This window comes from Methylocella tundrae, from assembly GCF_901905185.1.
Lineage (GTDB): Bacteria > Pseudomonadota > Alphaproteobacteria > Rhizobiales > Beijerinckiaceae > Methylocapsa > Methylocapsa tundrae.
Window position 1 is genome coordinate 57672 of sequence record NZ_CABFMQ020000002.1, and the last position, 57671, is coordinate 115342.

51 protein-coding genes, 1 tRNA gene and 2 pseudogenes (2 of these 54 cut by a window edge) are annotated in these 57671 nt (G+C 62.7%); 13 read left to right on the forward strand and 41 right to left on the reverse strand.

What is annotated here, in order from left to right:
• The 23 genes from ligA to MPC4_RS02670 all read right to left on the reverse strand — a co-directional run.
• Positions 1-807, reverse strand: partial view of an NAD-dependent DNA ligase LigA gene (ligA, locus tag MPC4_RS02560; RefSeq protein WP_174511134.1) — the 5' portion only. 1296 nt of this gene lie to the left of the window's left edge; 807 of the gene's 2103 nt are visible here — the first part of the coding sequence; it begins with the start codon at positions 805-807; its stop codon lies beyond the left edge, outside the window.
• A 106-nt stretch (positions 808-913) separates the two neighbouring features.
• On the reverse strand, positions 914-2221 hold the full coding sequence (locus MPC4_RS02565; protein ID WP_174511135.1) for a nicotinate phosphoribosyltransferase: 1308 nt from the start codon (positions 2219-2221) through the stop codon (positions 914-916).
• Positions 2218-3879 carry a DNA repair protein RecN gene (gene recN, locus MPC4_RS02570; RefSeq protein ID WP_174511136.1) on the reverse strand — a complete coding sequence of 554 codons (1662 nt, stop codon included), beginning with the start codon at positions 3877-3879 and terminating at the stop codon, positions 2218-2220. The genes MPC4_RS02565 and recN overlap by 4 nt, the downstream gene beginning before the upstream one ends.
• A gap of 150 nt (positions 3880-4029) precedes the next feature.
• Complete coding sequence (locus tag MPC4_RS02575) at positions 4030-4926, reverse strand: outer membrane protein assembly factor BamD (protein WP_425312413.1); 897 nt, start codon at positions 4924-4926, stop codon at positions 4030-4032.
• A gap of 340 nt (positions 4927-5266) precedes the next feature.
• Positions 5267-6988, reverse strand: coding sequence for a cell division protein FtsZ (gene ftsZ, locus MPC4_RS02580; protein WP_174511137.1), 1722 nt, complete (start codon positions 6986-6988; stop codon positions 5267-5269).
• A gap of 112 nt (positions 6989-7100) precedes the next feature.
• Complete coding sequence (gene ftsA, locus MPC4_RS02585; protein WP_174511138.1) at positions 7101-8417, reverse strand: cell division protein FtsA; 1317 nt, start codon at positions 8415-8417, stop codon at positions 7101-7103.
• The gene (locus MPC4_RS02590) at positions 8414-9343 is read right to left on the reverse strand and encodes a cell division protein FtsQ/DivIB (RefSeq protein ID WP_342343601.1); all 930 of its coding nucleotides are present in this window, start codon (positions 9341-9343) and stop codon (positions 8414-8416) included. The genes ftsA and MPC4_RS02590 overlap by 4 nt, the downstream gene beginning before the upstream one ends.
• 26 nt (positions 9344-9369) lie before the next feature.
• A complete protein-coding gene (locus MPC4_RS02595) occupies positions 9370-10293 on the reverse strand; it encodes a D-alanine--D-alanine ligase (RefSeq protein ID WP_174511140.1) in 924 nt (307 codons plus the stop codon).
• Between the two features lie 99 nt (positions 10294-10392).
• Positions 10393-11328 carry a UDP-N-acetylmuramate dehydrogenase gene (gene murB / locus MPC4_RS02600; protein WP_280514709.1) on the reverse strand — a complete coding sequence of 312 codons (936 nt, stop codon included), beginning with the start codon at positions 11326-11328 and terminating at the stop codon, positions 10393-10395.
• 195 nt (positions 11329-11523) lie between these two features.
• The gene (murC, locus tag MPC4_RS02605) at positions 11524-12930 is read right to left on the reverse strand and encodes a UDP-N-acetylmuramate--L-alanine ligase (RefSeq protein WP_174511141.1); all 1407 of its coding nucleotides are present in this window, start codon (positions 12928-12930) and stop codon (positions 11524-11526) included.
• The gene (murG, locus tag MPC4_RS02610) at positions 12927-14060 is read right to left on the reverse strand and encodes an undecaprenyldiphospho-muramoylpentapeptide beta-N-acetylglucosaminyltransferase (protein ID WP_174511142.1); all 1134 of its coding nucleotides are present in this window, start codon (positions 14058-14060) and stop codon (positions 12927-12929) included. The genes murC and murG overlap by 4 nt, the downstream gene beginning before the upstream one ends.
• A complete protein-coding gene (locus MPC4_RS02615) occupies positions 14057-15205 on the reverse strand; it encodes an FtsW/RodA/SpoVE family cell cycle protein (protein ID WP_174511143.1) in 1149 nt (382 codons plus the stop codon). Before MPC4_RS02615 ends, murG begins: the two co-directional genes overlap by 4 nt.
• Positions 15206-15286: 81 nt before the next feature.
• A complete protein-coding gene (gene murD, locus MPC4_RS02620; protein WP_174511144.1) occupies positions 15287-16672 on the reverse strand; it encodes a UDP-N-acetylmuramoyl-L-alanine--D-glutamate ligase in 1386 nt (461 codons plus the stop codon).
• 2 nt (positions 16673-16674) lie between these two features.
• Positions 16675-17757: a phospho-N-acetylmuramoyl-pentapeptide-transferase gene (gene mraY, locus MPC4_RS02625; RefSeq protein ID WP_134488788.1), complete on the reverse strand. Its 1083-nt coding sequence runs from the start codon at positions 17755-17757 to the stop codon at positions 16675-16677.
• Between the two features lies 1 nt (position 17758).
• Complete coding sequence (locus tag MPC4_RS02630) at positions 17759-19258, reverse strand: UDP-N-acetylmuramoylalanyl-D-glutamyl-2,6-diaminopimelate--D-alanyl-D-alanine ligase (RefSeq protein WP_483308653.1); 1500 nt, start codon at positions 19256-19258, stop codon at positions 17759-17761.
• Positions 19259-20728, reverse strand: a complete 1470-nt coding sequence (locus MPC4_RS02635; RefSeq protein WP_174511145.1) for a UDP-N-acetylmuramoyl-L-alanyl-D-glutamate--2,6-diaminopimelate ligase — start codon at positions 20726-20728, stop codon at positions 19259-19261.
• Positions 20728-22521 carry a peptidoglycan D,D-transpeptidase FtsI family protein gene (locus MPC4_RS02640; protein ID WP_244628806.1) on the reverse strand — a complete coding sequence of 598 codons (1794 nt, stop codon included), beginning with the start codon at positions 22519-22521 and terminating at the stop codon, positions 20728-20730. Before MPC4_RS02640 ends, MPC4_RS02635 begins: the two co-directional genes overlap by 1 nt.
• A gap of 15 nt (positions 22522-22536) precedes the next feature.
• On the reverse strand, positions 22537-22929 hold the full coding sequence (gene ftsL, locus MPC4_RS02645) for a cell division protein FtsL (protein WP_134488797.1): 393 nt from the start codon (positions 22927-22929) through the stop codon (positions 22537-22539).
• A gap of 2 nt (positions 22930-22931) precedes the next feature.
• The gene (rsmH, locus tag MPC4_RS02650; protein ID WP_174511146.1) at positions 22932-23972 is read right to left on the reverse strand and encodes a 16S rRNA (cytosine(1402)-N(4))-methyltransferase RsmH; all 1041 of its coding nucleotides are present in this window, start codon (positions 23970-23972) and stop codon (positions 22932-22934) included.
• Positions 23969-24463 carry a division/cell wall cluster transcriptional repressor MraZ gene (locus MPC4_RS02655; protein WP_134488801.1) on the reverse strand — a complete coding sequence of 165 codons (495 nt, stop codon included), beginning with the start codon at positions 24461-24463 and terminating at the stop codon, positions 23969-23971. Before MPC4_RS02655 ends, rsmH begins: the two co-directional genes overlap by 4 nt.
• 613 nt (positions 24464-25076) lie before the next feature.
• Positions 25077-25436, reverse strand: a complete 360-nt coding sequence (locus tag MPC4_RS02660) for a hypothetical protein (RefSeq protein WP_174511147.1) — start codon at positions 25434-25436, stop codon at positions 25077-25079.
• A gap of 113 nt (positions 25437-25549) precedes the next feature.
• Positions 25550-25717 carry a hypothetical protein gene (locus MPC4_RS02665; protein WP_174511148.1) on the reverse strand — a complete coding sequence of 56 codons (168 nt, stop codon included), beginning with the start codon at positions 25715-25717 and terminating at the stop codon, positions 25550-25552.
• Positions 25718-25850: 133 nt separating this feature from the next.
• Complete coding sequence (locus MPC4_RS02670) at positions 25851-28559, reverse strand: ATP-binding protein (protein WP_244628807.1); 2709 nt, start codon at positions 28557-28559, stop codon at positions 25851-25853.
• Positions 28560-28784: 225 nt separating this feature from the next.
• Here MPC4_RS02670 and MPC4_RS02675 point away from each other — a divergent pair.
• The 3 genes and pseudogenes from MPC4_RS02675 to MPC4_RS21860 form a co-directional block, all read left to right on the forward strand.
• Positions 28785-28861, forward strand: a tRNA-His gene (locus tag MPC4_RS02675).
• Positions 28862-29062: 201 nt separating this feature from the next.
• On the forward strand, positions 29063-29239 hold the full coding sequence (locus tag MPC4_RS02680) for a hypothetical protein (protein ID WP_174511149.1): 177 nt from the start codon (positions 29063-29065) through the stop codon (positions 29237-29239).
• A gap of 635 nt (positions 29240-29874) precedes the next feature.
• A pseudogene (locus MPC4_RS21860) lies at positions 29875-30039 on the forward strand (MFS transporter); the annotation flags it as partial.
• Between the two features lie 86 nt (positions 30040-30125).
• Here MPC4_RS21860 and MPC4_RS02685 read toward each other — a convergent pair.
• On the reverse strand, positions 30126-31178 hold the full coding sequence (locus tag MPC4_RS02685; protein ID WP_174511150.1) for a hypothetical protein: 1053 nt from the start codon (positions 31176-31178) through the stop codon (positions 30126-30128).
• 267 nt (positions 31179-31445) lie between these two features.
• Here MPC4_RS02685 and MPC4_RS02690 point away from each other — a divergent pair, with 267 nt between their 5' ends.
• Both MPC4_RS02690 and mtnA read left to right on the forward strand, forming a co-directional pair.
• Entirely contained in the window at positions 31446-31706 is a 261-nt protein-coding gene (locus MPC4_RS02690) for a hypothetical protein (RefSeq protein ID WP_174511151.1), read from the forward strand.
• Positions 31707-31768: 62 nt separating this feature from the next.
• Complete coding sequence (gene mtnA, locus MPC4_RS02695) at positions 31769-32869, forward strand: S-methyl-5-thioribose-1-phosphate isomerase (RefSeq protein WP_174511152.1); 1101 nt, start codon at positions 31769-31771, stop codon at positions 32867-32869.
• 31 nt (positions 32870-32900) lie between these two features.
• Here the strand turns inward: mtnA and MPC4_RS02700 are convergent, their stop codons facing one another.
• Complete coding sequence (locus tag MPC4_RS02700) at positions 32901-33455, reverse strand: hypothetical protein (RefSeq protein ID WP_244628808.1); 555 nt, start codon at positions 33453-33455, stop codon at positions 32901-32903.
• A 58-nt stretch (positions 33456-33513) separates the two neighbouring features.
• Entirely contained in the window at positions 33514-34095 is a 582-nt protein-coding gene (locus MPC4_RS02705; protein ID WP_174511153.1) for a hypothetical protein, read from the reverse strand.
• 713 nt (positions 34096-34808) lie between these two features.
• On the opposite strand from MPC4_RS02705, the gene MPC4_RS02710 reads away from it, so the two are divergent.
• The 8 genes and pseudogenes from MPC4_RS02710 to MPC4_RS02745 all read left to right on the forward strand — a co-directional run bounded on the left by MPC4_RS02710 (position 34809) and on the right by MPC4_RS02745 (position 44286).
• On the forward strand, positions 34809-36416 hold the full coding sequence (locus MPC4_RS02710; RefSeq protein ID WP_244628809.1) for an ABC transporter substrate-binding protein: 1608 nt from the start codon (positions 34809-34811) through the stop codon (positions 36414-36416).
• A 16-nt stretch (positions 36417-36432) separates the two neighbouring features.
• Entirely contained in the window at positions 36433-37413 is a 981-nt protein-coding gene (locus MPC4_RS02715; protein WP_174511154.1) for an ABC transporter permease, read from the forward strand.
• On the forward strand, positions 37413-38327 hold the full coding sequence (locus MPC4_RS02720) for an ABC transporter permease (RefSeq protein ID WP_174511155.1): 915 nt from the start codon (positions 37413-37415) through the stop codon (positions 38325-38327). Before MPC4_RS02715 ends, MPC4_RS02720 begins: the two co-directional genes overlap by 1 nt.
• 2 nt (positions 38328-38329) lie before the next feature.
• On the forward strand, positions 38330-40171 hold the full coding sequence (locus MPC4_RS02725; protein WP_174511201.1) for an ABC transporter ATP-binding protein: 1842 nt from the start codon (positions 38330-38332) through the stop codon (positions 40169-40171).
• Positions 40168-41061 carry a DeoR/GlpR family DNA-binding transcription regulator gene (locus tag MPC4_RS02730; protein WP_244628810.1) on the forward strand — a complete coding sequence of 298 codons (894 nt, stop codon included), beginning with the start codon at positions 40168-40170 and terminating at the stop codon, positions 41059-41061. The genes MPC4_RS02725 and MPC4_RS02730 overlap by 4 nt, the downstream gene beginning before the upstream one ends.
• A pseudogene (locus MPC4_RS02735) lies at positions 41054-42316 on the forward strand (allantoate amidohydrolase); the annotation flags it as partial. The gene MPC4_RS02730 and the pseudogene MPC4_RS02735, both read left to right, overlap by 8 nt.
• Before the next feature lie 39 nt (positions 42317-42355).
• Positions 42356-43321 carry a phosphotransferase gene (locus tag MPC4_RS02740; RefSeq protein WP_174511203.1) on the forward strand — a complete coding sequence of 322 codons (966 nt, stop codon included), beginning with the start codon at positions 42356-42358 and terminating at the stop codon, positions 43319-43321.
• 20 nt (positions 43322-43341) lie between these two features.
• Positions 43342-44286, forward strand: coding sequence for a choline kinase family protein (locus MPC4_RS02745; RefSeq protein ID WP_174511156.1), 945 nt, complete (start codon positions 43342-43344; stop codon positions 44284-44286).
• Between the two features lie 48 nt (positions 44287-44334).
• Here MPC4_RS02745 and MPC4_RS02750 read toward each other — a convergent pair whose 3' ends face one another.
• From MPC4_RS02750 to MPC4_RS02820, 15 genes are all read right to left on the reverse strand, one after another.
• Entirely contained in the window at positions 44335-45177 is an 843-nt protein-coding gene (locus MPC4_RS02750) for an urease accessory protein UreD (RefSeq protein ID WP_174511157.1), read from the reverse strand.
• Positions 45178-45179: 2 nt separating this feature from the next.
• Positions 45180-45824 carry an urease accessory protein UreG gene (ureG, locus tag MPC4_RS02755; protein WP_174511204.1) on the reverse strand — a complete coding sequence of 215 codons (645 nt, stop codon included), beginning with the start codon at positions 45822-45824 and terminating at the stop codon, positions 45180-45182.
• A 10-nt stretch (positions 45825-45834) separates the two neighbouring features.
• Positions 45835-47547 carry an urease subunit alpha gene (gene ureC / locus MPC4_RS02760; protein ID WP_174511158.1) on the reverse strand — a complete coding sequence of 571 codons (1713 nt, stop codon included), beginning with the start codon at positions 47545-47547 and terminating at the stop codon, positions 45835-45837.
• An 11-nt stretch (positions 47548-47558) separates the two neighbouring features.
• On the reverse strand, positions 47559-48254 hold the full coding sequence (locus MPC4_RS02765) for an urease subunit gamma (protein WP_174511159.1): 696 nt from the start codon (positions 48252-48254) through the stop codon (positions 47559-47561).
• A gap of 9 nt (positions 48255-48263) precedes the next feature.
• On the reverse strand, positions 48264-49004 hold the full coding sequence (locus MPC4_RS02770; protein WP_425312414.1) for an urease accessory protein UreF: 741 nt from the start codon (positions 49002-49004) through the stop codon (positions 48264-48266).
• Positions 48998-49468 carry an urease accessory protein UreE gene (gene ureE, locus MPC4_RS02775; RefSeq protein WP_174511160.1) on the reverse strand — a complete coding sequence of 157 codons (471 nt, stop codon included), beginning with the start codon at positions 49466-49468 and terminating at the stop codon, positions 48998-49000. The genes MPC4_RS02770 and ureE overlap by 7 nt, the downstream gene beginning before the upstream one ends.
• Before the next feature lie 50 nt (positions 49469-49518).
• Complete coding sequence (locus MPC4_RS02780) at positions 49519-50625, reverse strand: aliphatic amidase (RefSeq protein ID WP_244605758.1); 1107 nt, start codon at positions 50623-50625, stop codon at positions 49519-49521.
• Between the two features lie 156 nt (positions 50626-50781).
• A complete protein-coding gene (locus tag MPC4_RS02785; RefSeq protein ID WP_174511161.1) occupies positions 50782-51069 on the reverse strand; it encodes a hypothetical protein in 288 nt (95 codons plus the stop codon).
• Positions 51070-51072: 3 nt separating this feature from the next.
• Positions 51073-51765, reverse strand: a complete 693-nt coding sequence (locus MPC4_RS02790) for a tetratricopeptide repeat protein (RefSeq protein WP_174511162.1) — start codon at positions 51763-51765, stop codon at positions 51073-51075.
• Positions 51762-52874, reverse strand: a complete 1113-nt coding sequence (locus MPC4_RS02795) for a Rieske (2Fe-2S) protein (RefSeq protein ID WP_210253575.1) — start codon at positions 52872-52874, stop codon at positions 51762-51764. The genes MPC4_RS02790 and MPC4_RS02795 overlap by 4 nt, the downstream gene beginning before the upstream one ends.
• A gap of 25 nt (positions 52875-52899) precedes the next feature.
• Positions 52900-55332, reverse strand: coding sequence for a LamG domain-containing protein (locus MPC4_RS02800; RefSeq protein ID WP_174511164.1), 2433 nt, complete (start codon positions 55330-55332; stop codon positions 52900-52902).
• A 54-nt stretch (positions 55333-55386) separates the two neighbouring features.
• Positions 55387-55827 carry a N,N-dimethylformamidase alpha subunit family protein gene (locus MPC4_RS02805; protein ID WP_174511165.1) on the reverse strand — a complete coding sequence of 147 codons (441 nt, stop codon included), beginning with the start codon at positions 55825-55827 and terminating at the stop codon, positions 55387-55389.
• A 31-nt stretch (positions 55828-55858) separates the two neighbouring features.
• Complete coding sequence (gene urtE / locus MPC4_RS02810; RefSeq protein ID WP_134488843.1) at positions 55859-56557, reverse strand: urea ABC transporter ATP-binding subunit UrtE; 699 nt, start codon at positions 56555-56557, stop codon at positions 55859-55861.
• Between the two features lie 2 nt (positions 56558-56559).
• Positions 56560-57300: an urea ABC transporter ATP-binding protein UrtD gene (gene urtD, locus MPC4_RS02815; RefSeq protein ID WP_134488845.1), complete on the reverse strand. Its 741-nt coding sequence runs from the start codon at positions 57298-57300 to the stop codon at positions 56560-56562.
• Between the two features lies 1 nt (position 57301).
• On the reverse strand, positions 57302-57671 hold the 3' portion of the coding sequence (locus MPC4_RS02820; protein ID WP_174511166.1) for an ABC transporter permease subunit. It continues 743 nt past the right edge of the window; only the last 370 of its 1113 coding nucleotides appear in the window; its start codon lies off the right edge, out of view — the gene reads right to left on this strand; it ends in the stop codon at positions 57302-57304.

Here is a 57671-nt window from a genome sequence, read left to right on the forward strand (position 1 = left end):
CGTCATCAAGGGATTGACCGGCAGGCCGAAAGATTTGAAAGCGGCGACCATGCCCATTTGGGTCTCGGCCGGCAGGCTGCTCGCCTCGCCCCAGGCGTAGGCGAAAAAATGCAGCGGACGCCCCGCAGTGACGGAAGGATCGAGCTGGCGCAGCGAGCCCGCCGCCGCATTGCGCGGATTGGCGAAAACAGGCTTGCCCGCCTCGATCTGGCGCGCATTCATCGCGGCAAAATCCCCATGCGTCATATAGACTTCGCCGCGCACCTCGAGAACGCCGGGCGGCTCGCCGCGCAGCTTTGCCGGGATTTCACCGATGGTGCGCACATTCGCGGTGACGTCCTCGCCCTCAAAGCCGTCGCCGCGGGTCGCCGCCTGAACCAGTTCGCCATGCTCGAAGCGCAGCGAGCAGGACAGCCCGTCGATCTTGGGCTCCGCCGTGATGGCGAGCTTTGCCTCGGGCGCAAGGCCGAGAAACCGGCGCACGCGCGCGGCGAATTCCGCTACGTCCTCGTCGCTGAAGACGTTGCCGAGCGAGAGCATCGGCACCTTGTGGCGGACCTTTGCGAATTTCTCGGACGGCGCCGCGCCGACTTTTTTGGTGAGCGAACCGGGCGTCGAAAGCTCTGGAAAAACGGCCTCAATCGCGCCATAGCGCAGGCGCAAAGCGTCATATTCGGCGTCCGAGACGGTCGGCGCATCCTCAGTGTAGTAGCGCCTGTCATGGGCGCTGATCTCGGCTTCAAGGCGCGCATGTTCACGGCGCGCCTGTGCGAGGGTCAGCGTATCGACGGGCTTTGGCTGTTTCATAGCTGCAGAATTAGCATGGGCGCGGGAAGCCGAGAAGGCAGGCAAATGGCGTCAGAGCTGAATGGGCGTCGGCGAGCAATGACCACAGGCGCGCCAGGCTTTGCGCCTACGCCTGCCGCCACACGCCCGGCTGATAGCCAAATACCCGCTCATAGCGGGCGATCTCGTCCTTTGGCCCCAAAAACTTCGCCGGATTGTCGGAGAGTTTTACCGCCGGACGGCCCTCGACCTCGATCACTTTGCACACCAGCGAAGGCGGCATCACATCGACATCGGCGCCATGCGGCACGCAGCCGGCGAAATCATTGGTGAGATTGGTGCCCCAGCCGATCGAAACCTGCGCCCGGCCGCGCAGATGGCGCACGCTCGCCTCGATCGAATCGATCGTCATGCCGTCGGAGAGAACGATCAGTTTCTGACCCGGATCACGGCCCCGCGCCTTCCACCAGTCGATCAACTCCTCCGCGCCTTCGATCGGCGGCTTTGAATCAGGGCGCGCGCCCGTCCAGTCGGCAGCCCAATCCGGCGCCGCCTTCAAAAAATTCGTGGTTCCGAACGTATCGGGCAAAAGCACGAGAAGATTGCCATCATAAAGGCGCGACCAGTCCTCGAGCACGGTGAACGGCGCCTCGCGCAGGGCCGCGTCGTTCTCGGCGAGAGCTGCGTAGACCATCGGCAGCTCATGCGCATTGGTGCCGATGGCCTCGAGTCCGAGGTCCATCGCGTGCTTGACGTTCGAGGTTCCGATCAGGGCCTCGCCGACGCCCTCCCGGAGCGCCTCGATGCACCAGCGCTGCCACAGAAATCCGTGCCGCCGGCGCGTGCCGAAATCGGATATTTTCAGCGGCCCCTCGCGCGCCAGAATCCGCAGGCGTTCGACCTTGCTCCAGAGCTTCGCCTTGGCCCGCGCATAGAGGACGTCGAGCTCGAAACGGCCCATCCTGAACATGGCCGAGCGCGCCCGCAATTCATTGAGAATGGCGAGCGCCGGCACTTCCCACATCGTCGTCTCGCGCCAAAGCCCCTCGAAGCGAAGTTCGAATTCGCCGTTGCGACGCGACAATTGATAGGGCGGCAGGCGAAAATCGCCGAGATATTCGAGAAAACCCGGCTCGAAAATCTTGGTCCGGCCATAGAAACTGTTTCCGGCGAGCCAAATCAGCTCATTTTTCTGGAAGCGCAGCGAGCGCGCATGGTCGAGCTGTGCGGTCAGCTCCTTCTCGTCGATGCAGTCCGCGAGCCTGACGGCGCCCGATCGGTTGTGCAGTCCGAACGTTGCGTGGACGTCCGGCTTCAGCTTCCAGATCATCTGCAGCATCAGGAACTTGTAGAAATCCGTGTCGAGCAGCGTGCGAATGATCGGATCGACGCGGTAGGAATGATCGTGAACGCGGCTGGCGAGATCGGGAATCATCTCGAGCCTTGCAGCAGCCGGGCGGCGGCGGCGCGCGCTTCATCGGTGATGGTTGCTCCCGCCAGCATGCGGGCGATTTCCTCCCGCCGCGCGTCCTTGCCGAGGGCCAGCACGCGCGTCGCGACGCGGCCGGGCTCCGCCGCGTCCTTGGCGATGCGGAAATGGTCCTCGGCTCTCGCCGCGACCTGCGGCGCGTGCGTGACGGCCAGAACCTGCACGCGCTTTCCGAGCCGGGACAGGCGCTGCCCAATGGCGTCGGCCACGGCGCCGCCGACGCCCGTATCAATTTCGTCGAAGACGAGAGTTGGAGCCGAGCCCCTGTCGGCGAGCGCCACTTTCAGAGCCAGCATGAAGCGCGCGAGCTCGCCGCCCGAGGCGATTTTCATCAAAGGACCCGGCCGCGTTCCAGGATTCGTCTGCACCCAGAACTCGATCTGGTCGACGCCTTCGGGGCCGGCCGGCTCAGGCGCGATCGCAGTGGAGAAGCGCGCGCCTTCAAGCTTCAGCGGCGCGAGTTCGGCGTTGACCGTACGATCGAGCTCGGCGGCCGCGGATTTACGCGCTTCCGACAGGCTTTTCGCAGCGGTGAAATAATCGGCCTCCGACGCGGCGACCGCGGCGGCGAGCGCGCGAAGTTTCGCCTCCCCTGCGTCGAGATCGCCAAGCCGCGCCGCGAAGGTCTCCGCCAGTTGCGAAAGCCCGGCGACAGGAACCGAATATTTGCGGCTTGCGGCGCGCAGGGCGAATAGCCGCTCCTCGACCTGCTCCAGTTCGCGCGGATCGAAATCAGCGTCGCGCAGCGCCTGTTCGAGCGTCTGCCCCGCGAGGTCCAGGGCGCCGAGGGCCCCATCAAGCGCCAGCGCGGCCGGCTCGATCAGGGCCGGCGCCTGCGGCTGCCGGCGCTGCAGCCGGCGCAAGGCGGCGGAAAGCGATGACATCGGCGAATGATCGCCGGCGACGGCCTCAAACACGTCGCGCAAATCGGCCGTCACCTTTTCGGCCTGCATCATGGCCGTGCGTCGCGCCGCCAGCGCCTCTTCTTCGTCCGCCTCGGGCTTCAGCTTGTCGAGCTCGGCGAAGGCGTGACGCAGGTAATCGGCGTCTGCGCGCGCCTGCTCGATGCGCGCTTGCTCGCGCGCCCGTTCAGCCATGAGGCGACGCCATTCGGCGTGCGCCGCGCGGACTTTTGAAAGCTGGGCGTCAAGGCCGCCAAATGCGTCGATCAGCTGGCGATGGGTCGTGGCGTCGACGAGCGCGCGATCGTCGTGCTGGCCATGAATTTCGACAAGCTCCCGCGTGATCGCGCGCAGCGCCTGCGATGTGACGCGCTGATCGTTGACAAAGGCGCGCGTGCGGCCATCCGCCAATTGCACACGCCGCAGGATGAGGCCGCCATCAGTCTCGATGTCCTGCGCGTTCGCCGTTACAAGGGCCGGATGATCGGGGCTAAGGTCGAAGGCAGCCGTCACCTGGCCCTGCGCCGCGCCTTCCCGGACCAAGGCGCCGTCGCCGCGCGCCCCGAGCGTCAGGGAAAAGGCGTCAAGCAGGATCGATTTGCCGGCGCCGGTCTCGCCGGTCAGGATCGTGAGGCCGCCGCCGAACGTCAGATCCAGCTGGTCGATCAGGACGATGTTACGGATGGAGAGCTGAACCAGCATCCGGCCGACGCCTCCCCGCACGAGCCAGAGAAATCTTTGCGTCGCTCGGCGCGGGCGCCTCAAAAAGCGAGAGCATTTTCAAGCGATATGGATAGAGGATCGCCTACGGAAAATGCAATAGAACGCACCAAAAGGGAAGCGCTGAAAACCTCAGCCGAGGTGGAAAGCCTTGGAGATCCAGGAGCCCTTATCCTCGTTCGGCTCCAGCCCGCCGGTTTTCAGAAGCGCATAGGCGTCCTTATACCAGACCGAATCAGGATAATTGTGGCCGAGAACAGCCGCCGCCGTCTGGGCTTCCTGCGGAAGCCCAAGCGCCAGATAGGCTTCGGTCAGCCGCATCAAAGCTTCCTCGGCGTGGCGGGTGGTCTGGTATTTTGCCAGAACCTCACGGAAGCGGCCGACCGCCGCGATGAAATTGCGCTGATTGAGATAATAGCGCCCAACCATCATTTCCTTGCCGGCGAGCTGGTCGCGCGCAACCTGAAGCTTGTAGCGCGCGTCCTCGGCATATTCGGATTTGGGGAATTTATCGAGGATCTGCTGGAACAGATCCGCAGCCTTCGCCGCACGCTCCTGGTCGCGGCTGACGTCCGGAATCTGATTATAATAGGACATCGCCTGGAGGTAGTAGGCATAGTCGACATCGGGCGCGTTGGGATAAAGCCCGATATAGCGCTTGGCCGAACCGGCGGCGTCGTCATAGCTGCCGTTTTGATATTGGGCGAAGGTGGTCATCAACAGACCTTTCCTTTGCCATTGCGAATAGGGATATTGCTTGTCGAGATTGGCGAATGTCTTCGCGGCGCCGTCGTAATTCTTGCTTTTCAGCCGGGCGAGGCCCTGGTCATAGAGTTGATCGGCGGGCGTATCCTTGACGACCTCGGTCTTATATTTATCGCCGCCGAACAGATTCATCGGATTCAGCGAATCCAGTCCCGAACATGCGCCAGCGGTCAGCGCAAGCGCGCAAGCGGCGCTCATCCTGAGCAAAAGCCGGGGCGCGGCCCGTGGCGGCGACGGCCGAACGTCATTGGAGGCATAGGTCATGCAGCGTGCTCGATCATCGCCTGGGAGTGTCCAGATCAACGCATTCCTAACGCAACCGCCGCCTAAAGCAACCGCCGCGCATGCGCCTGCTTTGGTGTGAGGCGACACAACGGCATTAGTGTGGCGCCGAAAGCTCGCCCCGCCTGTCCGTTCACATTTTCGAGCGCGGCTCTGAAGGGGACGACCAGATAAGGCTGCGGCGCGTCGCCTGATCTCAGCGCCATCTTCTTGTTTTTATGGCACAATTTCAGGCGTTCCGCCGCGCTTAAGTCATGTTTCGACGCCTCGGCCGGCCGGCCAGAGCGCCGACTGGCCAAGCCGTCGTTCGTTTTGCCGCGCTTCAGCTCGACTGACGGCGCAAAAAGGCGGGAATTTCGAGCTGATCCTCCTCACGCGATTGATAGGCGACCCTGCCATGCGGGTCGAGCTGCGGCTGCGGGGCGCGCTGGGGCGCCGGCTGCTGCGGGCGCTTGCCATATTCGGCATGGACCGGATTTGGCAGCTGTGGCCGCTGCTGCGCCGGAGAGGGCGCCTGCGGGCGCGCCTGCTGCGGCGCCGGGCGTTCATGCGCGGCCGGGTGCGCGCCTTCTTCATGCTTGCCCGCGCCGAAAGACGCGAGGCGCTCCAGCAGCGAACGGCGCTTTGCCTCGGGATGGGCCTGCAGCGGCGGCTCTCCGCGATGGGCGCGGATCTGATTTTGCGCGGGCAGCGGCAGGTCGTCGATCTGCGGCATCCTTTGCGGGCGGACGATCGGCGAATCGGGCGCGCCGGGGATGAACGGACCCGGCTCGAAATGATCGACCGCATGGGCCTGCTGCGGCGCGGGCTCGGCGTAGCGATGCTGCGGCGGCGCCGACTCTTCAATGTAGACCCCCTGCTTGCCGGGATGAGGCGCAGCATATTGCTGCTGCGCCGGGGCGTGGGGGACGCGCTCCTCATAGGCCTGCCGGGCGGGCGGAGCGTAAGACTCCGGCGCCGCCGCTTCGAAGACCGGCTGCGGCGCCGTCTCGATCGGACGCGCCGCGGTCTGCGCGCGCAGACGATTGGCGACCTCGGTAATGCGGCTTTCGGCGGCGTTCAGCTCATAGGAACCTGCCGGCTGATCAATGCCCGTCGCAACGACGGAAACACGGACGATGCCGTCAAGGCTCGAATCGAAGGTGGCGCCGAGGATGATGTTGGCGTCTTCGTCGACCTCCTGACGAATGCGGCCCGCCGCTTCGTCGACCTCATAGAGCGTCAGGTCGTTGCCGCCGGTGATGGAGATGAGGAGGCCGCGCGCGCCCTTCATCGACACTTCGTCGAGCAGAGGATTGGCGATCGCGGCTTCGGCCGCGAGAATGGCGCGGCGGTCGCCCGAGGCCTCGCCGGTGCCCATCATGGCTTTGCCCATCTCGCGCATGATGGCGCGAACGTCCGCGAAGTCGAGGTTGATCAGGCCTTCTTTCACCATCAGATCGGTGATGCAGGCGACGCCCGAGTAGAGCACCTGGTCGGCCATCGCGAAGGCGTCGGCGAAAGTGGTCTTTTCGGTGGCTATGCGGAACAGGTTCTGGTTCGGGATGATAATGAGCGTATCGACCGCTTTTTGCAGCTCGTTGATGCCGGCCTCGGCGACGCGCATGCGACGCGAGCCTTCGAACTGAAACGGCTTGGTGACGACGCCGACCGTCAATATGCCCATGTCTCTGGCGGCCCGCGCGATGACCGGCGCCGCGCCCGTGCCCGTGCCGCCGCCCATGCCGGCGGTGACGAAGCACATATGGGCGCCGGTCAGATGGTCGCGGATTTCCTCGATCGCCTCTTCGGCGGCGGCGCGGCCGACTTCGGGTTGCGATCCAGCGCCGAGGCCTTCGGTCACCTGGAGACCCATCTGGATGATGCGCTCGGCGCGCGAGGCGGTGAGCGCCTGGGCGTCGGTATTGGCGACGATGAAGTCGACCCCGATCAGTCCCGAAACGATCATGTTGTTGACGGCGTTGCCGCCGGCCCCGCCGACGCCGCACACCATGATGCGTGGCTTGAGTTCCCTGAGCTCGGGTGCTTTGAGATTGATCGTCATCGTCTGGCCTCTCGACGTTGGAGCGCCGGTCAAGGTCGCCCAGGATTGATTTTCTGCTTCATTTGACGAAACAGGAAAGGCCGCCACCTTTCCTGCTTCGCCCAGAATTTGATTAGAAACTACTCTTCAGCCACCGGCCAACCCGGCCGATGTATCCGTCAGCCTCGGGCGCCGGCGCATTGGCGCCGCGCGAGGGCCTGAAATGTTCATTGCCGCTCACTTGCGGGTAGACGAGGAGGCCGACCGCCGCCGAGAAGGCCGGACTCTTCGCCGATTCCGGAAGCCCCTGGGCGCCGAGTGGACGGCCGAGGCGGACCTGACCCGAAATGATGCGCTTCGCCGCTTCGGGCATGCCGGTGAGTTGGCTTGCGCCGCCGGTCAGAACGAGCCGACGCCCCGCATGGGCCGGAAAGCCCGCGGCTTTCAGCCGGTCGCGCACGAGTTCGAGGATTTCTTCGGCGCGCGGCTTGATGATGGAGATCAGATTGGCCTTGGGCAAATGAGCGGGATGCTCGCCGTCCTCGCCGACCTGGACGACGGCAATGGTCTCGCGCTCGTCCGAAGCCGAGGGCAGGCACGCGCCATAAAGGGTCTTCAGCCGTTCGGCGTCGGCGAGCCTGATGCTGAGGCCGCGCGCAATGTCGGTCGTGACATGATTGCCGCCGAGCGCGAAGCCGTCGACATAGGTCAGATTGCCGCCGGAAAAGACGCCGACCGAGGTGGTGCCGGCGCCCATGTCGATGAGAGCGACGCCAAGTTCGGCTTCATCGTCGGCAAGCGTTGAAAGCCCCGCCGCATAGGGCGTCGCGACCATGGCGTCGACGCGCAGATGGCTGCGCTCGACCGCCAGCATCAGATTGCGCGCCGCCGCCGCGTCGCAGCTCAAAACATGCATGTCGGCGCCGAGCTCGTCGCCGATCATGCCTCTTGGATCTTCGATGCGGCGGGTTTCCCCGATCGAAAAGCCGATCGGCAGGGAATGCAGCACAGCGCGGCCGTCGCGGCCGCCGCGCGCCGTGCACGCCTCCAGGACGCGATGGATGTCGGCCTGCCCGACGGCGCGGCCGCCGATCGCGACCTTGGCGTCGAACAACTGCGAGCCGAGCCGGCCGCCCGTCGCGTTGATGATGACGCTTTCGACCTCGACCCCGGCCATGCGCTCGGCGGCGTCGACGGCGAGCCTGATCGCTTCTTCGACCGCGTCCATATCGACGACCGCGCCGCCTTTGATGCCGCGTGAGCGCTGATGGCCGATGCCAAGAATGCGGCAGCGATGCGTGCGTCCGCGCAGAGACTCGGATGTTCCGCTCGGATTGAGCCGTGCGATCAGGCAGACGATTTTCGACGTTCCAATGTCGAGGACCGAAAGAATCGCGCTTCTGCGCTCCGACAGGGGTCGCAGACGCGGCGGCATGACGCCGGAGTTCATATCTGACCGCCTTTCGGCTTCGGTTTATGCGGATCGTGTTCGGCGCGATCGGCCGCGGCCTCGTTCGTCATCCGCGCGACCAGGCGATCCGGCTCGCGCAGATCGATCGACAGCACCGCCTTATCGAGAATGTGCGATTCGCGCTGCAGTCTGACGAGCGTTGCGATCGCCTGCTGCGGGTTGATCTCCGGGAGGAGGATGTCGACGCCATCGGTCGTTTTCAAATTCCAGCGCCTGCCGGATACGAACACTCCCCCGCGGATTTCTTCGCGCAGATCTCCGGCGGCCTCGAGCAACGCCAGATATTCGCCAAGTCTCATATTGGCGCCGTCGCCGACAATGAGCGGAAGGTTGACGAAACGCCGGTCGCGCATGGCGTCGATCGTCATGCCGTCGGCGGCGACGACCTTCAACACGCCATCCTTTTGCCAGAGAGCCGACGCCTGGCGCTCCTCGACCTCGATCAGGAGGCGATTGGGATAGAGCTTGGTGACGCTGACCTCCTTGATGAGAGGCACCTTTTGCAGCCGCTCGCGAACCTCCGCGACATCGAGAAACGGGAGCGAATTTCGCGGCCCGATTCCGGAGACGGAGAGAATTTCAGCCTCCGTCATCTCGCTCTGACCGGCGATCGTCACGGCCTTGATGTTGAAACCCAGCGCCTTGGCGAGAATGTCGGCGGGCTCGCCATCGGCGGCGACCATCGCGTCATACTCGCCGCCTTTTATGGCGCCATAGACGCCGGTAGCGAGAAACAGCGTGGCGATGAAGCAGAACGTTGCGCCCGGCTGGCTCAGCCGTTCAATGATGCGATGATGAACGCCGATCCTCGGGCGTCTTGCGCGCGCGCGCGCCTTCAGCCGCGGCGCCTCCGGCGCGCGGCGGCTCAAGGCTCCGCCGGCGAGCGCCGGCATGGCGAGGGCCATCTGCGCAAATCCGGTCTGCGATTCTTTTAACGATCGCAGGAAGCGTCTTCGACCATCCATCGAACAAGCTCACCAAAAGACATGCCGGCAAAAGCGGCGATCTCGGGCACGAGGGAGGTCTCGGTCATTCCGGGCTGGCTGTTGACCTCGAGCACGACGAGTTCCCCTGTTCCCCCAGGAGAATCGTCGTAACGGAAGTCGGTCCGGCTTACCCCACGACAGCCGAGCGCCCTGTGCGCCACAAGAGCTAACTCTTGTACATTTTGGTAAACAAATTCTTTAAGATTTGCCGGAAGGATGTGGATGGAGCCGCCGGGGGCGTATTTTGCGTCGTAATCGTACCAGCCGCCATCGGCCGCCCGGATTTCGATGACGTCATAGGCTTTGTCGCCGATGACGGCGCAAGTCAGTTCGCGTCCGGCGACAAAGCTCTCAATCAGCAGTTTCTCGCCGTAGGACCAGTCGGCGCGCGTTAACTCCTGCGGCGGATGCGCCTGATCGGCCCGCACGATGATGACGCCGAAGGAGGAGCCTTCGCTGAGCGGCTTCACCACATAGGGCGGCGGCAGGACGTGGCGCTTGGCCGCCTCAAGACGATCGACGGTCAGGCCCTTCGCCACGGGAACGCCGGCCGCGCGCAGCACATCCCTGGCGCGATCCTTGCGCATGGCGAGCGCCGAGGCGAGAACGCCCGAATGAGTATAGGGAATGGCGAGCATTTCGAGAATGCCCTGGATGACGCCATCCTCGCCGTAACGACCATGCAGAGCGTTGAAGGCGACATCGGGCCTCAGCGCCGCGAGCCTTTCGCCGATCTGCCTGTCAACATCGAGCCGCGTGACTTTGAACCCTTCGGCCTCAAGAGCCTTCGCGCAAGCCTCGCCGGAGCGCAACGAAACCTCACGCTCGGCGGACAGCCCGCCCATCAGCACGGCGACATGTTTGGTCATGGCAATAATCCAGTTGAATTGTGTGGAAGGCGGCGGAAATTTTAACGCGCGTCCCTCGTCCTTCGAGACGCTTGCTGCGCAAGCTTTCGGATCGGCCGCTCAAGCGGTCCCCACCCTCAAAATCTCCCATTCGAGCGTAACGCCGCTCGTTTTGAGCACTCTCGCGCGCACCTCTTCGCCAAGAGCCTCGAGATCAGCCGCGCTCGCTGAACCGTGATTGATCAAAAAATTGCAGTGCAGTTCGGAGACCTGCGCGTCCCCGATCGCAAGGCCCCGGCAGCCCGCGGCGTCGATCAGCTCCCAGGCCTTGCGCCCGGGCGGATTCTTGAACGTCGAGCCACCGGTGCGCGTATTGACCGGCTGCGTTTTGGTGCGCTGCTGCGAGATGTCGTTCATTTGGGCCATGATCGCTTCCGCCTCGCCCGCAACGCCCGCAAACGTCGCCTCAGTGAAGATCACGCCCTGATCTACGCCGCTGTGGCGATAGGAAAAACCCATGTCGGCATTGCTGAAGGTATGGATGCGTCCGCCACGATCAACGCCGCGGCAGGAAACGAGGCAATCCTTGATCTCGGCGCCATAGGCCCCCGCGTTCATGCGCAGGGCGCCCCCGATCGAGCCCGGAATGCCGCGCAGAAAACTCAGTCCCGCGACGCCAGCCCTGGCGGCGGACAAAGCGAGCTTCATGTCCCGCGCGCCGGCGCCTGCCTTGATCGAAGTCGCCTCGATCGTGATCGTCTCGAACGGACGGCCAAGACGGATCACGACGCCCTCGATGCCGCCGTCGCGCACCAGAAGATTGGAGCCGGCGCCCAGAAAGAGCACGCTCCGCGCGGGGTCGAGCCGCTGAAGGAAATAGGAAAGATCCGCCTCGTCTTGGGGCTCGAAAAGAACCTGCGCGGCGCCGCCGGTCCGAAACCAGGTCAGCGCCCCAAGCGGCGCATTGGCAAGGAGCGCGCCGCGCAAATCGGGCATGGCTTCGCGCAGATTCGTAATGAGGTCGGCAAACGGCGCGGAATGCGGCTTCTGAAGCACGATATCAAAGTCCGTCTTGAGGCGCGCAGCCCCTCACCCTGAAGCGGCCGGAAGCGCCGTTTCGAAGGATGAAGCGCTCAGCTCTGGAAAGATGCCCGTCGCGGCCCGCCCTCCTGGCTAGAGGCGCGTCTTTGAGACCCTTCTCTGGCGGAGGGCTTAAGGGCCATAACGATGGCGCGAAGCGACAAGCGGGCGTCACGCCGCCTTCGCCGCGAGTTCGCCCGGCAGGGCATAGGCCCATTGCGTGATGTTGCCGGCGCCGAGCAGAATGATATAATCGCCGGGTTTGGCGAGCTGACGGATCATGCCCGCGAGTTCGCCGGGATTTTGCAACGGCAGCGTCTGGCGGTGCCCGCGCGCCCTGATCGCCGCGACGAGGCTGTCGCGGTCGGCGCCCTCGATCGGCGCTTCCCCCGCGGGATAGACATCCGCCACGATCACCGCGTCGGCGTCGTTGAAGCAGCTCGCAAATTCGTTGAACAGCGAATGCAGACGCGTGTAGCGATGAGGCTGCACGACGGCGATGACGCGCCCTTTGGTCGATGCCCGGGCAGCCTTCAGCACGGCGGCTATTTCGACGGGATGATGCGCGTAATCATCGAAAACGATCGCGCCCTTCCACTCGCCGGTGCGAGTAAAACGCCGTTTGACTCCGCCAAAGCCCGCGAGCGCCCCGCGAATCTGGTCCGCGCTCATGCCGAGCTGATGCGCGACCGCGATCGCGGCGGTGGCGTTCAACGCATTATGATGGCCGGGCATGGGCATCAAAATCTTTTCAATCGTCATCTCACGGCCCGTCTTGCGGTCGCGAATGAGCGCGCTGAAGCGCGAAATGCCGCCGGAAAGATCAATATCGACAAGCCGCACGTCGGCGTGCGGATTCTCGCCATAGGTGATGACGCGCCGGTCCTCGATCTGGCCGACGAGCTCCTGCACCGTCGGATGATCGAGGCACATCACCGCGAAGCCGTAAAAAGGGACGTTTTCGACAAAGGCGCGGAACGCCTTCTTGATGGCGTCGAATGTGCCGAAATGATCGAGATGCTCCGGGTCGATATTGGTGATCACCGCGACGTCGGCCGGCAATTTGAGGAAAGTGCCGTCGCTCTCGTCGGCCTCGACGACCATCCAGTCGCCGGCCCCAAGCCGCGAATTGGTGCCATAGGCGTTGATGATGCCGCCGTTGATGACGGTCGGATCGAACCCTCCGGCCTCCAATAATGTCGCGACGAGCGAAGTCGTCGTCGTTTTGCCATGCGTCCCGGCAATCGCGACGCATTGCTTGAGGCGCATCAGTTCGGCGAGCATTTCGGCGCGGCGCACGACTGGCAGCCGCTTTTCACGGGCGCTTCCGAGTTCCGGATTATCCCGCTTGATCGCGGTCGAAACGACGACGACTTCGGCGTCGCCGAGATTTTCCGCACGATGACCGATGTGGACGATCGCCCCTTTCTTGCGCAGACGCAGGACATTGGCGTTCTCGTTGGCGTCGGAGCCCTGCACAGAATAGCCAAGGTTAAGCAATACCTCGGCGATCCCGGACATGCCGATGCCGCCGATGCCGATGAAATGGATGGGGCCTAATTCGTGCGGAAGTTTCATCGCCTGGTTTTATTCTCCGTGTCAGCCGCCACCCGCAGGACAAGGTCGGCGAGCCGGTCGGCGGCGTCGGCGATCCCCGATCCTTTGGCCGCCGCGGCGCGCCTTGCGAGGCCCTCGGCGTCGTTTTGCGCCGAGCTTATGGCATTGGCGAGCCATTGCGGCGAAAATGCGCTCTGCGGGACGACCGTCGCGGCGCCGCTCAAGGCAAACTGCTCCGCATTGGCGGCCTGATCCTGATCCAGCGCATGCGGCAGCGGCACGAGGATGGCCGGGCGTCCGATGACGGCGAGTTCCGAGACGGTCGAGGCCCCGGCGCGCGCGATGACGAGATGGGACGCGGCGATCCGGCGCGGCAGATCGGAAAAAAACGATTTGACGTCGGCCGCGACGCCAAGTCGCCGGTAGACGGCGCGCACGCGCTCTTCATCTTCAGGGCGCGCCTGCTGCACGAGGATGAGCTTTTTGCGCGCCTCTTCCGGCAGAAGCTCGATCGCGGCGGGAACCACGTCCGACATGATCCGCGCGCCCTGCGAGCCGCCGGTGACGAGCAGCCGCAGCTTGCCCCCGGCAAAATCCGGAAACGGGATTTTCGCCGCCTCGATCACCATTGGCCGCACCGGGTCGCCCGTCAGATGGGCATTCGCCGCGATCGCCGCGCTGACGCCTTTAAGAGTCTCGAACCCCTTGGCGATGGCGTCAACGCGAGGGCTCAGAAACAGATTGGCCTTGCCAATGACGGCGTTGCCTTCATGCAGAACCGTCGGCACGCCGAGTTGCGTCGCCGCGAGCACTGGCGGCACGCTCGGATAGCCGCCAAAACCGACGAGCGCGAGCGGGCGAATGCGCTTGATGAGACGGCGCGCCTCGAAGGTTCCGCGCGCCAGCGCGAAGGCCGCCGCGGCGCGCGACAACAGGCTGGCGCTGCGCGGCGAGGCCGAGCTGACAATGTGAATCGCCCGCGCCGGAAAAGCCCCGCCATATTTTTCCGCACGCGAGTCAGTGAAGAGTTCAATGGCGTAGCCGCGCGCGGACAGGGCGTTGCTCAACGCTTCGGCCGGGAAGAGATGGCCGCCCGTGCCGCCCGCCGCCAGAAGAATGGGGCGCTCAAACTTCGTGCCTTGCTCGCTCATGCGTAACGCTCGTCCTGCGCCCCTGCGCTGGCGAACATGCGCGATCCCGGCCGCTTGCGCGTCACCGCGATCAGAAATCCGATGCCGAGCGCCAAAGAGACGAGCGACGAGCCGCCATAGGAGATGAAGGGCAGCGTCATGCCTTTCGCCGGCATCAGATGCAGATTGACCGCCATGTTGATGGCGCTCTGGATGCCGAACATCATGACGAGGCCGGCGGCGGCGAGGCGGCAGAACGGATCCTCATTGCGATCCGCCATGACGAGCCCGCGCAACACGATGAAGGCAAAGAGGGCGACGATGAAAAGGCAGGCGGCGATGCCGAATTCCTCCCCCGTCACCGCGAAGATGAAATCAGTATGGGCGTCGGGGAGGATGCGCTTGACTGTGCCCTCGCCCGGCCCCTTCCCGAACCATCCGCCGGACAGAAAGCTGTCGAGCGCCGTGTCGACCTGAAACGTGTCGACGATGCCCCCGCCGGCAGCGGGATCAAGGAATTTCAGCACGCGCACGCGCACATGGGGCACGAATTTATAGGCGAGCAGGACGCCGCCGAAGCCCGCGCCGCCGATGCCGACGACCCAGAACCAATGCAGGCCAGCCATAAAGAAAAGCGCCGACCAGACAATCGAGATGAGCAGAGTCTGACCAAAGTCCGGCTGTAAAATCAATGGAATGATGGTCAGCGGAAGCAACATGAGAGCGATCAGATTGCCCGGCACGTCCTTGCGTTTGCCGCCTTCCGCGAAGGCCCAGGCGGCGAGAATGACGAAAGCGGGCTTTAGGAATTCGGACGGCTGAATGCCGAAGATCCAGCGGCGGGATCCCTTGACCTCATGGCCGAACAGCAGCGCCGCGACGATGAGCGCCATCGCCACGATAAAAATGATCAACGCGGCGCGGCGCACCTGCCTCGGCGTCAGAAACGAACTCAGCAGCAGCACCGCGATCGTCGGGATCATGGCGAGCGCCTGACGGTGCACGAAATGGAAGGTCGGCAAGCCGAGACGCTCAGCCACGGGCGGGCTCCCCGCCATGGTAAGGACGAGGCCGAGAACGATCAGGGCCGCGATGGCGGCGAGCATCCAGCGGTCGATGGTCCACCACCAGTTGGCTAAAGCCGATCGTTCCGCGCGCGACGCCATAGTGCCGATCCCCGATTATTCGCCCCGACTCTCGATTCGGAGCGATTTTGTACGCTTTTGGTTAACCTTTCCTTCTTCGGGCTATGGCTTGTCCATCAAAGCCTTCGCAAGCGCGCGGAAACGGTCGCCCCTTTTTTCAAAATCGGGAAATTGATCGAAAGAGGCGCAGGCCGGCGACAGCAGGACCACGGGACTTTCGAGCGCGCTGGCCCTCGCGTCCTCCGCCGCCTTCGGGACCGCATTCTCCAGCGTCTCGCAAAACTCGACAGGAAAAGCGCCGCTGATCGTCTGCGCGAAAGCCTCGCTCGCCTCGCCGATCAAATAGGCTTTGACGATGCGGCCGAACAATGGCCGCAGCGGCTCGATGCCGCCCTGCTTGGCGCGGCCGCCAAGAATCCAGAAGATCTCATCGAAGGAGAGCAGCGCCTTTTCCGCGGCGTCGGCGTTGGTCGCCTTGGAATCATTGACGAACAGCACTTTGCCCAGCCGCCCGACTTCTTCGAGGCGGTGGGCGAGGCCGGGAAACGAGGCGAGGCCCGCGGCGACGCGCGCATGATCGCGCCCCAACGCCCCCAGGGCGGCGATCGCGACGGCGGCGTTCTGGCCATTATGCGCGCCGCGAAGCGATGCGACGCCTGCAAGATCGGCGATGAGATCGGAACGCCCCCCTTCGCGGCGAAAAAGGCGGCCGCCTTCGTAGATGATGCCCTCGTCGAATTTCTGGCCCGCCGCCGAAACCAGCGTGATCTCGCGTCCGGCCTCGCGCAATCTGGCCGCGATGGCGCGGGTGAATTCATCGTCGACGCCGATGACGGCGTGATCGGCGCCGGCGACCAGCCGCGCCTTGATCGCCGCGTAATTCTCCATCGTCCCATGACGATCGAGATGATCGGGCGTGACATTCAGCAAAATGCCGACTGAAGGATCTAGAGAAGGCGCAAGATCGATCTGGTAGGACGAGCATTCGATCACATGGACGCGCGACTTGTCGGGCGGCGCCAGCGCCAGAATGGGCGTGCCGATATTGCCGCCGATTTCGACGGAAAAGCCAAAGCTCGAAAAAAGATGCGCGACCAGCGCCGTCGTCGTCGATTTCCCATTGGTGCCGGTGATCGCCACAAAGGGCGCGCCGGGCGCGATTTTTCGGCGCTCGCGGCAGAAGAGTTCGATGTCGCCGATGACCTCGATCCCAGCCTCCTTCGCCTTGATGACGGTCCAGTGCGGCGCCGGATGCGTCAGCGGAACGCCGGGAGAGAGAATGAGGGCTTCGAAAACGCTCCAGTCGGCGGCCGCCAGATTCTCGATTCTGAGACCGGCGGCGCGCGCTTTTTCACGCGCGTGTTCATTGTCGTCCCAAACATTTACGCGCGCTCCGCCTGCGACGAGCGCTTGGGCCGTGACAAAGCCCGAGCCGCCCAACCCGAAGACGGCGACGGATTTGCCCTTGAATGCGGTGACCGGCGTCATGATCACCTCAGCTTCAGCGTCGAGAGTCCGATCAGCGCCAGCACGAAGGCGATGATCCAGAAGCGCACGACGACCTGCGGCTCCGACCAGCCCATCTGTTCGAAATGATGATGGATCGGCGCCATCTTGAACACGCGCTTGCCGGTGAGCTTGAACGAGATCACCTGCACGATGACCGACAGCGTTTCGACGACGAAAAGGCCGCCGACGATGCCGAGCACGATCTCATGCTTCACTGCGACGGCGATTGCGCCAAGCAGGCCGCCGAGCGCGAGCGATCCCGTGTCGCCCATGAAAATCTGGGCGGGCGGCGCGTTGAACCAAAGAAAGCCCAAGCCCGCCCCGATGACCGCCCCCGTCACGACGGCGAGTTCGCCGGCGCCCGGCACGAAATTAATGCCAAGATAGGTCGAAAAGATCGCATTGCCGGCAAGATAGGCGATAATGCCGAAGGTTCCGGCGGCGATCATCACGGGCACGATGGCCAGCCCGTCGAGGCCGTCCGTGAGGTTCACCGCATTGCCGGCGCCGACGATGACGAGAGGCCCGAAAACAAGAAAGAACAGGCCAAGATCAATGATGAAGCCATTGATCGAAGGGAAAGCCAGCGCCGTCGTATGCGGCGTGCCGAAGCGCATCATCGCATAGCAGGCGATGACCGCGACGCCGACCTCGAGCGCCAGCCGCAGCCGGCCGGAAAAGCCTTTGTCGGTCTGCTTCGTCACCTTCAGATAATCGTCATAAAATCCGATCAGTCCGTAGCCGGTCATGACGAAGAGCACGACCCACACATAATGATTGCGGAGGTTTGCCCAGAGCAAGGTCGAGACGATGAGCCCTGACAGGATCATCAAGCCGCCCATCGTCGGCGTGCCCTTCTTGGTGAGGAGATGCGATTGCGGACCGTCGAGACGGATCGGCTGCCCCTTGCCTTGTTTGATGCGCAGCGCCGCGATGACGCGCGGACCGAAGAAGAAGACAAAAAACAACGCGGTCGCCGTGGCGCCGCCGGTACGGAAGGTGATGTAGCGAAAAAGATTCAGCGGCTGAAAATGGGGTGAAAACTCGGTAAGCCAGGTTAGCATTTCACGAAGTCCGCCCGTTTTGCGCCGCGTCGCGATCGGCGGCGCCCTGTTTCAGGGCGCCGACAATGACGCTCATCCTGCTGCCGTTCGATCCCTTGACGACGACGATGTCGCCGGCGCGGACCGCCGCCGCGACCTCCGGCTCCAAAAGGCTCGCGCTTTCGCGCCAGGCGCCCTGCATGGAGACAGGCAAAGCGTCGTAGAGAGATTTCATCAAGGGCCCCGCGGCAAAAACAAGATCGATATGATTGGCTCTGAGATCGTCGGCGAGTTCGGCGTGCATCGCCGCGCCTTTGAGGCCAAGCTCCAGCATGTCGCCGAGGACTGCGATGCGCCGTCCAGGGCTCGGCAAAGGCAAGGCTCCGGCGAGTTCGAAAGCGGCGCGCATCGAAGCCGGATTGGCGTTGTAGCTCTCATCGATCAGCGCATAAGGGCCATCTGCGGCCGCAAGGGTCAATCTCTGCCCCCTGCCCGGCTGCGCGGTAAAAAACGCCAGCGCGCCCGCGGCGGCGTCGAGATCGACGCCGAAGGCCTTCGCGGCAAGCAATACGGCGAGCGAGTTCATGGCGAGATGGCGCCCTGGCGCGCCGAGGCGATAATGAAGGCGCCTTCCGCAGATCTGCGCCTCGATGATCGAATAATCCGAAAAAAGCCGCACCCTGATCAGTCTCGCCTCGGCGCTCTCATGGTCGCCGAAACTCGCGACATGCCCGGCGGGCGAAGCCTTGGCGCGGGCGTAAAGCCGCTGATAGTGGGGATTGTCGCGGTGAAGAATGGCGACGCCGCCCGGCTCCAGGCCGTCGAAAATCTCGGCCTTGGCGTCGGCGATTGCCTCGACGCTGGCGAAATTCTCGATATGGACGGGCGCGACCGTCGTGATGATCGCAACATGCGGACGCGCCATTTCGCTCAAAGGCGTGATTTCGCCGGCATGGTTCATTCCGATTTCAAAGACCCCGAACCGCGTCTCTTTCGGCATGCGCGCGAGGGTCAAGGGCACGCCCCAATGATTATTATATGAGGCGACGGAGGCGTGCACGGCGCCTCCTTGCGTCAGAGCCAGCCGCAGCGCCTCCTTGGTCGAGGTCTTGCCGACGGAGCCCGTGACCGCAACGACCCGCGCCTTTACGCGCGCTCTGGCGGCGACGCCGAGCCGCTCCAGCGAGGCGAGCACGTCGCGCACCACATAGAGAGGACCAAGCCCCGTCAGCGCGCCGGCGTGCGCTTCATCGACGACGGCGGCAAGCGCGCCCTTTTCGAAGGCGCGCGCGACATAGTCATGGCCATCGCTGTTCGCGCCATGGATGGCGAAGAACAATTCGCCCGCCTGCAAGGTTCGCGTATCGATCGAAATTCCGGTAACGCCGCCCTTCGGCACGCCGCCGCTGACGCGCGCGCCGAGCGGCGTGACAAGGCCGAGACTCGTCCAGATGATCCCCGCCGGCTCGCTGACGCTGATCTCATCCTGATTTGCGTCGGCGCGGATGACTGCTTCGCTCACTTAGGCTAAATCCTTCAATGCCGCATCCTTCAAAGCCGCGCGCGCGCAGTCGGAATCCGAAAACGGCAAGGTGGCATCGCCTATGATCTGGCCCGTTTCATGGCCTTTGCCCGCGATCAGAAGGACATCGCCAGGGCCCAGCGTCGCGACGGCCTCGCGGATCGCGCTGGCGCGATCGCCGATTTCGTAGAGTTCGAGCGCGCCGGCTGCGCCCAGCAGAATGGCGCGGCGGATCGAAGCCGCGTCCTCGCTGCGTGGATTGTCGTCCGTCACAATGACCCGGTCCGCGAGCCGTGCCGCGATTTCGCCCATGATCGGCCGTTTTCCGGCGTCGCGGTCGCCGCCGCAGCCGAAGACGACGACGAGGCTGCCTTTGACGTAAGGCTGCAGTGTGCGCAAGACGTTTTCGAGCGCATCGGGCTTATGGGCATAATCGACATAGACGGGAGCCCCCTTCCGCTCGCCGACGCGCTCGAGCCGGCCGGGCGCGCCCTCAAGATTCTCCAGCGCCGCGAAAACCTGCTCCGCGGGACTGCCCGTCGCGATGCAGAGCCCGGCCGCCACCAGCGCATTCGAGGCCTGGAACGCGCCTGCGAGCGGAAGCCTGACCATAAAGCGCCGGCCTTCGTAGACGACCTCGAGCCGGGTCGAGACGCTGTCCGGCTGCGCGGACAAGAGCGTCACGCCATTACCCTTGACGCCGGTGGAAAGCACGTTAAGGCCGCGCGCCACGCAGGCCCGGATCACTTTTTCCGCGACCTCGCTGTCGGCGTCGACGACCGCGCTCTGCCCCGGCCGCAGCAGGCGCTCAAAAAGCTCCAGCTTGGCGGCCAGGTAGTCTTCCATCGTCGCATGATAGTCGAGATGGTCGCGGGAAAGATTGGTGAAGGCGCCGGCGCTGAGCCGGACCCCATCGAGCCGGCGCTGGACGATGCCATGCGAAGAGGCTTCAAGAGCCAGATGCGTGACGCCGCGGCCGGCGAGATCGTCCAATGTCCTGTGCAGGCTGATCGCATCCGGCGTCGTCAGCGCGCCATAGACGGAGCCGGACGGCGCGACGACGCCAAGCGTGCCGAGCGAGGCGGCAGCGAACCCCTGCGCTGCGAAAATCTGACGCACGAAAGCCGCGACCGAGGTCTTGCCGCTGGTGCCGGTGATGGCGACGATCGTCCCGGGCTGGCGCGGAAATAGCCTTGCGCTCGCCTCAGCGAGCGCCGCGCGGACGTCCCCGACCGCGATCACGGGCGCGCCGGCGATCTCGCGCGCCGTCGGCGTCTGCGCGACAACCGCGATCGCGCCCCGGGCGATGGCCTGCGGCGCGAAGGCGAGGCCGTCGGAGCGCGTTCCCGGAATAGCGAAAAACACGCCCCCCGGCGGCGTCGAACGGCTGTCGCAGCTAATCTCCGCAACTTCCCGCTCAATCAGGCCTTCAGGTAAAGGTGCGCCGGGAAGAAGCTCGGCGAGCCGCATCAGTGCTCCCTTCCGCCAGTCTGGGGGATATTGGCCATCCCATAGCCCAGTTTGGCGAGAAGGGGAAAGGGCTGCGTCGGAAGCTCGAAGCGCGGCGGAATGCCAAGCAGAGGGCCGACGCGCTCGATGATCTTGCCGGTGACGCTGCCTGAGTTCCAGGCCGCGGTGCGGTATCCTCCCGTTTCCGGCAGGCCCTGCGGCTCATCCATCAGCGTCAGAATCAGATATTTCGGCTTGTCGGCCGGCATGATCGCCATGAAGGTCGTAAACACCTTGTCTTTGGCATAATGGCCGTGAACGATCTTGTCGGCCGTGCCGGTCTTGCCGCCTATGAAATAGCCCTGGACATTAGCCATTTTCGCGGAGCCGATCTCGGCGTTGAGGCGCATCAGATAACGCAGCGACTCGGAGGTTTCGGGCTTTACGACGCGAGGCGCGTCCCTCTTCGCGTCCTCCGCGCTGCGTTTGAGGAAGGTCGGATTGACGAGGATGCCGCCATTCGAGAGCGCGCCGACGGCCATCATCGCCTGCAACGGGGAAACGTTGAGGCCCTGCCCGAAGGCGATGGTCATTGTGTTGAGTTCGCCCCAGTTTTTCGGCACCAGCGGATCGGCGGTCTCCGGCAGTTCCGTGTGCAGCCGGGTCAATTGTCCCATCTTGCGCAAGAACGCCTTGTGGCCTTCGACGCCGACCATCAGGGCAAGACGCGCCGCGCCGATGTTCGATGAATAGGTGAACACCTCCGGCACGGTGAGCATGCGATGCTGGGCGTGGAAATCATGAATGGTGAAATGCCCGTAGCGCAGTGAATCGCGCGCATCGACCCGTGTGTTGAGATTGACCTTGCCGAGATCGAGCGCCATGGCGATCGAGATCGCCTTGAAGGTCGAGCCCATTTCATAGACGCCGACGGAGACGCGGTTGATGTGATTTGGGTCGAGCGCGTCAGCCGGCGTATTCGGGTCATAGTCCGGCAAGGACGCCATCGCGATCACCTCGCCCGTATTGACGTCGAGAATGACGGCTGCGCCCGACTTCGCCTTGAATTTGACGACGCCCTTGGCCAGTTCGTCGCGCACCGCATAGGTCGCCTTGAGGTCGAGCGAGGTGGTGATCGGCGCCAAAGTCTCGGGCGTCAGGCTGAAGCCCGCGCCGTGCAGATCGGCGAGGCCCTGCCCGTCGATATATTTCTCGAGGCCCGAAATGCCGACGCCGTCAAGGTTGGCGAAGCCAAGAACATGCGCGGCGATCGGGCCGTTTGGATAGACTCGCTTGTTTTCAGGCAGGAAGCCGACACCGGGCAGGCCGAGGCGATAGACCTCCTGCTGCTGCTTCGGCGTAACTGCCCGCTTCACCCAGATGAAGCCTTTGCGCGTGCCAAGCCGCTTGCGTAGATCATTCGCGTCGACGTCCGGCAGAACGGCGGTCAAAAGCTCGACCGCCTCGTCCTTGTCGATGATGCGGCGAGGCTCCGCGAAGACCGACATCACCTTGATGTCGGTTGCGAGAATTTCGCCATTGCGGTCAAGAATATCTGGCCGCGCCGCCGCGATCACGTCGCCGCCGCGCTTCGCGCCGATGGATTGCTCCTGGTGCAGGCCGAAATAGATCAGCTTGCCGGCGATGACCCCGTTCATCGCGATAAAGACGCAGGCGACGAGCTTTATCCGCGTCCGGCTTTTCGTCAGATCGGTGGCAAACAGCTTTGCGAAAAACGCTCCCGCCCGATGCGCGCGCTGCGCCTTCGCGGCGCCTGCGCGGTCTTTCCCGGGTGACTCAAAGCGCTCGGTCATCGTGACTTACAATCTTCATCGGGTCGGAGTGGATGGCGTCGTGGGCGCGCTCGCCGCCGCGTCGCCTGGCGTGTTGGTCGGCTCGGCGAGACCGAGAGCTTCCAGCTTGTCGCCGATCCCGTCGGCTCTGGCGGTCTTGGCCGGCAAGGCGTCGGCGCTGACGATCTGGCGCAGCCCTGTCGGCTGCAGGTCGAGGAATTTATCGGCGAGCGCCTCGATGCGCTCGGGCCGCGTCAGATGCGACCACTCCGCACGCAGCGTTGCGATCTGGTCTTCCTCGGCCTTGATCTCATGCTTCAGCTTGACGATGCGCTCGGCATGGAAAATCGTCTGATATTTGATCGAATAGGCGTAGATCGCTGAGCCGATCAGGGCGACGACGGCGAGAAGATTGAGAATTCGCACCATTATCAGCGTCCCTTGACGGCGCGTTGAGGCAAGCGCGCCAGCGCCATGAGCTCGGCGTCGACCGGACGCGCCGGGGCGGATGTCCGCACGCCATGCCGGAGCTTGGCCGAGCGAGCGCGGGGATTGGCGGCGACCTCGGCGACCGATGGGATCACCGGCTGCTTGCCCGGCAGTTGAAAAGTCGGCGGTTTCGGCGCCGCCTCGCCCGGCAGGCGGCGCGAGGGCGCCTCGCCGCGCCCCGATCTTTCGGCAAAGAACTGCTTGACGATGCGGTCCTCGAGCGAATGGAAGGTGACGACGATCAGCTTTCCGCCCGGCTTCAAAACGCCTTCGGCGGCGGAAAGAGCCGCGACCAATTCGCCGAGTTCGTCATTGACCGCGATGCGCAGCGCCTGAAAGGAGCGCGTCGCCGGATGAATGTCGCCGGGTTTGCCGGGGACGACGCGGGCGATCATGCCGGCGAGTGCGGCGGTCGAGACGAAAGGCTCTTTGGCGCGATCCATCACGATGGCGCGGGCGATGCGGCGCGAGGCGCGCTCCTCGCCGAAATAATAGAGGATATCGGCAAGCGTCGCCTCATCGGCGCTATTGACGATGTCGGCGGCGCTCTGTCCCGTTGGCTGCATGCGCATGTCGAGAGGGCCGTCGCCGCGAAAGGAAAAACCCCGCTCGGCGTCGTCGATCTGCATGGACGAAACGCCGATGTCGAGAACGACGGCGTCGAAATCGGAGAAATCGAGCCGCCGCGCGACGTCGGCGAGCTGGGAGAAGCGCGCCTCGACAAGAGTGAGCCGGCCTTCCGCCGCCTCAACGAGCGAAGCGCCGCCTTTGACGGCGAGCGGATCGCGATCAAGCGCCAGGACGCGCGCCCCGGCGGGCGCCAAAAGCCCACGGGAATAACCGCCCGCGCCGAAAGTGGCGTCAAGGTAGAGGCCGCCCGCGCGCGGATCGGCGATCGCCAGAACTTCATCACGAAGCACGGGAATGTGCCGGGCCGGTCCGCCAGCGGCGAGATGATCCTCATCGCCGCGACCCGCATTCATTCCCGTGCTCCATGTGATCGCAGCGGCGGAGCGTCCGGCGCTGCGGGTCTGGAGTTCGGCTGTCTTCGGGAATCGCGCGCATGGGTTCTGGCCTCCCCCATGCGTGCGCGAAAACGGCCGGACTCCCAGATCTGAAACTTGTGCCCCATTCCGGCGAAAGTGACTTCGTTCGAAATGCCGGCATAGGCCTTTAAGGTTTCGGTCAGGATCACCCGCCCTTCCGAATCGACTTTCAAGATCTCGCTCGCTCCCATGAGCGCGAGCGAAAGCATGTCCCGCTCCTCCGTATAGGGAGCGTAGCCCGAAAGCAGTCCATCGATTTCCCTCAACAGGGCATGGCCGCCGCAATCGAGAGCCTCCTGATCGAGCGAGGGATGAACGTAGAGACCATCGAACCCGTCGCGCGCCAGCACCGCGCGAAACGGCGCCGGGATCGAGACCCGCCCTTTAGCGTCGAGTTTATTGGTGTAGTGCGAGACATATATGTCCACTCCACCCTCTCGAAACCGGGTTGCTGTTTAAATCGGGGCGCGGCGCACTTGGCCGAATCCAACGCTGACGCATATACGCTTGAACGGGACGATTTGGGATAACATGGGATCATATGGGGGTCAATGCGATTCCCTTGGGCTGAAGGCCCAAAATGGCGCAAAAAAGCGCGGCCGCGCGCCAGCGTCAGACGAAAGCAGATCCAGTTTGAAAGGATGGCGCGCAGAACAGGACGGAGACCGCAACGGCTGCGGCTCACAGGCGGCTGAAGTCGCGTTTGCTTAGGGCTTTATGCCAGCACCTGACGTGCGCAGCCGGATTGAAACGCCCCAGCGCCATCATCCGCCGAGGGAGCAACCGGAAACATTGGACGAACCGCCCAATTTCATGTCTGCGAAGCCGGAGGGAGAACTTTGGAGAGCGCGAACCTGGTCAGGAGCCGCTTTTCGGATTGAGTCGCGCTCGTTCAGACGGTCGCCTGGAACCGCGACGCAAAAGCTCAAAGTGAATGCAGGCGATGGCGCGTCGCCAGCCTCGTCTTGAGGCTTTGATGGCGTCCCGCGAGCCTTTGCGACGGAAGCCGCGCTTTATGCGCGGGGCCGCCACAAAGTCAGATTAGAATTTGAACCCCATCGTGGGCTGCCCGTTTCCGCCCATCGAAAGGGGCATATCCGAGCTCCCGTTTTCGAAGCCGCTCGACTGCTCAAAGAACTTTTTCCGCCCCTCGGCCAGGCGAGCCGCCTTGTCCGCTTCATCGGAATCGGGCAGCAAACTGCCCCGAACAGCGCCTGTCTTCTTGTGAGGGATCTTCTTGCCATGCGCCTTCGCGGGAGGGCTGATTGATGGATCAGCGTTGACAGCCGGCTGGCTAGTCTGGGCAAAACTGGCGCAAGCGGACGCGCCAAGGAAGAAGGCGGTCAGAACTCCCAGTCCAAGTCGCGTCACAGCAAATCCTCCCGTGCCGAAGAGCCGCATGAGAGCAGGCGAAATGGGGCATCTTCATGGCAAACGCCGCAAGGAGCTCGGCGCAAAGGCCACCCAACCCGGTAAACTATCCTTTTCCAGCACGTCTCGCGTCGTTCTTAAGCCTATTTCCGCTTTTTGTCGTGATCCGGCGCGCCAGGCGAGCCATTCGGCTGGGTCATTGAGGGCGGATCGCTCGCCGGGAATGAGTCTTCCAGTTCGTGTTCGAGCTCTTCGTCCTTCTGATCCTTGCTTATTTGTTCTTTCGTCGGCGTCTTATCTTTATCGACCATTTTTGCTTCCTCATGAGCATCCATCGCGCCAGGACAACAAGCGCTGGCGCGATGCGTTCCATCCGCCGGGACGGCTGAGCCCACGAAATTGCGACACAAGGAAGCCGCAACGGCAATGCCGCGCTTCACGGCGCTACGTGCGATCGGCGACGACGCGGGCCGGCGGAAAGGCGACCTCGACAAGCGTGCCCTCATGGAGCTTGCTCTTGATCGAGAAAGAGGCGCGATTGGCTTCGACCAGCGCCTTCGTCAGCGGCAGGCCGAGCCCTGTTCCGCCAGCGACGTGTGAGCTTGAGATCTGCCGGAAGGGTTCAAGCGCCACTTCGACATCATCCTCCGACATGCCGACGCCCGTATCGCGTATGCGCAAGGCGGCATGGTTGGCGTCGGTCAGCGCGGTCGAGATGATGACCTGGCCGCCCGCCTGCGTGAACTTGATCGCATTGGATAAAAGATTCAGCACGATCTGCCGCAGCGAGCGCTCATCGGCGAAAATATGCGGCAGCTGCGGCGCCAGCGATAGCCGCATGATGACGCGCGCCCGGCTCGCCTGCGGCTGCATGATCGAGACGCATTCGGTGACGATGCGATTGACGTCGACGGATTCGAAGGAAAGCTCCATCTTGCCCGCCTCGATCTTCGACAGATCGAGAAGGTCGTTGACGAGGCTCATCACGAGCGCGCCGGAACTGTGGATATCCTTCAAGTAATCCTTGTAGCGGTCATTGCCGATCGGTCCGAAGCGTTCCTCCATGATGACTTCGGCGAAGCCGAGAATCGCGTTCAGCGGCGTCCTGATTTCATGGCTGACCTTGGCGAGAAAATCGGATTTGAGCGCGCTCGCACGTTCGGCCTGCTGGCGCGCTTCTTCGAGCTCGCGCTCGACCTTCTTCCAATGCGTCATATCGCGCAGAAGGGCGCAGAAGCGCTGATCGGACGCGGCGTTCGATCCGGCGCCGACCTTGCCGAGCGTCATGAAGATCGGAATGACGCCGCCCTGCCGCGTCAGGCCCAAAATCTCCCGGCCGTCATTGAGGAGGCTCGCGACGCCGTTCGATTTCAGGCCTTCAAAATAGCTTTGGGCGCGCTCGCGGCTCTCGGGGGCGATGAGCGCGGTGAAGGGCTCTCCCGCCACCTCCGCCTTGTCGTAGCAAAACAGCGCTTCGCCTGAACGGTTCAGCGCCAGGATGCGGCCTTCCGCGTCAAGAACGGCGACGCCATCCATCGCCGTGTCCAAAATGGCGTTGAGCTCGCGCGCCTCGCGCTGATAATGACGCAGTTCGGCGTCGGCGTTCGGCCGCGGCGTGTCGTGACGCGCCAGAAGGGACACCAGCTCGGCCTTTTTTGAGCCACGGCGGAGATCCTCGCGCCGCATCCGCAGTGAAACGGGTTTCCCCGAGCTATCGCGAAGTTCGACGCCATCCCCCTGCGTGAGGTTCGGCAAGCGCTGGAGAATGGCGCGGATCGCCCCAATCGCTTCGGCGCCGCGCAGATCGACGCAGCCCAGACAATCGAGCAGGAACCGATTGGCGAAGGCCGGCGCGCCATCGCAGAGCATCAGTATCCCTATCGGAAGAGCATCGAAGGCCGCGGCCTCGTCCAGCGAAATCTCGACGAGGTCTTGAGGTCCCGCAGGAACCCGCTCTGACTGCCCGGTCAACCCGGAGCTTGGCTCATGCTGATCCGCCGATCCCTTGGTCGCCTCGCCTCGCGCTCGCGCCCCGGCCGGGGGCGCGACCCCGCTCAAGGTCGAGGCGATAGCGCGGAACGCGAGCTGTTCGTCCGGGCTCAAGGCGCCTTTGAGCACGCCTTTTGCCTCGGGACGGGCCGCCCCGCGTTCCCCTCGCGCCGGTTCGGGTAAAGGAACGACATCCGCCGCCTCCGGCCCCGCGGCCGGCTCATGCGCGCGGCTGGCAGTGAAGCGGTCGAGATGAATGAGGCCAAAGCCGCGAAAACCAAGAAAGCGGCGCTGCGGATCAAAGCTCGGCGATGCGGCGAGCGTGATCGGCACAATCGCGCTCGACCCGGCGACCGGCCAGTCGATCTCGACGCCGGCCCAGCTCTCCTTGCGCTCCATCAGTTGCGCAAGCCGCCGGCTCGTTTGCGCGTCAAAACGCGCCGCGGCCTCAAACAGACGGCGGCCCAACAGATCGCCGGACGTTCCGCCGATCACTTCACGCAGCCGCGGACCGATCTCGACGATTTGGCCGTCGGCGTCCGTGCGCCAGAGGAAACGATCGGCCCCTGTCCGACGAGACCGCGAGAGCCGTGTGCGAATCTCCTCAAAGCCCGTGGCATATCGCGAGTTCTCCCGCCCATCCTGTTTTGACGCCGCTGGATCGGTCGCAGGCGACAGGCCGCCCGGAACACTGGAGTCGCTGACGACCGCCGCTCGCGCATCTGACCGATAAGCAGGAGAATCGAGCGCCGCCGCCAGGAAAAGAGGCGGCGCGCCCTTGACCGCCAGGCGGCGGCACAGAAATGTGATGGCGCGCGGCGCTCCGCCAACGCCAAAACGCAGGCGCTCGAGACGCGCCGGACCATTGAGCGGCAGAGTTTCCGAAAGTTCCCTCAGTCGTTCCGCCGCCGGATTTGCCGCTTCGATGGGCGCCGCGCCCGGCCGCGCCGCCGAACCGATGCGTTCGGAGAGTCCCGCAAGTGTCGTTGCGCCAAAGAGACGCATGATGGCCGCGCTGGCGAACACCGCCTGCCGGGGCGCGCCCGCGTGCTGTCCGCCGAGCGCCAGAACCGGAGTATTGGCGGCGAGCCTCGGCGACAGACTGCGCAATGCCTGCGCGACGTCATCCTCGGTCAGCCCGAGCTCAAAGCAAATGCCGGTCATGTCGATGGGCTTCTCTTTGAACAGCCTTAATCGAATGCTAACGCCCCCCTGACCGGAGGTCCATTGAGAGTGCTTGATTCAGTAAAAATTGATGACTTATCCTTAACTTTCGGCCTCTGGACCCGGATCACGGCCGGCATTCGCCGGCCCGCCGGCGCCGATCGTCTGCGTTCCGCGCTTGCAATCGGCGATCGTTCCTTTTAGGAATCGCCGCCTGTTGGTCGCGCCGCCATAGCTCAGTTGGTTAGAGCGCTAGATTGTGGATCTAGAGGTCCCCCGTTCGAGCCGGGGTGGCGGTACCAATAAAATCAATGACTTAGAGTCCTCCTGACAAATTTTTGGCCGTAGCGAGACGACTGGCAGAAGCCCCGTCTCGCGCTTCGTGCAACTAATGCCGCTGAAGCCGAATCAGCGCGACCGCGGTGCTCTCGCGCCGAGCGCTATCCCGCCCAGTTCAATGTCAACTCGAAACTGGCGAACTCGCTGAACCCAAGAGCCGCACGGTGAGCGAAGCCGCGGGATCGGCGCCTTATGGCGCCTGGATCTCGCGCCAGTTCATCAAGGCGGAGCATGTCGTCCACCTTGCGACAGCCGTTCGTCTCGCCTTCAGCTCGGGACCTGCGCTGACAAGCGCGGCAATCTCGATTTCGGACGCCGCCCTGGCGGCTCCTAATCCTTAACTTATTGATTTTGAGCTATGCAAAATGGCGTCAGCCGAGGCGTGCGCAAAGTTACATCCTTCTGCGTCAGCTCCCCGCAATGTCGCGGCATCTTAGCACGTATCAATTTCAGGTTTCTTCGGGAACCAACCGGCGCGACTGCAGCGCGCTGGGCTCCCGGTTTCTCGACCAGCCTCGCTCTGCCCCTGCGTCGATCTCTGGCGGCTAAGATCGCACGGCCCGTTCAGTTCTGATCATTCTTAGGGCTCTTCAAAACAAGAGGACGATGGTAGGCTTGCCGACGTTCCCGCTACGATGACTGGAGGTAGCCGTGCTTACGCTCATAATTGGAATCCTGATTATTATTGTCGTCGGCGCCATCTTGTTTTGGGTCATCGATAGGTTCTGTCCGGAAGCGCGGCTAGCCCAGCTTCTCAAGCTGTTAGTGGTGCTGGTCTGTTTAGGGGCAATCGTGGCCCGGTTGCTTCCGCTGATCGGATATCCGTCTGTCCTCTAGGATCGTTGTTACTTCCTTCCATTTGATATTACTATGATTTCTGTCTTTCGTACGGCGGCGCAGAAGTCCTCGGCTTTCGCCGCAATTTTCGTTTATGCGTCGGAACTCATGCCCTGAATAATCGGGACGGAGGCGAGCCTTTTTCTGCTTCGCCTTCGGCACTGCGGGTTGAACGGCGGCCGTTCTTCGCGCTCTGGCTGAAATGACGAGCATCGACTTCGTCTACCAGGCCTGTGCTTTCCTCCCGGCGATTGGCCTTCTCGCCCAGTTTCCCGCCAAGGCTCGAGGGCTTGGCGAGGCCTAGTAGGCCTCCAGCTGGCGGACACGGAAAAGCCCTTGCGCGGTCCTTCCGCGCAAGGGCTATTTTCCGGAGATGGGGCCTCTTGGCTCTTATGGGACCATGATGCTGTGATCGTAATCGACGAGGCCGCGGCTCGTGATGACAATCCAGCCGCCGCCGCGCCGCTCGATGGCCTTTACAGTCCCGGCGCCTGGAATCTGGTCGCCGAGAGCGACCTCGATGGAGCCGCGCGCATTCTCCACCAGCGCGACGCCGTCGTAAACGTCGCGCACGACCCAATCGGTGATCAGCGCAAGCCGCTTTGGCGAAGGGGGGACATCCGCCGGCTGCGCTTTCGCCTGTACGGCCGGATTGCGGTTTTGCGTCGCCGCCTTCACCATCGGAACCACCGAACCGGTGGGGAGCGCTGTTTGTTTTTCGATGCGGTCGAGCCGTTCAGCGACCTGCTTCAACGCCGGGTTTTGCTGAAGCCGATCCACCTTGGTCGAGAGTTCAGCCAGGGCGCCGCTGGTTTCCGTCTTCACCGCATCCAATCTCGTTTTCAGCGAATCGACGCTCTTCTCGATGCCGCGCTGCTCTTTCCCGCCCTGTTCCTGCGCGACCTGCACGCGAAGCGCCTCGACATTGGCTTTCAGCGCGCTGATCTCCTCGACCATCTGTTGGGTTTTGCGGGCAAGGTCCGCGCTATCCGGCAACGCGGCCTCCGTCGCCGGTTTCCCGCCGGAGCCGGGCGCGCCGCCAAAGAAATAGGTTCCCGCGGCGAAGGCAAAACCCAGCACGCAGAGAACGAAGGCCGCGTTCGAGCCAAAATCGATAAAAGACGCGAATCGCCCGCGCGGGGGCGCCTCCCAGGCTCCGTTGGCCTCGCGCGGAAAGAAGGGAGTGAGATCGGACAGGCCGGCGTCGTAAGCGCTGAGATGCGCGCCATGCGCCTGACGCGAATCGGAGCCCGAAGTCTCGGCGCCGCTCGGCCGGCCCAACCGGCGCGGCTCCGCATCAGCTGCGGCAGCGTCCCTCTCGCTCTCAGCGTCCCGCTGATCCGCGCTTGCATGATGTTCCGCCGCAATGTCCTGGCTCGCACCGGCGTGGCCGGCACTGAGCTCGCCGGACCGCGGGGCGGCTTTGTCGTCGGAATCGTCCATAAGCCTCATCCTCGGAAGGTTAATAATTCAGGATAGAATTGAACTTCTTCCCTTAAATCTGCGTTAAGAGTTAGGCAGAGCCAATCGCACGCACGGGGCCAAATTGAGCCGTTTCCGCCGTTTTTCTCTTGCAAAACAGTACATTTGAACGCTTTGCCGCAAAATCTTTCACCTCAATTTGAACGCCCGCCAGAGTCGCATGCGTCAAATCAATGCGAGGTTTAGGGAACTCTGCAACGTTTGGATGACGCACGGTAGGAGGATCAGATGGGCGGGAGCAACCTCACGGTTTTGGTCTTGATGATGGCGATGAGCGCCGCGGCGAGCGCGCAAACGAGCGTGCCAGGCCCTACGGATGGATCACGCGATCCAGCGGCCCCGAACCTCATCAACCGGGATTATCTGACGCCGACCGGCGAGACCGTCCCGCATCCAGGCGCCTCGCAAAGCGCCGGCGTGACGACGCTCGACCGCGCCATCCAGCGGCGCGACGACGCAGTCGAAAAAGGCATCTGCAGCAATTGCTGATGGCGGCGCTTCGCATCGGCGAAGGACACGCTTAGACTGAAGCTCTGCGAAGGAGCTTTATCATGCGCGTCGACGGCAAGGCTTTTACGACAATCTGGGCCGATAAAGCCACGGCAAGCGTCACGGTTATCGACCAGACCCGGCTGCCGCACCACTTCGAACTCATTTCGATCGCGGACGTCGAGGCTGCGGGCCGCGCCATCAAAACCATGCAGGTGCGCGGCGCGCCCCTGATTGGGATTACAGCGGCCTATGGGGTCGCGCTCGCGATGCGCGCCGATCCTTCAGACGACAATCTGGAGCGCGCTTGCGGGCTGCTCAAAGCGACGCGGCCGACCGCCGTGAACCTCCAATGGGCGCTCGACTCGATGCGGCGCAGGCTGGCCCCCATGCCTCCGCCGGAGCGCTTCGACGCCGCCTTCAATCAGGCCGCGCAAATGGCGCGGGACGATATCGCCCTTTGCGAAGCGATCGGCAGGCACGGCCTCGGACTCATCAAAGAGATCGCCGCGCGCAAGCCGCGAGGCGCCTCGGTCAATATACTGACGCATTGCAACGCGGGCTGGCTCGCCACAGTGGATTGGGGCACAGCGACGGCGCCGATCTACAAGGCGCAGGAAGCCGGCCTCGAAATCCATGTCTTCGTGGATGAAACGCGTCCGCGCAACCAGGGGGCGGCGCTGACGGCGTGGGAGCTTGGGCAGCATGGCGTGCCGCATACGGTGATTGTCGATAACGCCGGCGGCCATTTGATGCAGCATTGCGAGATCGATCTCGTCATTGTCGGCACGGATCGCACGACCGCCACAGGCGACGTTTGCAACAAGATCGGCACCTATCTCAAGGCGCTCGCGGCCAGCGACAATCATGTGCCCTTCTACGTTGCGGCGCCCTCCCCCTCGATCGACTTTTCAATTTCGGACGGGCTCGCCGAAATCCCGATCGAGATCAGAGCGCAGGAAGAAGTCAGTCATATTTTAGGACTCGGCGCCGACGGCGACATTCACAAAGTGCGCCTGATCCCGCAAGGCAGCGGGGCGCTTAACCCAGCCTTCGATGTCACGCCGGCTCGTCTTGTGACGGGGCTGATCACTGAACGTGGCGTGATCGCCGCCAGCCGCGAGGCGCTGGCCAAAGCCTTTCCGGAGCGCATCCGCGCCTGATGAACAAGAAGGCTGGCCAGAGGCTGCGTCCCTATCGCACGGTGCGGCGCCACCACAGAATGGTCGCGCCGATCGCGACAATGATGAGCAATCCCAAGGTCAACAAAAGGGCTGACTGGTCGAGCCAGGCGATGGCGGGGACGCCGAGCGCCATGATGACGCCATTGGCGCACATGCGCCAGGACGCGATATGAACGCCGGCGATGAAGGTCCCAAGCGCCAGCAAAAGGAGAATCGTGAGGCTGGTGGTGTCTGAATCGGCGATCGCCTGAACGCTTGGCAGAAGCACCAGGTTCATGGCGACGAGAAACGCGCCCCAGTGCAGCGCCTGCGTCCATATCAGACGCCACCGCCCGCTGGAATCGGCGGCGTGACGCCAGCCCGACGCGACGCAGACGACGCCCATAAACAGCGCCATGAACTCCCAATAGCCAATCAGCGGCCGGCGCGCCATGCTGATGTAGCCGACGCCGCCAAGCGTCAGCGCGAGAATGATGAGAAAGGGCAACTCCCGGACCCAGAAGCCCGGCCCTTCGGGGTGCTCGAAACGATAGAATCGATCTTCAGCTTCTATTGGTGCGCTCATGGCCGTCCATTCGATATGAAAGGTGCGATTCTGAGGGGCGCGTTGGAGCGGACTGCGTTCAATCCCTTTCGCCCGCGCTCTGGCTGCGTTGCGCGCTCCTGTGCCAGGAGTAAACGACGCCGACGCCGATGAGAGCGACGAAAATGCCGAGGACGATAACGATGGCCGACTGCTGCAGCCAGGCGATGACAGGCACGGAAAACGCCATCGCGACGCCAATGAAGCAGATCTGCCAGGACAATATGTTGATGCCCGCCGTGACCGCGCCAAGCGCCAGCAGCAAAAGAACGGTGAGACCGGTCGCTTCCGGGTTGAGCAGCCGTTGCACGCCGGGCAGCAGCGCCAGATTCATGGCGATAAGGAACGACAGCCAATGGAGCGCTTGCGTTATGATCAGACGGAAGCGCGCGTTCCTCGTTTCGGCTTCGACCCATGCCGTCGAAACGACGGTGATGCCGATGATCAACGCCATGAACTCCCAATAGCCCACGAGCGGACGCCGCGAAACGCTCGTATATCCGACGCCGAGCAGCATAAGGCCGAGAACAGCGAGGTAGGGAAGCTCTCTCAGCCAGAAGCTCGCTTTGGGCGTCGGCGTGACGCGAGGGGCAAGATCATCCGCCAGTTTGGGTTCGCTCATGACAATCCATTCGCTAGGGCTTGACGTTCAAGGGAGGGCACAGGTTCTCGACAGGATCAAGCGTCAAACCAAGGACATAAGGAGCACTATTGACATCATTCAAAGCCGGCGCGCGCGAAGATAGGCCAAGCGGGCGCCGCAACGGATAATACCGCCGGAGCCTTAAAAAAAGCTGCAAGGTATTTCGCATTTTTTCCGGTAAGAAGCTACGGGCTCCAGGTTAATTTGAGCTGGATTGACCTCTTGCCTTACTCCGCTTTGGGTAGCCCCATGACGCGCGGCGCAAGGCGCGCTGTCGTTTGGGTCGCAATAGCGCCCCAAGACCCTTTGACCTTAAAGCGTCTCGGGCGGCCGCGCCGCCAACCCGCAGATCCCGCCCAAGCGCATTCCCGTCCGACGACGCTGGCAGGGCAACGCCCGCGCGCCTGGCCGCAATCCTCAGCCGGTGTGGTTTTGTGGCTTTGTGATCGAAGATTGGGCGCGCTGGCGCGTTTTTACGCTGGCTCAGCCTTTCCCGCCTTTCCGACGCGACAGCGAACCAGAGTCTAGATAACTATAAGATAATACGCGTTTATTCTATCTTTTGCGCGCGCTCGCGGCCAAGGCGGCTCTCTGTCCTGTTAAGAGGTGTGACGTGGCTTCCGCCGCGAGTGGCACAGTCATTGCTGAGGTTTTCGTGACTGTTTGCGCTGCTTCCGTCAAAAACCACATTGATGGGCGGCCTCCCGGAGAAGACAAAGCCGATGATCGATCGCCGCACCTTCCTGTCTCACGCCGCCACACTCGGGGCCGGCGCCGCCTACGCCAGCATCAATCCCGGTTTCTTCATCTCGTCCGCCTTCGCGCAAAGCGGGAAGACCCTGACGTTTCTTTCGGCCGAAAACATCACCGGAAACTGGGACCCCACCGCCCATACGACGCTGTCGCAGAAGAATGTCGAAGGCTTCGTGATGGGTTTTCTGACCCGCACGCCGATGCGCCTCGATAATCCGCAACAGACGACCGACGATCTCGCGACAGGGATCACCCTGCTCGACCCCAGCAGGCTCGAGATCAAGCTGCGAAAAGGCGTCGTCTTTCATGACGGCAAGCCGTTCAAGGCGGAGGACGTGAAGGCGACGTTCGAGTATGGCTCGCGCGCCGATCGCCCGGCGCAATGGTATCCGGGATCGAACGAGACGCTGACCATCACGACGCCCGACGATTATACAGTGATCGTCGACACCTCGAAGGGCGGCTATCCGGCTCACCTCTTTATCTTCCTTGCTTCCTTCCTGCCGATCATGTCCGCCGACGACGTGAAGGGCGGCCCCTCAGGGCCTTTGACGCAGCGCCTCAACGGCACCGGGCCGTTCAAATTCGGCGAGCAAAAGGGCAATGAGACGATCCTCAAGGCCAATCCGACCTATTACGCGGGCGCGCCCAAAATCCCCGAGATTCATTTCAACTTCGTCGGCGACGCGACGACACGGATGCTCTCGCTGATGAATGGTCAGGCCTCGATCGTCGAGCGCCTCGAGCCCGAACAGGTCGACACGCTGAAGAAGAATCCGGCGATCGCGATCAGCAGCGTCGTCTCCGTCGAAAACAAATATCTCTGGTTCCGCTGCTCCAAGCCGCCGTTCAATGATCCGCGCGTGCGTATGGCCGCCTGCCACGCGATCGACCGCGCGCAGATCCTCGATATTCTCGGCTCCGCCGGGCACGCTTCGAGCAATTACGTGTCGCTGGTGAAATTCGGCTATGTCGATCTGAAGAACTATCCCGCCTATGATCCCAAAGCGTGTCAGGCGCTGCTGGCTTCGGCCGGATTTCCAAACGGCAAGGGCCTTCCCCCGCTCGAATATATCACCTCGGCCGGCTTCTATCCGAAGACGAAAGAATATGGCGAGGTCATCACCGCCATGCTGCAGGAGCAGGGTTTTCCGGTGACGCTCACAGTGCTTGAGCCCGCGGCCTGGAACGAGCGCCTCTATGATCGCCCCGGCGGCGGTCCCGGCCATATGATCGATTGCGGCTGGTCGACGGGATCGCCTGAGCCGGACCTCGTGCTACGCACGCATTTCCATTCAAGCTCAAAGCGCATCACCGGCATCGTTGATCCGGAGATCGACGCCTCCCTCGACAAAGAGCGCAATGCGCCGACACTCGATCAACGCAAGGTCGTTCTACAGACGGAGACCATGCCTTTGCTCGCGACCAAGGTTCCAGCCCTCTCGCTCTTCACCTCGGTGATGATCCACGCCATGCAAAAGGACCTGACGGGCCTCTTTATCTACCCTGACGGCTCGATGGACGCTTCCAAATCGACCTTCGTCTGATCGCTCGGGAACGCGCATGTTCGTGCTCAGTTTTCTGGCGAGACGTCTGGCGCAAGGCGCCCTGATCGTCTTTCTGGTGTCGCTGCTGATCTTCACCTTGCTGCGCGTCGTGCCGGGAGACCCGGTGCGGCTGATGGCGGGCGGCATGGCGCCAGAGGCGCTGATCGAGCAGATCGCAACGAGAATGGGATTGCGTGATCCGATCCTCGTCCAGTTTGGCCGCTACGCCAGCCATGTGGTTGCCGGCGATCTCGGCGAGTCCTTTGTGCGGCCCGCCAACGGCGCCGCGACCGGAGGCGCGAGCTTTGACGATTCAACACGCGGCGAACGGGCGAAGGTTCTCGATCTCATCGGCGAGACGCTGCCGATGACGCTCCAACTCGCGGCCGTCTCGATTGCTCTTGCGCTGGCGTTCTCCTTTCTGATCGGCATTCCCGCCGGACTGTCGCCGGGCCGATGGCCGGACCGCCTCGGCTTTTACATCTCCTCGCTATTCATCTCATTGCCCAACTTCTGGCTCGGCATCGTGCTCACCCTGCTGTTGTCGGTCAAGCTCCGCCTGCTACCCGCGATCGGCTATCAGGGATTTGCCTACACGATCCTGCCGGCCATCGTGCTCGCGGTCGAATTATCGCCGGCGCTGATCCGCACGCTGTCCGGCTCGATCGCCTCGATCATGCAGGAGCCCTTCATCGCGACCGCCAGCGTGCGCGGCCTCAGCCGGCCACGCATCATCGTCAATCATGCGCTGCGCAACGCATCGGCGCCCCTTCTCAATCTGCTTGGCGTGCAGTTCAGCGGCCTGCTCGGCGGCGTTCTGATCGTCGAATATATCTTCGATTATCCGGGGCTCGGCCTGCTCACGATCAACGCCGTTCTGCAGCGGGACTTTCCACTGATACAGGGGATAGCGATCGTCACCAGCGCTATTTTTGTCCTTATCAACATCGCGGTCGACCTTGCCGCCACCATGATCGATCCGAGGCTGGACTACTGATGGCGGCTATCGACGCTTCGCTTCCCCATTCGCCGGCGCCGCGCAGCGCGTCGATCTCACGACGAATCTGGAGAGCGTCGCTGGCCCTGAACGAATTTCGCGTCGGCCTCGCGCTCTTTACGATGCTGCTTCTCGCCGCCGCCTTCTATCCGGAGCTCAGCGGGATTGATCCGACCAAGATGAATGTGCATGACAGGCTGCTGGCGCCGATCTTCATGGGCGACCATTGGTCGTTGCGCCACCCGCTTGGAACGGATCAGATCGGCCGCGACATGCTGGTGCGCAGCCTTGTCGGCCTGCGCTACTCTTTCCTCATTGGCGTCTCCACCGTCGCCGTCATGTTATGCATCGGCTGCTCCCTCGGCATGATCGCAGGCTATTTCGGCGGCAGGATCGACATGGGGATCATGCGCCTCACGGACGCACAACTCTCCATCCCGATGATCATCCTCGCCATCTCGGTGCTCGGCGTTTCGCGGCCAACCATTCCGGCCATCATACTGGTGCTTGGCCTCTCGAGCTGGCCGATCTATGCGCGCGTCACGCGCAGCGTGACGATGACGGAAAGAAAGCGCGAATATGTCCGCGCCGCGCAGCTTATGGGCGCATCCGACTTTCGCATTCTGACGCGCCTTCTCGCGCCGCTCATTGTGCCGCCGATCATCTTCGTCTCGGCGCTCGACGTCGCGCGCATGATGATCTTCGAATCCATTCTCGGCTTCATCGGACTTGGCGTGCAGCCGCCGACGCCGACCTTCGGCAATATCATAGCCGACGGCCGCAAATATCTGCTCAACGCCTGGTGGATTGCAACAATGCCGGGCGTCTTTCTGTGCCTGACGCTCACCTCGATCAATCTGATCGGGGCCTCGCTCGAACGCGCCCGCAATCGCATCCATGGAGGCGCCTCGTGAACATGCAAGCGCCGGTCCTTTCCGTGCGCCGCCTCAGCGTCGATCTGAACGCCGCGTCCGGCCGACGGCCGATCATATCCAACGTCAGCTTCGATCTCGCGCCCCAGGAAATTCTCGGCATCATCGGCGCCAGCGGATCGGGCAAGACGGTGCTCTCTCGCGCGCTGGTCAACTGGATTGATCCGCCCCTGGAAATCGTCTCCGGAGCTGTGACATTCAAAAATCAGAACATTCTTGAGCTGAAGGGAACGAAGCTCCGCGAGGCGCGACGGGAAATCGCCTATGTTGGAGCCGATCCAATGGGCGCGCTCGATCCGACCTTGCCGGTCGGACGGCAGATCGTCGAAAAGCTGCGCGCCGTTGCGCCTGAGATCGATGCGACTGAAGCCCGCGAGCGCGTCATCGACCTCCTCGCCGCCGTTCGTATTCCTTCGCCGAACCATCGCTTCCACGACTATCCGTCGCAGTTCAGTGGCGGCATGATGCAACGCGCGCTGATCGTCGACGCGCTCGTCACCAACCCAGCCTTTCTGGTGGCGGATAATGTGACGCAGCCGCTCGACGTCACGGTGGCCGCGCAGGTTCTGCGATTGCTTCGTGAACTGACGGACAGGTTCAAGACCGCGATCGTATTCGTCTCATCTTCCCTGCCGACCGCCATCGAGGCCGCCGACGAAATGCTCGTCCTCGCCGAAGGCGCCGTCGTGGAGCGCCAGACGCCGCGCGATCTGATCGCTTCGCCGCAACATTCCTATACGCGATCTCTCATCGCGGAAATTCCCAAGATCTGGACGAATGATGCGATCGAGGTCGCGCCGGTCGAAAGCGGCGCAGCCGTCATCAGCGTTCGCGAAGCAATGCGCTTCTATCGCGTCAAGAAGCGGGGAACCTTCGCGAGCTATAGCGAGGTGCGCGCGGTCCGCAATGTGACCTTCGACGTTTTCGCAGGCGAGAATTTTGGCGTCGTCGGCGAATCGGGTTGTGGAAAATCCTCGCTGATGCGGCTGCTCAGCCGGCTGGAGCTTCCGAATTCGGGACAGATTCTTTGCGACGGGAAGGATATTGCAGCTCTATCCGGCAAAAGCCTTCTTAAATTTCGCCGCGATTTCCAGCTCGTCCTGCAAGACCCCTTCGGCTCGCTTCCCCCGCGCACGTCCATCGGCGCGATCATTGAAGAGCCGCTGCGAACACATGGGGTGAACCGCAGGCAGGCGCGCGATCGGGCCATCGCCGTGATGGGCGAAGTCGGGCTTCCAGCCGGGCTTTACGATGAATTGCCGCTCGGCCTCAGCGCCGGCCAGCGCCAGCGCGTCAATGTCGCCCGCGCGATGGCGCTGGAGCCAAAAGTGCTGATCATGGACGAGACGCTCTCGGCGCTCGACCAAACGGAACAATTCAAGCTGCTCAACCTGTTCGAGCGGCTGCAAGCCAAGCACGGTCTGACCTACGTCTTCATCTCGCATGACCTCGCCATGGTGCGCCGCGTCTGCAACCGCATCGCCGTGATGTATCTCGGCGAAGTCGTGGAGCTGGCCGAAAACACGCGGCTCTTCTTTGATCCCGGCCATCCCTACACGCGCGCGCTGCTCAGCGCCGTCCCGACGCTGGAGGAGCGCCGCTATCGCTCCGAAGATTGCCTCCTCGAGGGCGAGCCTCCAAACCCCATCGACTTGCCGCCGGGATGCAGTTTCGCCAGCCGCTGCCCCCATGTGTTCGAGCGCTGCCTGCACGAAAGCCCCGTCCTGATGTCACGCGGCGGCAAAGACCTCGCAGCCTGCTTTCTTATCGATCCAATGCGGGCGCCGCGCGGCGAGACGCGGAGCCAGACAAGGCAAGCTTCATGAAGCCGGCCGCCGATTCTGAAGATCTGTGGATTGAACGGAACTCGCGCGCTAAGCTTTGCGATCTCAGCCGTGGGCTGCGCGCGCTCGTCGAGCACCGCCCCGCCTATCATCTCATCGGAACCCCCGCGATGGCCCTGCCCGAGCTCCGGCTGCAAACAATCCTGACCGAGCTTGGCAAGCATGGCCGCGTCTATGTCAAGGAACTTGCCGAGACCTTGCACGTCAGCCGCGAAACGATCCGGCGCGACCTCAAACATCTCGAACATGAGGGGCATCTGCGCTGCACCTATGGCGGCGGCGTCAAGCAGCAGACCGACGGAGATCAGCCGGTTTCCGACAGGATGCGCGTCAATGCCCGCGAGAAGGCGCGCATTGGCGCTAAAGCCGCCGAATTCGTCGCCGACGGCATGAAAATTTTCATCGACGCGGGAACGACGACGCTCGCCTTTGCGCGGCATCTCGCCGGCCGCAAGCGGATGACCGTCTACACCAATTCGCTGGATGTCGCGCAGGCGCTCGGCCAGCAGGCCGTGGGGGATATCTTTATCATCGGCGGCAAGCTTCGCCCGGAATATCGCGCCCTGCTCGGCCCGACGACGATCGAGGCGATCGGCGAACATCTCTTCGACATGGCCTTCATCAGTGTCGCAACGGTCGACTACCGGCATGGCTTCATGGACTTCGGCGAAGAGGAAGCCGCCATCCGCCGCGCCCTGGTCAAACAATCGAAGCAGATCGTCATGCTGGCCGACAGCTCCAAGTTCGGACGCGAGGCGCCGAACCGCACGCTGAGCGCTCGTCAGATAACATCACTGATTACCAATTCGCCCGTCGACGCGGACTTTTCCGCCGAACTTGAACAAGCCGGAGTAAAAATTTTCTATGTTTGAAACGAAGTCTGAAACGGCGGCGACGCCGATCATCAACGCCGGCGATCTGCACCACCTGATGGACGAGGTTTCCGCCATCGGTGGCGGACCCGACGGCTCGATGAATCGCCTCAGCCTGTCGCCGGAGGACGCCGCAGCGCGCGACTGGCTGGTCTCATTTCTTCAAAGCGAAGGACTGAAGGTCGCGGTCGATCGGATCGGCAACATTTTTGGCATTCTCGACTGGGCCGGCCCCGATGCGCCGACCGTGATGACCGGATCGCATCTCGACAGCCAGCCGAATGGCGGGCGCTTCGACGGCGCCTATGGCGTCGTTGCGGCCTGCGCGGCCGTGCGGGCGATCAAGCGCGAAGTCGAAGCGAGCGGGCTAAGGCCCAAAGCCAATTTGATTATCGTCAATTGGACGAATGAAGAAGGCGCAAGGTTTCAGCCGAGCCTTCTCGGCAGCGCCGTCTATGCCGGCGAGATCGACGCGGCCTATGCGCTTGCGCGCCGGGACGGCTCAGGCGTCAGCGTCGGCGAAGCACTGGATGCGATTCAATATCTCGGCGAAGCGGCGCCGAAGATCCCCGACGCCTATATCGAACTCCACATCGAAGGCGCAGCTTCTCTGGAGAACGCGGGACTTCGCTTTGGCGTTTTCAGCCGCTACTGGGGCGCGGTCAAATATCGCCTCGCCTTTCTCGGCAGACAGGCGCACACCGGACCGACGCCGATGGCGGAACGGCGCGATGCGCTTCTGGCCGCGGCCCATCTCATCACTGAACTAAAAGGCATGGCGGATCGCGCAGGTCTCGAACTGCATACTTCCGTCGGACGGCTCGAAGTCTCTCCCAACTCGCCGAATGTCGTCCCGAACGAAGCTGTGCTGTTCATCGAACTGCGGTCTGGATCGCCCGAAGTTTTAGCGGCCGCCGAAAGAGAACTTGAGCTTAAAATCAGCCAATCGGCGGAGCGCGCGGGCGTTATGTTCGAAGTCCGCTCCATCGATCGGCGCAAGGCCGGGCTGATGGACGAAGGCCTCGTTCGGCTCGCTCAGGATACGGCGCGCGATTTCGACGAAAAGGCGCTGCTCCTCGATACGATCGGCGGCCACGACGCGATCAGCATGACCGCTGTCTGTCCGTCCGTCGTCATCGCCGTGCCGAGCGTCGGCGGCGTGATGCATCACCCATCCGAATTCACGAGCGAGCCGGATCGCGCGCTCGGCGCGCAGATCCTCGCCGGGATGCTATGGCGCTTTTGCGTCAATGGCGACGTCCTCGCCGCGGACAATCCCTCCGGAGCTTTGCCCATGAACGCGCCCGCAGACATCAAGACCGTTGAAGAGCGATCGCTTGAGGCGGCTATCGCGTCCGCGCCGGAATGGGCGGGTCTGACGTTCCGCTATTGGCGCGCGGCGCCGGCCGTCATCTCGCCGACGCATCGCGCTGTGGACAGTTCGTGCTTCGCAGTGGATGTTGGCGACGCGCCCCAGCGTTTGTTCGTCAAAATCCTGCATCAGGATCTCTGGCCGACGGTCGATCCCGTCAACGCCTTCGAGGCCGCAAGCATAGCCGCGGAACTTGGCGTAACGCCTTCGCCGCGGCGCTTTTGTGAGGCGCAACGCGCCACTGTGTTCGACCGGCTCGATGAGTCGTGGCGCACCGCGACCATGGACGACATCTCCGGCGAACTCATTCTTTCTAAAGTCATCGCGGCAAAGAAAGCGATCAACGCCGGGCCTCGTTTCGCCCGCGATTGGACGATCTTCGACGGCATTCGCCAAATGCGCACAGACCTCGAGGCGGCGGGCGCCCAAGCCGCAACCGACGCCTGGTGGATGCTCGACGCCGTAAATGATGCGGAGCGCGCTCTTTCCGCCGCCGGATGGGATATAAAGCCATGTCACGGCGACGGATTGGCGTCGAACATCATGATAGGGCCGAGCGGCGCCATTCAACTCGTCGACTTCGACAACGCGTGCAATTGCGACCCCTATTACGATCTCGGCGTGTTGCTCAACGAAGCTTTCGCCTTCGAAGAGGAAATGCTTGCGGGGATAGAAGAATTCGATGGAAGCGTCCGGCCCCAAGCGCTCAACCGCTGCCGCCTTTACGCCATTGCCGATGATCTCTACTGGGGACTCTGGGCGAGCCTCATGAACGTCGTTTCAGCACGAAAGGGCGTTGAATTTCTGAAATATGCGCAGTGGCGGCTTCTGCGTTGCCGCATGACGATTCGCGATGCGCGGTTCGAGGATATGCTGAGGCATCTGTAATCTAAAAAGGGCGGACCATATTGGACAGAGCAGGCAGTAAGTCGCTCGGCGAGGCCTTTACCGACGCTGAACGCGAGATTGAGGCGGCGCTCATTCAGATCGCGCCGTGGCGCGAGCGCGGGCTACGTTACAGCCCGGTTCACGGCGGCATCAGCAACGTTAACTGGCGCGTCGCGGTGGATGGCAAAAGTTTCTTCGTCAAAATACCTGGCCGCGGAACCGAGATGTTCATTGATCGAGCCGCGGCGCTCGCTGCGAGCCGGCGCGCCGAAGCGCTCGGGATCGGCCCACGCGTTCATGATTACCTTGCCGATCAGGGCATCGAGATCAATGATTTCATCGAGGGGCGGCGGCCTTGCACGAACACTGATTTTCTCGATGCGACGATCCGCGCCAACGCGGTCGGCGTTTATCGCGCGTTCAACAATTCCGGTCTCCTGCCGCTGACGAAAACTGTCTTCGACATGATCGACGAACACTTCGATCAGGTGTGGAGTCTTGGCGGCAAGGCGCCTGCCGATTTCGAGTGGCTCTCCAAGCAATACGGGCTGGCGCGCTCGGCGCTCGAGGCTTCCGGCATAGATCTCGTCCCCTGCTTCAATGACCCGATGCCGGGAAACTTCATGCTTGGCGCGGACAAATCGATCATGCTGATCGACTATGAATATGCCTCCAACAATGACCGCTGCTATGATCTGGGCGTCTGGTGCGGAGAGATGTTCTTCAGCGACGCTGTGGAGAATGAGATCATCGAGACTTATTTCGGCAGCTTTGATCTTGCGATGAAAGCCCGCCTCGTCGTCCATAAGGCGCTCGCCGATATCAAATGGGCGACGTGGGCGATGGTTCAGAACAAGGTTTCGACCCTCGATTTCGATTTCTATAAATATGGCGCGTGGAAGCATATGCGCGCGCGGTCGATCATGAGAGATCCGCGCTGGGTCGATTACCTCAACTCAGTCTGACGCGCCAACGCGGGTCATTGTCCTGCGCCGCTCAAAGCCTGCTGACGCCTATTTCCGGCGTCGCGCGGGCGTTGCGCCCGCCAGCGCCGCGAACGCGACATCAAAGCCCACCTTTAGCCCATCGCGCAACGCGCCTCCGTCCGGAGCGAGGCACCGAAGACATAAGCCGGCGCCGTCCTGAAGCGCGCTGGCGCCGGCTAGGCAGCCTTGGGCGTCGAACGCGCGCTGAAGCTCCAGCGCGTCGGGCCATGCCTCCCGCGGGGCCAGAATGATCATTGACGCATAGGCGCGATAGGGGCCGAGCGGCGAGGTCTTAGAGAACACATCTTCGCCTGCAACGCGGCTGCGCTCGCGAACGATAACCTCCCCATCCCGAAGGATGGTCAACAGCAGCTCGAGGTCCTGAAAAGCCCGACCGGCCGCCGACGGATCATGACAGGCGAACCCTTCCGTGACGATCGCGCACGATGTGGCGTTGATCGTGATCGTGTGCGCGCTCGTCAACGCGGCGCCCGGAAACAGAATGAGCGGGTCGGGCGTCAGCGCAAGAAAGGCTCCCGGCGCGACGACCACGGATGTGTCCTGACGCGCGGGCGAAGCGCCCGTGTCGTGCACGACGCTCGACGATTGAGTTGTGACATGCGCCCTCGCGCCTGCTTTCGCCTCGACGCTGAGGCGCAGATGATCGCCGCGGTAGACGCCGCCCGAAGCCGATTGCAGATAGAGCGTTGCAAGATCCGGGCATGCGGCGTCGAGCCAGAACGGCCGTGTGATGTGGAAGGGGTAGGGAACCCTCTGGCTGTTGAGGAAGGTGCGCCCGCCCCCCTTGGCGAAGACCAGGCTCGCATGCGACCGGCGCCCGCTCTCGATCGCAAGCGCATTGCCGGGCATGGCTAGAACTTGAACAGGACGGAGTCGACGATGGCGTCGGCCACGGCCGCGATTCCTTCGCCGCTGCGTGCATTTGACGTCAAGACCGGCCTGTCCCCACGCAGCTTTCGAGCCTCGCTCAGCATGAGGCCGAGGTCCACCCCGACGTGGGGCGCAAGATCGATCTTGTTGACGATGAGGAGATCGCAACGCATGACGCCGGGGCCGCGCTTGCGCGGAATATCGCCGCCGCCTGCGACGTCGATGACGAAGATCCACCAATCGACGAGATCCAGCGAAAAGGTCGAGGCGAGATTGTCGCCGCCGGATTCAAAGATCATCAGATCAAGCCCCGGATAGCGCGCCTCGAGTTCATCGCCCGCGACGATGTTGAGCGTCGGATCTTCGCGAATGACGGTGTGCGGACAGGCGCCCGCCTCAACCGCGGCGACGCGGGCCGGATCAATGAGGCCGGACCGGCGCAGACGCTCCGCGTCTTCCTTCGTGACGAGATCATTGGTGATGATGGCGAGATCGACGCCCCGCGCGGCGAGAACGGGAATGAGCGCCTCGATCAGCGCGGTCTTGCCACAGCCGACGGGACCGCCGATCCCGATGCGCGCCGCCGAAGCCGGTTTTATTGCGTCGCTCTGTCGCGGCTCATTGATGGTCACGCGATCACCTCAGCATGTAGCGTTGCGCGAGCGGCAACTCGCGGGCGGGAGCGCAGGTGGCGATTTCCCCGTCGACGAAAACGTCAAAGGTTTGCGGATCGACGCGGATGTTGGGGCAGGCGTCGTTCCACATCATATCCCCTTTGGACAATTTTCGCGTTCCCTTCGCTGGCAGCAGCGATTTCCGCAGCCCGAGCTCGCCCGCAAGATCCCGCGCGATCGCCAGCGGATGCACAAAGCAGGCGGAGAGCGCCTGCTTGGCGAGGCCGAACGCGCCCCATTGCGGACGCAACATCATCGGCTCGCACGTCATCAGCGAGGCGGCGGAGTCGCCCATCGCGCCCCAGGCGATGAAGCCGCCCTTGATCACCAGTTCCGGCTTGATGCCGAAGAAGGCCGGACGCCAGATCACGATATCGGCCATCTTGCCGTCTTCCAGCGACCCAACATGATCGGCGATGCCGAAAGTCCGCGCGGCGTTGATCGTATATTTGGCGATGTAGCGCAAAATGCGGGCATTGTCGCCGAAGCCTGGCCTGTCCTCGGGCAACGCCCCGCGCTGATCCTTCATCTTCGAGGCGAGCTGCCAGGTCCGGCAGATCACTTCATGAATGCGGCCCATGCCCTGGCTGTCGGAGCCAAGCATGGAGATCGCGCCGATGTCATGCAACACATCTTCGGCGGCGATCGTCTGCGCGCGGATTCGGCTTTCGGCAAAGGCGACATCTTCCGGGATCGCCGGGTTGAGATGGTGGCACACCATCGTCATGTCGAGATGTTCGTCGAAAGTGTTGATCGTGTAGGGATTGGTCGGGTTGGTCGAGGACGGCAGGCAATTCGAGAAGCCCGCGACGCGGATGATGTCCGGCGCATGGCCGCCGCCAGCGCCCTCGGTATGATACATATGGATCGTGCGTCCGCCGATCGCACGCAGCGTATCCTCAACGAAGCCGGATTCGTTCAGCGTGTCGGTATGCAGCTGGACCTGAAAATCATAGTCGTCGGAGACGCCAAGACAGGCGTCGATCGTCGCCGGCATCGCGCCCCAATCCTCGTGGATCTTGAGCCCGAGAACGCCGGTCTCGATCTGTTCGACCAACGGCGCTGTCTTGTGCGAATTGCCGCGTCCGAGAAAGCCGAAATTGATCGGCCATTGTTCCGCCGCCTGCAACATTTTGCCGGTGTTGAAGGGGCCGCCCGAGTCGATGCCGACCGTGATCGGGCCGAGCGAGCCGCCGATCATGGTCGTAATGCCGGAAGCAATTGCGTGATCGCAAAGCCCCGCCGAATCGAAATGGACATGCACGTCGATCGCGCCCGCGGTCGCGATGAGGCCTTCGCAATCGCGCACGGTGGTGCCGGCGCCGACGATGAGGCGCGGATCGACGCCGTCCATAATCGCCGGATTCCCGGCTTTGCCCATTCCGACGATGCGCCCGCCCCTAATGCCAAGGTCGCCCTTGACGACGCCAAGCACTGGGTCGATCACGAGCACATTGCAAAGCAAAAAGTCGAGCGCGCCCGCCGCGTTGGTGACGCCCGCGGCGAGCCCCATGCCATCGCGCAGGGTCTTGCCGCCGCCGTGCAGGCATTCATCGCCATAGACCGCATAGTCTTTTTCGACCACGGCGACGAGCGAAGTGTCGGCAAGACGAACGCTATCGCCAACGGTCGGGCCATACATCGCCGCATAATCGGCGCGCGGAATGATTGCCATCTGGGTTCTCCTCACGCGCCCTTGAAGCCGGCGGCTCTGGCGCGAGAGAGAGCAGCCTCGCGCGCCGCTTCGCTATCGTCCATGCCGCGCGACAGATCGTTCAACCCCGATAACGAGCGGTCTCCGCCGAAGGCCGCCAAAGTCACGGTTCTGCGCTGGCCCGGCTCGAAGCGCACGGCCGTGCCGGCCGGTATGTCGAGACGCATCCCCATCGCGCTTTTGCGATCGAAGTCGAGCGCCCGATTGACTTCAAAGAAATGATAATGCGAGCCGATCTGCACCGGCCTGTCGCCGGTGTTGACCACATCAAGGGTCGTTCGAGCGCGGCCCGGCGCAAGCTCGATCTCGCCTTCGACCGCTGTGATGAGGCCAGGCTCCAGATCGTCGCGCTCGGACCCTTCGACGGCCCGGATCGGCTCATGCACGGTGACGAGTTTCGTTCCATCGGGAAACAGGCCTTCGACTTGCAGGATAGGCGTCATCGCGGCGACGCCCGGCATGACGTCCTCAGTCGTCAATATGGTCGACCCCCAGGCGATGAGATCGGCGACGCTGCGTCCTTCCCGCGCGCCTTCGAGAATTTCATCCGTTATGATCGCGACGGCCTCGGGATAATTCAGCTTCAGCCCTTTCGCGCGACGCTTGCGCGCGAGTTCGGCGGCGGTAAAGATCGTCAACCGCTCCATTTCGGTCGGGGTAAGCAACATGGATCAGCCTCAATTGGCGAAAAGACGCAGATCGGCCGCGGCGTGGCGCATAGCCGCGATTTCGATATAGGGGATGAAACTCGTCAATATAGGGGCGTCTTCCGTGCGCCGGGGCTCAACTGCTTCGGCCTCTGGCTCAATCGTTTGCCGGTCTTGCAAATTCACGTCGTCCGCCGGCTGCTGGATAATGTCCGCGATGAGCGCGAGCGCGCTGAAAAGGGCGCGCTGCGCCTCGATGGCGCCGATCTGGCCGAGGCGGACCGCCGCCGCCGTCATGCTCGACGCCGTCTGGTAGCCGGACATCAGCGCCGCGTCGTATTCCTTGATTCCGACAGCGCGCCAGAGCGCGCCCTGAACGATGGGCAGATGGCCGTGGAGCTGGCCGTTACGCAGTCTCTCTCGCAAATGCGCCGCGCCGGGCGTGCCGAGCCGCGCATGAGCCGCGAGCAGGGATTGTCCATTTCGCTTCGAGCCCGCGCGCATTGGTTCGGCGAGCGTCGCGGCCTCGAAAGCCGTGTCGATGCGGGCGAGTCTGTCGTCATCATCGTAAGCGCGAAACGCACGAACAAGAGCGACGCGATCGGCGCCCGCCCAGCGATGGCGAAGCGACGCCGCGATTGCGTTCGCGAGATCCATCGGCGTCATTGGCCTGCCGAGCCCCGCGAGCCCTTCAATGCCGTTGGAAAAAGCAAAACCGCCGCTCGGAAACGCCGTATCCGCGTGCTGAAGCATAAGCAGTTGCGTCAGCACGCGGACACCTTGTCAGGCGCGTGCACCGACGACGTGACGCGGCCCGAAGTGATAAGCTCGCCAAGCCGCGCGAGATAATCTTCGACCGGCGCCTCGATCGCAACCAGCAGGGCTTCGCCTTCAAAAGCGACGCGCCAGTGAAGGTTGCCGGCGTGATAGCCAAGTTCGATGGCGCTTTGCCTGTCGCATGGGACGAGACGGAGCCAATGTTGTTCGGCGACTCGCACGACCAGGCCGTAACCTGTTTCAAGCGCCAGAACGGCGCCGTCGAAAAGAACCTGATCGCGCGGCAACGCAACAGCGATCTCCTCGCCTTTGTCGGTCCGGGCGCGCAGGCGGCGTCGAGCGACATCGGCGCTCTGCAGGGTCAGAACATCGACGCCGCCGTGATGCTCGAGATGGTGCAGAGGGGTCGCAAACGCCTCATCGAGCCGGCTTCCGAGAATAGATTCGATGAGGCGCATGTGCTTAATAGAGTCCTAAGGCCAGATGTTTTGAGCGTCGTGCCCAAATTCTAACGTGAAGCGGCCTTGAGAGTCCGCGGGCTCGCGGGCTTTTTTTGCCGCGTTTCCACCAGCTTGACGGGCGGCTTCGCCTTTCCGGCCGGAGGGATCCCGTCAATCGGACATTCCTCGACGCCAAGGCCGGTGCGGGTAATGGCCTCGACAGCCTCGCGGGTCGCTTCCGGATCCTCGATCCAGCGCCTGTAGAAATCATAGGGGCATTCAGCAACGCCAGGCTGGTTCTCTTTCGAATTGATCATGCCTGTATAGCCACGGTGCAGCAGTTTGAACAGGTGATTTTCAGACTGCTGGTTGCGGCGCGCGTCGCGGATCAAAAATTTGGAGAGGCCTGCGTATTGGATGCCCATCTCCTCCGTGCCGCATTCGCCGAGCGTGCGGCCATCGAAGCCGACGATCGCGGAGTGGCCGAAGTAAGTATAAACGCCGTCAAAGCCGGCTGCGTTGGCGACGGCGACATAGCAATTATTGGCGAAGGCCATCGCCTTGGACATGAGGATCTGCTGCTCCTTGGCCGGATACATGTAGCCCTGGCAGCGGATGATGAGCTCCGCGCCTCGCATCGCACAATCACGCCAGATCTCGGGATAGTTTCCATCATCGCAAATGATGAGGCTGATCTTCAGCCCTTTGGGGCCGTCCGAGACATAGGTGCGATCGCCGGGATACCAGCCTTCGATCGGCGTCCAGGGCATGATCTTGCGATATTTCTGAACGATCTCGCCTTCGTCGTTGATGAGGATCAGCGTATTGTAGGGCGCCTTGTGCGGATGGTCCTCGTGGCGTTCTCCCGTGATCGAGAATACGCCCCATACTTTCGCTTTCCGGCAAGCGGCCGAGAAAATCGCCGTCTCTTCGCCCGGCACAGCGCTGGCGGTCGCGTACATTTCGGCTTCGTCATACATGATGCCGTGAGTCGAATATTCCGGGAATATGACAAGGTCCATGCCCGGGAGGCCGGATTTCATGCCGACCACCATGTCGGCGATCTTTTTCGCATTCTCCAGGACTTCCGCCTTCGTGTGAAGTCTTGGCATCTTGTAATTGACGACGGCAACGCCAACGCTGTCGTTGCTGCTCGAAATATCACCATGCATCATGGCTGTGCTCCCTGCTTGCTTAATTCTCAGCGCGACGGCGCTTCACACCAAACCGATCGGCCTGCCCAAAATCCCAGCAAAGACTGCGCCACGGAAGAGCAAGCAGCTCCCCGTCGGCGCCGTCGACGTCACAATCCACATTCCCCGGCCCGCTGATCAATTCGTCTTTCTAAACATGAACACACTGGCGCCCGAAGCGACGTCGCCCGCGACCGCATGGGCTTGCTGGCGTCCAGTCATCCAGGCATGAACCATGGCCGCCGCCGTTGCTGAGACGGCGGGCTTCCAAAGCCAGATGTCGCGCGCGGGATCGACCTTATTGATCTCGAAAAGCGCTTTCGGAGCGTCATCCGCGACGCCGATCGACCACTCGCGGAAATCGCCGCCAAATTCCTTCACATAGCTGATGAATTCAAATTTGATCTGCTGCACGCTGTACGTCATGATTCAGCCTGGGATTGGATTGATCGTCACGGGCGCGGTTCCGCCCGCCATCCGGCCTCGTTGCTGCTGAGCAAGGGCGAGGCCGCGCTTTTTCTCCTCGCCCGACATGTCGGCGATCAGCGCCTCAAGCGCCGTCAACGCGGTTCCGACGCCATGCTGGGCGGCCAGCGACAGCCACGCGAAGGCGGCGACGCGATCCTTTGCAACGCCTACGCCATTGGCGTAGAAATAGCCAAGCCGCGCCTGGGAGGGATAATGCCCGGCCTCCGCCGCGCGACGATAGAGTTGAGCGGCGCTCTCATTGTCCAAGGGAACCCCATCGCCTTTGGAGAGAAGCGTCGCAAGATTATACTGCGCCATCTGGTCGCCAAGTTCAGCCGCCCGCGACAGCCACTTTGCTCCGGCGGGGCGATCCCGAGGCGTTCCCTGCCCCATCGCCAACATCGCCCCGACATTGGTCGCCGCCTGGACATGACCCTGTTCAGCAGCGCGCAAATACCAGGCGAAGGCAGTCGGTAGGGACGCCTCAACACCAATTCCGTTCGCATAGAAGGATCCGAGCCACGCCTGCGCTTCCATATCGCCCGCTTCGGCCATCGTGGTGAAGAGCGAAAGGGCGCCCGGATAGTCGCCTGACTTGAACGCCGCGACTGCGACGGCTACCTCGTCGCGCTCCGCTGCTGCAATTGCGCTCATGCTCGTCTCCCTGTCTGCGATGTCGCGTAGAAGGCCTCGCCGGCAATCCGCGGAGTCGATCGAATGGCTTCATTCACCACGGATTGGAGCCAGGCCGCGGGAGCCGCCGCGTTTCTCAACGGCGCGCGTTCGGCCTCTTCCAACTCTCGATCCGTCGGGTCGAAACGCGCGGCGAGTTGCGCGGCCTCCGCCGCCGACAGGCGCGGCGCGATCTCGCCCAGCCAGAGCCGAAGCGCCGCGCTATATGCGTCATCGGTCGGAAACTCTCCGCCAAGGCGTATCCGGCAGAGCGTGCGCCCAAGCGCCGTCGGCTGTAGAACGACGGTGCACGTTTGGCCATACGCCCGGATGATGATCGCATTCGGAAACAAAATCGTCGCGGCCGCCGGAGCGCCGCTGTCGAGCATAATCAGCGTGCGGATAAAGTCAGGGCCGCTCGATTCCTCGGCGCCGGCTGCGAGATGATGCGCAAGCAATTTCCAATCGGCGTCGAATTCGAGCCAGTGCGTCGCTTCAGCTCCCCGCTTTTTCGCTTCCGCCACGTCTTCCACGGCGATCGCCGCGTCCCGCCAGCTCGGCGCAGCGGCGTCCAATGGATCAACATTGACGCAGATGAGGCCGCCGAACATTCTAACTGCGACGGGCAGAAGCCGCTCCGGCCTCAAGCCGAGATACTGATCAAGAGCCAGCTCCGCATCGGCGGCGCTTCTCGCGATCGGACGGCGGTCACGGCTGTATCCACAGGCGGTGAAAGAGCATTTCGTTTTCGCTCCCGTCTGGCACTGCAGCGGCACAGCGCGACACCCGCCGTGCTGCGCCTTGTTGAAGCGGCCGATGAGACCGCCGTCGGCCTGTCGCTCCACGTGAACCCCGTGGCGGCCCACTGTGAATGGCAGCACATCGCCCGGCGCCAGGATTTCATCACTGAATCCAATCGACACCCATGAGCGCGTCCAGATCCCTTCGTCCTCAAGATTCGCGAAGTCCAGCGAACGGAACGCCCGTGGAGGAAGGGAGCGGGCGGCGTCCCCCACCGCCCGCTCCTGGAAGGAATGGCCGGATCCGGCGCCCGGCGGCTCAACGGTAAGTCCGGCGCTCGTGCGGTTCATCATGCCATCCTCCAAGTCACCGCCCTTACGCCGGCAGCGGTTCGCCGCGCTCTTTGCGGCTGCGATGCTCCAGCGCCTTTGCATCGTAATCGGCTCTGCCGCGATGCTTGATCGCCTCCGCTGGCGGGGCCGGCAGCGGACCGTCGGCCGAGAAGCGATCGAGCACGTTTTTCACCAGCTTCGAGATATTGTTGTCGCAATTGTTCCACGGCAAGGAGCCGCAGAAGGCGATCGACGAAAACGCGAAGCAGGCGCCGCCATTCGGCGTTTCATGATAGGCGATATCGCCGCGCACACGAGGATGCGTGGTGCCATCCGTGCCTTGCTGATTGAAACCGAAATCCTCCATCACCAGAAGATAGGCTTCCGTGTGGCGTCCCGCCGAGGTGGCGACCGCGAGCGTGTGCGGCGGCGATCCCAGCATCGTGTCTACGATATCGAGTTCGAGACCCGCCGCACCGCCGCCGACCAGTCCGAAATTTCCGAGCTTCTCGTCATAGCCGATGCCTTCGAAGGCCCAGCTGACGCGGGGATCGAGACTGTCCGGCGTGCGCGAGAAATAGCTTGATATGTCGAAGCCTTCCGACGACATGCCGACGCCGGCGACGGAGTGGAGGTAGCGGCCGCGGAAGCGCCACATGCCGCCGAGCTCTCCCGTGCCCTGATGATAATACTCGCCAGGATCGGCGCGCCATGTGCGGATGCCGGATTCGCAACGCCGCATCTCCGTGACGACGCCGCGTCCAAGGTGATCATAGGCCGGGTGGAAGGAATGCACCCAGTACCAGGCGTCGGCGCCCATATACATGAGCCGGCCGCCACGCTGTGTATAATTGTGAAGCGCGTCGAGCTGCGGCCCGCTGTTATGTTCAGGATGCGAGCCGGTGATGATGACGTTGTAGTTCTCGATCCGCGCGAGACCGTCGTAAGTGATGTCTTCATCCGTGAAGACGTCATACTCATAGCCGAGCGTCTCCAGCCAATAGATGAGATGAAGATCGGCGGGATATTGCCACGGCGCCTGGGCGAGGAAGTGATCATATTTCGGCCTGATGCTCAGAATGGGCCGCAGCCGCGACGAAATCGAAATGCCTGTCCCGTCGGTATGCGTATCATAGATCGAGCCGCCATATTCGCGATGCTCCGACAGGAACATATTCTGCTGCTGCATGATCGGCACGCGATAGACGAAAAGCTCCGCGCCGCCGGCGTTGCAGGCCACATGCTCATTCGCATAGGCCATGTAGCTGATCGTCGGAACCATAACCGCGATTTTTGAAGTCTCCTCGCCAACGCGGGGCACGACCCAGAAAGGTATGAACTCCTCGTCGCCCTCGGCGGTCGTCAGCTTGACAGCGTAGAAGCGGCTCTTGATTCCGCTCGGCGGCACGGTCCACTCGAAATCCGATGACCATCGCGCGTCATCGACGTCGTCGTCGTGAAAGCTGATCGCGCCATATTCTTCCGCCGCGTGCTTCCAGTCGAACTTGGTTCCCGACCAATTGTAGCCGGTCATCCCCCGATTGGGACAGTTGACAAGCTGCGCATCCAGCCGGTAGGGGCCCTCGTCCGTCGCGACGATGGTGTCTATGCCTTTCGAGAAATTCCAGGCGGCGACGATCGTCTCCGACAGGCGCCCGCTCGGACCGCTGTTGCGGCGCTCCGTCAATCCCGGCTGCGCGCCGAGCTTCATGCTCTCGATGTCCTGCCGCGAAAGAGCTTTATTGCAGATGCGCGGGCTATCGATCTTGCCATTGTATTTGCCTGTGAAGACAACGCCGGAGGGCTTCGACGAGGCGGCGAGCGGATCGTCCGGCGCAAGCGCCTCGACATAGGCTCCGAGCGCGACCGGGACCGGCGCATGGCTGATCGCCACGTTCAAAGTGGTCTCGACCGGCTCAATGACGGGGTCGAGCGCATAGGCGACCTGCGGCTCATGATAGAGCGTGACGGCACCGGTAGCGGCGTCGAAGGTCGCGGCGACAAAATGCCAGGCGTGATCACGGATCGGCGCGCCCGTCGTGATGCGATGCTCATTGATGCGCAGCTCGAGACAGCCGTCCTCATTGATGAAGAGTCCATAGCCGCAATCATTCGACCATTTCGTGACGAGACCTTGCGCGCCATGCTTCCAATATTGAGGATGGGTCTTTGGCGCCGTCGGCCAGATCCAGCATTGCAGCGTGAAACTCTCCACATGAAACGGCCTTGCGTCTGGGACGTAGCCATAAGATCCGCCGTGAATGATCTGTTTGCGGCCTTTGTAGGTCTTGTTGACGTCGGCGACGATCGGCTTATCCATGTAGCCCGGACCGCGCGGATTGGTGTCGCCATTGATCATTTGCACGATCTCGGCCGTGTATTCGGCTGGGCCGTCGCAATTCACATAGAATTTGATGGTGTCGCCGGGATGCACGCTGAATTTGTCGGCGTAGCCCGTCAGCCTCATGAATGTCATCATCTACTCCAAAACTTCGCTTTTGTGAGAGGGCGTTGGGAAAGGCGGCGTCATTCAGGTCACCGGCCAATTATCGTCCCTGCGCTTCCACCCCTCGTTGAAGTCGTCGGGCATGCCGTAGCTTTCCGACAGCTCCTCAAGACGCATCAAGAAGATCGTGTGCTGGATCTCCTGCTCGTCAGTATAAACCGTGTCGTCGATAAACTTCGGCGGCACGCCGCGGATGCCGCTGAGACGCGCAATGCGCCACTCCTTATCCACTTTCGTGCAGATCACGATAAGTTTGCCCTTCGGGCTTTCACCTCGCATGCGAAGCAGAACGCGACGCAGCAGCGGGTCATCGTAGAAGCCGCCCCCTACCGTCGTCGTGTCCCCGGGGGCCTCGCATTTCAACACCGAAAAGCCCGCCACGCCCTTCATCGACTCGACGCACGCTTTGTGCTCGTCGATCAGGCGCTGGCGCTCCGGGGTTCCCTTTTTTGGTATTGGTTGCATGATCGATTCCTCCTGTCGGAATAGGTATGTCTCAGATGGTCATGTGTCGCTCGACCAGCTCGTCCGTCATCTCCGCGATGGGTCCCCGAGCGACGATGCGTCCGTTCTCCATCATCAAAAACGCATCGCCGAGTTTGCGCGCGACCTTGATGTGCTGCTCCGTCAGAATGAGCGTGATGCCGAATTCGGTATTGAGGCGCCGCAGCGTCTGACCGATCTCGTGCACGATGTTTGGTTGAATCCCCTCAGTCGGCTCGTCCAGCAGCAGGATCTTGGGATTTGTGGCAAGCGCGCGCGCGATCGCGAGTTGCTGTTGTTGGCCGCCCGAAAGAAGCCCTGCCCGCTTGTCGAGATTTTGAGCAAGATAGGGAAACAGGCTAAGGCAAAGCGGCGGCACTTCCGACAGCCCGTCGCTGCGTGCGAAGGTGCCAAGAAGTATGTTTTCCTTCACGGTGAAATTCGAAAGGATTTGACGCCCTTGAGGGATATAGCCAAGACCATATTTCGCGCGCTGATAGGTCGGGGCTTTGCTGATGTCGTCCCCGGAGATCTGGATCCCGCCAGACATTCGGTCCGTCAGCCCCATGATCGTGCGCAGCAGAGTCGTCTTGCCGACGCCATTGCGTCCGAGCACGCAAAGGCATTGGCCTTCCTCAAGATCAAATCCAATATCCTTGAGAATCGGCGTTTTGCCGTAATAGGACGTGACTTGATTGAGTCCCAAAAGCATCTCTAATCCTCCGGATCGCCGAGATAGACCTCGCGCACCCGTTCATTGGCTTCCATCTCCTCGATCGAGCCTTGCGCCAGGAGGCTGCCCATATGCATGACCGTGACGACGTCCGCGATCGACCGGACGAAGGCCATGTCATGTTCGACGACGATCAGGGTGTTGGTCTTCTTCAGCTCGTTCAGAATGCCCACGGTCTTTTCGATCTCCGCCTCAGTCATTCCCGCGACCGGTTCATCGAGAAGGAGAATTGCCGGATCCTGCATAAGCACCATGCCGATCTCGAGCCATTGCGTCTCCCCGTGCGAGAGCGTTCCGGCCTCGGTATCGATGCGCGCGCCAAGCCCAGTGACGCTCAACACCTCATCGAGCTTTGCTTTGAGACCGGAAGGCCGCATGGAGAACATGTTCTTGAAAGGATTGACTTCACGACTGAAGGCCACCTCCAGGTTCTGGCGCACCGTGAGATCGCGAAACACAGCCGGCACCTGAAACTTGCGGCCGATGCCAAGGCGCGCGATCTCATGCTCGCCGAGGCCGGTGATGTCTTCGTTGCGCAGGATGATCTGACCCGACGTCGGCTTTTGCCGGCCGGTGATCAGATCCATGGTGGTGGTTTTGCCCGCGCCATTCGGGCCGACGAGACAACATAAGGTGAGTTCCGTCACTTCCAGGCTGAAATCATTGATGACCTTGGTGCCGCCGAAGCTCTTATGCAGATGGTGAATGTCGAGGACGCCCATCTCATGCCTCCAATTTGCTGGGCGTGTCCGCAGCGCGGAGCGGCCGTCTGAGGCGTTGCGGAGCAAAGCGGGCGCTCAGCGAGCCAAGCGCCTGCTCCAGCAAACCCGCGAGCCCCTTGGGAAGGAAACGCACGACCAGGATGAAGAATCCGCCGAGGAGCAGCAGCCATGTCGCCAGGAACTGGTCGCCGAGATAGCTTTGGCCGCCCTGGATGATGAAGGCGCCGAGCATAGACCCGATCAGCGAAAAACGGCCGCCTATGCCAGCCCAGATGACCATTCCTATGCTGAAATTCACATCGAGCTGGGCCGGAGAAACATATTGCACCAGCATCACCGAGCAGCAGCCCGCGATCGCCGCGATGAGGCCG

Excerpts from the sequence above, each read along its gene's own strand:
- MPC4_RS02795 (WP_210253575.1), bottom strand. The coding sequence starts at position 52,874 with ATGAACCGCACGAGCGCCGGACTTACCGTTGAGCCGCCGGGCGCCGGA.
- murC (WP_174511141.1), bottom strand. The coding sequence starts at position 12,930 with ATGAAACTTCCGCACGAATTAGGCCCCATCCATTTCATCGGCATCGGC.
- MPC4_RS02575 (WP_425312413.1), bottom strand. The coding sequence starts at position 4,926 with ATGACCTATGCCTCCAATGACGTTCGGCCGTCGCCGCCACGGGCCGCG.
- MPC4_RS02670 (WP_244628807.1), bottom strand. The coding sequence starts at position 28,559 with ATGACCGGCATTTGCTTTGAGCTCGGGCTGACCGAGGATGACGTCGCG.
- MPC4_RS02750 (WP_174511157.1), bottom strand. The coding sequence starts at position 45,177 with ATGCCCGGCAATGCGCTTGCGATCGAGAGCGGGCGCCGGTCGCATGCG.
- MPC4_RS02715 (WP_174511154.1), top strand. The coding sequence starts at position 36,433 with ATGTTCGTGCTCAGTTTTCTGGCGAGACGTCTGGCGCAAGGCGCCCTG.
- MPC4_RS02720 (WP_174511155.1), top strand. The coding sequence starts at position 37,413 with ATGGCGGCTATCGACGCTTCGCTTCCCCATTCGCCGGCGCCGCGCAGC.
- MPC4_RS02805 (WP_174511165.1), bottom strand. The coding sequence starts at position 55,827 with ATGCAACCAATACCAAAAAAGGGAACCCCGGAGCGCCAGCGCCTGATC.
- MPC4_RS02565 (WP_174511135.1), bottom strand. The coding sequence starts at position 2,221 with ATGATTCCCGATCTCGCCAGCCGCGTTCACGATCATTCCTACCGCGTC.
- MPC4_RS02765 (WP_174511159.1), bottom strand. The coding sequence starts at position 48,254 with ATGTTGCTTACCCCGACCGAAATGGAGCGGTTGACGATCTTTACCGCC.
- murG (WP_174511142.1), bottom strand. The coding sequence starts at position 14,060 with ATGAGCGAGCAAGGCACGAAGTTTGAGCGCCCCATTCTTCTGGCGGCG.
- MPC4_RS02740 (WP_174511203.1), top strand. The coding sequence starts at position 42,356 with ATGAACGCGCCCGCAGACATCAAGACCGTTGAAGAGCGATCGCTTGAG.
- MPC4_RS02730 (WP_244628810.1), top strand. The coding sequence starts at position 40,168 with ATGAAGCCGGCCGCCGATTCTGAAGATCTGTGGATTGAACGGAACTCG.
- ftsA (WP_174511138.1), bottom strand. The coding sequence starts at position 8,417 with ATGAACTCCGGCGTCATGCCGCCGCGTCTGCGACCCCTGTCGGAGCGC.
- ftsL (WP_134488797.1), bottom strand. The coding sequence starts at position 22,929 with ATGGTGCGAATTCTCAATCTTCTCGCCGTCGTCGCCCTGATCGGCTCA.
- urtD (WP_134488845.1), bottom strand. The coding sequence starts at position 57,300 with ATGGGCGTCCTCGACATTCACCATCTGCATAAGAGCTTCGGCGGCACC.
- MPC4_RS02595 (WP_174511140.1), bottom strand. The coding sequence starts at position 10,293 with ATGACCAAACATGTCGCCGTGCTGATGGGCGGGCTGTCCGCCGAGCGT.
- urtE (WP_134488843.1), bottom strand. The coding sequence starts at position 56,557 with ATGCTTTTGGGACTCAATCAAGTCACGTCCTATTACGGCAAAACGCCG.
- MPC4_RS02800 (WP_174511164.1), bottom strand. The coding sequence starts at position 55,332 with ATGACATTCATGAGGCTGACGGGCTACGCCGACAAATTCAGCGTGCAT.
- recN (WP_174511136.1), bottom strand. The coding sequence starts at position 3,879 with ATGCTGGTTCAGCTCTCCATCCGTAACATCGTCCTGATCGACCAGCTG.
- MPC4_RS02725 (WP_174511201.1), top strand. The coding sequence starts at position 38,330 with ATGCAAGCGCCGGTCCTTTCCGTGCGCCGCCTCAGCGTCGATCTGAAC.
- murD (WP_174511144.1), bottom strand. The coding sequence starts at position 16,672 with ATGACGCCGGTCACCGCATTCAAGGGCAAATCCGTCGCCGTCTTCGGG.
- MPC4_RS02780 (WP_244605758.1), bottom strand. The coding sequence starts at position 50,625 with ATGATGCATGGTGATATTTCGAGCAGCAACGACAGCGTTGGCGTTGCC.
- MPC4_RS02590 (WP_342343601.1), bottom strand. The coding sequence starts at position 9,343 with ATGGCCCTCGCCATGCCGGCGCTCGCCGGCGGAGCCTTGAGCCGCCGC.
- MPC4_RS02790 (WP_174511162.1), bottom strand. The coding sequence starts at position 51,765 with ATGAGCGCAATTGCAGCAGCGGAGCGCGACGAGGTAGCCGTCGCAGTC.
- MPC4_RS02615 (WP_174511143.1), bottom strand. The coding sequence starts at position 15,205 with ATGGCGTCGCGCGCGGAACGATCGGCTTTAGCCAACTGGTGGTGGACC.
- MPC4_RS02685 (WP_174511150.1), bottom strand. The coding sequence starts at position 31,178 with ATGGACGATTCCGACGACAAAGCCGCCCCGCGGTCCGGCGAGCTCAGT.
- MPC4_RS02690 (WP_174511151.1), top strand. The coding sequence starts at position 31,446 with ATGGGCGGGAGCAACCTCACGGTTTTGGTCTTGATGATGGCGATGAGC.
- MPC4_RS02635 (WP_174511145.1), bottom strand. The coding sequence starts at position 20,728 with ATGCGGCTCGCCGAGCTTCTTCCCGGCGCACCTTTACCTGAAGGCCTG.
- MPC4_RS02640 (WP_244628806.1), bottom strand. The coding sequence starts at position 22,521 with ATGACCGAGCGCTTTGAGTCACCCGGGAAAGACCGCGCAGGCGCCGCG.
- rsmH (WP_174511146.1), bottom strand. The coding sequence starts at position 23,972 with ATGAATGCGGGTCGCGGCGATGAGGATCATCTCGCCGCTGGCGGACCG.
- mraY (WP_134488788.1), bottom strand. The coding sequence starts at position 17,757 with ATGCTAACCTGGCTTACCGAGTTTTCACCCCATTTTCAGCCGCTGAAT.
- MPC4_RS02660 (WP_174511147.1), bottom strand. The coding sequence starts at position 25,436 with ATGCGGCTCTTCGGCACGGGAGGATTTGCTGTGACGCGACTTGGACTG.
- ftsZ (WP_174511137.1), bottom strand. The coding sequence starts at position 6,988 with ATGACGATCAATCTCAAAGCACCCGAGCTCAGGGAACTCAAGCCACGC.
- MPC4_RS02710 (WP_244628809.1), top strand. The coding sequence starts at position 34,809 with ATGGGCGGCCTCCCGGAGAAGACAAAGCCGATGATCGATCGCCGCACC.
- mtnA (WP_174511152.1), top strand. The coding sequence starts at position 31,769 with ATGCGCGTCGACGGCAAGGCTTTTACGACAATCTGGGCCGATAAAGCC.
- MPC4_RS02700 (WP_244628808.1), bottom strand. The coding sequence starts at position 33,455 with ATGAGCGCACCAATAGAAGCTGAAGATCGATTCTATCGTTTCGAGCAC.
- MPC4_RS02785 (WP_174511161.1), bottom strand. The coding sequence starts at position 51,069 with ATGACGTACAGCGTGCAGCAGATCAAATTTGAATTCATCAGCTATGTG.
- MPC4_RS02705 (WP_174511153.1), bottom strand. The coding sequence starts at position 34,095 with ATGAGCGAACCCAAACTGGCGGATGATCTTGCCCCTCGCGTCACGCCG.
- ureC (WP_174511158.1), bottom strand. The coding sequence starts at position 47,547 with ATGGCAATCATTCCGCGCGCCGATTATGCGGCGATGTATGGCCCGACC.
- ureE (WP_174511160.1), bottom strand. The coding sequence starts at position 49,468 with ATGCGCCTCATCGAATCTATTCTCGGAAGCCGGCTCGATGAGGCGTTT.
- MPC4_RS02665 (WP_174511148.1), bottom strand. The coding sequence starts at position 25,717 with ATGGTCGATAAAGATAAGACGCCGACGAAAGAACAAATAAGCAAGGAT.